This is a genomic window from Serratia nevei, assembly GCF_024160145.1.
GTDB lineage: Bacteria > Pseudomonadota > Gammaproteobacteria > Enterobacterales > Enterobacteriaceae > Serratia > Serratia nevei_A.
This window is the reverse complement of record NZ_JAMYWQ010000040.1, coordinates 1-44,560: the sequence shown is the minus strand read 5'-3', so window position 1 is coordinate 44,560 and position 44,560 is coordinate 1. Positions and strand designations below refer to the sequence as shown.

The window sequence follows — 44,560 nt, the reverse complement described above, 5'->3', positions numbered from 1 at the left end:
GCTGGAAGGGATGAACAATAAGATAAAGGTGATGAAGCGGATGGCTTATGGATACCGGGATAACGCTTACTTCTTCCTGAAAATCAAAGCAGCGTTCCCCGGTAAAACGCGATGAACCAAAAAAAAGGCCGGGCTAACCCGACCTTGTTTGACCGCTCGACGCGCTTAGACCAGCTCGATCACATCGAAGTTGGCTTCGCCGCTCAGATCGGCGTCGTAGTCAACGCCTTGCAGACCAAAGCCGAACAGGCGCAGGAATTCCGCCTTGTAGCCCTGGTAATCGGTCAGTTCGTTGATGTTGTTGTCGTTCAGCTGCTGCCAGATTTCACGGCAGGTTTCCTGCACGGCGTCGCGCAATTCCCAGTCATCCAGACGCAGACGGTGTTTCTCGTCGGTGTCCGGCGCCGCGCCGCTGTACAGCTTGGTGGCAAACAGACGCTGGATCTGCTCGATGCAGCCTTCGTGAATGCCCTGCTCCTTCATAATTTTGAACACGATGGAGATATACAGCGGCATTACCGGAATGGCGGAGGAAGCCTGAGTCACCACCGACTTGAGCACCGCAACGTAAGCCGCGCCGCCTTTGGCTTGCAGTTTCTGGTTGATGGCGTGCGCCGCGCGATCCAGATCTTCTTTCGCCTTGCCCAGCGTACCGTGCCAGTAGATTGGCCAGGTCAGATCGGTACCGATGTAGGAGTAAGCGACAGACTGCGCGTTATCCGCCAGCACGCCCGCTTCGTCCAGCGCGTCCATCCACAGCTGCCAGTCCTGGCCGCCCATCACCTTCACGGTGTCGGCGATTTCTTGCTCGTTGGCCGGCTCGACCACGGCTTCAACCAGCACGTCTTTGTTGGTATCCAGCGCGACGGATTTGTACGGCTCGCCGATCGGCTTCAGGGCGGAACGCACCACTTCGCCGGTTTCCGGCATTTTACGCACCGGCGAAGCCAGCGAGTAAACCACCAGGTCAATCTGGCCCAGGTCTTTTTTGATCAGATCGATCACGGTCTGACGGCACTCGTTGGAGAATGCGTCACCGTTGATGCTTTTCGCGTACAGGCCTTCTTCTTTAGCTGCCTTGTCGAAGCCGGCGGCGTTGTACCAACCGGCGGAACCGGTTTTGCCTTCGCTGCCAGGCTTCTCGAAAAATACGCCGATGGTGGCCGCACCGCTGCCGAAAGCGGCATTGATGCGCGAGGCCAGACCGTAACCGGTGGATGCACCAATGACCAGCACCTTTTTAGGCCCGTTTTTCAGTTCGCCGCGCGACTTAACGTAGGCGATTTGCTCACGGACGTTGGCTTCACAGCCTGCCGGGTGAGCGGTGGTGCAGATAAAACCACGAATTTTAGGTTTGATAATCATAGTAATTTTTTCTTGGTAGCTAAAAACCGAAGGACAATATACCTGATTTTCTCAATATACTTAAGAAAGTGCGAAAACAAGCGCAGTGAACAGACCAGTCGGCAAGCCCACCGCCGAGGCATGTCATGATGGTAAAGGGATAATCATAGCAGGCCGGGTTGCTATTACCCGGCCTGTCGAGGGTCACGCCTTGTTCTTTTCCAACTGCTCAATCAGCGTGTAACGCAGCGATGAGGCATCGGCCGGTACGTTCTCCACCGGAGTGACGCGCACTTTCAACCGATACTGATAGCCCGGTTCGAAGGTGAAGCCCTCGATGCCGGTATAGAACAACTCCCACGGCTGCTGCGCGGAGCGGCGCACTTGCATGCATTTCATCGGGCCGACGCCCACGCAGTCCACCAGCGCGCTGTTCACCAGCAACACTTCCGTTTGGCCGCCTTTCTCGTTTGCGGGCTGATTCATCGAGGTTCCCTCCTGGCTGCAGCCGGCCAGCGCGGCCAACGCAACAAATAACAACGCTTTAATTTTCAATGTACTGCACCAATAGTCATGTAGGTCAGGCGATCCTAACAAATTGACCGGATGAATTGAACCTTGCTTCGTATTACAGAGGGAACATTATTCGTTCGCGCTTAGGGTCTGGTAGCTCGAAAAGAAGACCGAGGATTGTTGGAGATGATTTAGGGGAAATTCTCTTATAAATCAATCACACAAAAAAAGACCGAATACGATTCCTTTAATCGAACACAAATAAATAAAACCAATATTTTCAGATAGATAGCCAACATATCGATTACAAATCCATCAAAAACACTTTCGTTAACCGTCTTTTACATTCAAATAGTTATCAAAACTCTCGGGTCAGTTCGGAAAAATTTCGGCCGTTCTTGCTGCTTACTTGAATGATGACTGGTCATCAAATAACCGGCAGATCATCCCACTCGCACGACCGCATATCATTCACGCAGTACATCACCACGCCAAACACCTCGATCCCTTCTTCGCAATCTTCGTTAGCGAGTTCAGTTTCCCGGCCTGAGCCGTCCAAAAACTCGAGCGCTCGATACGGATAAAGGCGAAGCCGGCGCAGCACATGCGCTCCCTCCTCGGCGGCTACGATAATGCTGCCGTGCACCGGCGTCGCCGACGAATCGACAACAAGCAGCGCGTCAGCGTGGATACCGACCGCCATCGCCTGGCCGGCGGCGCGGAGCAGATAAGTAGCGCTCGGCTTTGAAATGCAGATCTCGTCAAGGCTTAAGCGGCGCTCAACGTAGTCTGCTGCCGGGCTGGCAAATTTTGGCATCATTCCCATGGTGTTTTACCTCACAACAAATACTGTATGCATACACAGCGTAAGCGTAGGAAAAAACCGATGTGAAGATAGATTCACTGCCGAAATGGTAGATTGCTGATCGATGAAGGAAGAAAGTAAATGCCGGGTTGTTTTCGTCGCTGCTGGATAAATAACCCTGATAACTCCAAAATACTTGACGACCTCAAAATAAGGGGTTATTATAACCCCAACAAAACAGCAGAGAGATCGGAGGATGGATAGCAGGAATGCAATAGCAATGATAGAAGCCGAAGGGTGGTATCTGGTGAGAGTAAAAGGCAGTCATCACCAGTTCAAACACCCAACGAAAAAAGGGCTGGTAACGGTAAAACACCCACAAAAGGATATACCGCTACCAACACTGAAAAGCATTAAAAAACAGGCGGGGCTTTAAACCCCACCCACTGGAGGTTTAAATGTTATACCCTGTTGCTATTGATAAAGGCGATTCATCCTTCGGCGTTCGCGTTCCTGATATTCCAGGTTGCTTCTCCGGAGGTGAAAACTATCAGGATGCGATCGAGAGTGCGCGCGAAGCCATCGAGGCACATATTGAATTATTGGTTGAAGATGGCGAAGCAGTGCCGGAAGGAACCAACGTTGAAAACTGGCTATCTGATCCAGATTTCGCCGGCGTCGTCTGGGCGCTCGTCGATGTGGATATCACGCGGCTTATGGGCAAGGCGGAGAAAATTAACGTGACACTCCCCTCATTGCTGATCCGCCGTATCGATCAGTTTGTCGCCGCGCATCCTGAGTACGGTAGCCGTTCTGCCTTCCTCTCGCGGGTTGCAGCTGATAAAGTCCTTGGCTTAGAGAAAAAATAATTTAGGTGATTAAATTGAATTCTGTTACAAGACTTGACGCATTAACAGCATTACGTTTTTTTGCGGCGGCAATGATCGTGATCGGGCATGGTCACGCTTTATTTGGCTCACTTGGTATAGCCACAAATTTTTCACTTTCTCAGGGTGTTTCTTTCTTCTTTACGCTTTCAGGATTCATTCTTGCATACAATTACAGATCTCTTCCAGATATGAAATCAGTAAAGAGGTTCATTGTCGCGCGATTCGCCAGAATATGGCCATTGCACATTGCAACGTTGATCATCTGGTTAGCACTCATCACCCCAAACATTACTCATGATTTGAATCCTTCCATTGACACAATTGCCAAACTAATCATAAACACCACATTACTTCAATCATGGTCGTTTACAGCCCCTTGGATTCTTTCTTTTAATGGAGTTGCTTGGAGCATCTCGACAGAAGCATTTTTCTATATAGTGTTTGCTTTTATTTCAATAAATTATAAAAAAGCATTCCCGATAGCAATAATGTTATCTTTAATTTCACTTGCAACCTTCATATTCATAGCAACAAAATTAGACCTATCCCAAGCTGACGGAACGCCGGGGTTTACTATGTTTAGCGTATTATATACTAACCCAGTAGTTAGAATATTTGAGTTTTTATTCGGAGTTTTTTGTGCAAAATTATTTTTCAAATCAAAAGACCTAACAATAAAAATCAGTTGTGCCAAATGGCTTTTTCTTGAATTATTATCCATAGCAATGTCTATCTATGCAGTTTACATTGCCGCACGGCCATCGCTGATTTATGATTCACTTGGTTCCGGAGCTTCTTACTATTTCTACAAGTCGGGTATATGGCTCGCTTGGGGTTTTTTAATACTAACATTCGCACTTAGTAGTGGTCCTATATCTAAAATGTTATCAATAAAACCAATGATTTTCCTTGGCGAGATAAGTTTTGCACTTTATCTTGTTCACATGATAATTTTTAACATTTTTTATTATAACTACGAACGAGTGGAAGCATTAGGGATTGCAGGAGTGTTTATTTTCTGGTTTGTATGCATAGCATCATCATCCATACTGCACATCCTAATTGAGAAACCATGTAGAAAATTCATCATGAAATATTGGGATGGGAGGAATGGTAATTGATAGTCATTAAATCATTAGTACGCCTTGCTGCTGCCATTAGCGTTGTTTATGCAATAAAGATGATTCTTTCAGGGCTGTTAAACCATCGCTTTTAATAATTGAAATAGTTATGCTCGTAATATGGGTGACATCAGAGTTGAATTGAAAAAAAAGAGACTAAGCCACCTATCACCCTAGCCTCCAACACATATGATCATTGGGGATTAATACTCTCCAATGATCATAAATCAGCAGACATCAGTGCATCTGTAAGCATCCCGACTTTAGTTCCATGAACTTTTTGAGATATCCGTTGTTTCAGCCATCAGCCGGTACTCTTCCGGCGTCAGGTTGTTCAGGGATTCATGAGGCCGCTCGTTGTTATATTCCTTCAGCCAGCGCTCTGTAATTTCCCGCGCTTCATTCAGTGTTCTGAACAGATAAAAATCCAGAATTTCTGTCCGGTATGTTCGGTTGAACCGTTCGATAAAAGCATTTTGTGTAGGCTTACCCGGCTTGATAAATTCGAGCTGCACACCATGTTCTTCGGCCCATTGGGCCAGCGCCAGTGAGACCAGTTCGGGCCCGTTGTCCATCCGCATCTTCAGCGGGTAACCACGGTTTGCCACGATCCTGTCCAGCACCCGGACGACTCGCTGAGCAGGGATATTCAGGTCGATTTCTATCGCCAGTGCTTCACGGTTAAAATCATCTACCACGTTGAAGGTCCGGAAGCGCCTGCCGCAGACCAGCGCATCGTGCATAAAATCAATGGACCAGCTCTGGTTCAGCGATCCCGGTGTGGTCAGCGAGGCCGGATTACGCACTGGCAGACGTTGCTTTCCTTTGCGACGAAAATTCAGTTTCAGCAGGCAATAAATCCGGTGAACACGTTTATGATTCCAGGTGTTGCCCTGTCTGCGCAGTAGTTGGAACAGCTTCTTAAAACCGTATCGTGGATAACGTTCTGCCAGTTCAGTCAAAGCCAGGATCACCGGTTCATCATGCCGGGTATCGGGCTGATAAAAATAGACCGTCCTGCTCAGCGATAATGTCCTGCATGCCTGGCGGATACTCATGGCAAATTGTGCCGCCAGATAACTGACGAGCTCCCGCTTTATCGCTGGCTTTAAAGCTTTTTTTCGATAACGTCTTTCAGGGCCCGACATTCAAGGCTGAGATCAGCAAACATCTGTTTTAGCCGCCGGTTTTCGTCCTCCAGATCCTTCATCTTTTTGATATCAGAAGCTTCCATCCCGCCATACTTTGCTTTCCAGTTGTAATAGGAAGCTTCGGATATTCCCGCTTCGCGGCAAACATCCTTAACGGTACATCCAGCTTCGACAGACTTCAGAACGGTAATGATCTGGTGCTCGGTGAATCGGGCTTTACGCATGACGATCTCCTCAGGGGACATAATCAGTATGTCGGAAGATCTCTAAAAGTGAATGGTCCGTTTTACCGGGATGCTTACAACTACATCCTGATGGACTAACGAAAAAATTTGTTGCGGCGCGGAAGGCTTCAGGTTTGCCGTTCGAGGAAAGTCCGCCGACCTTTCACGAGATCCGCAGTTTGGCTGGCCGGCTGTATGAGAAGGAAAGAGGGAAAGATTTTGCGCAAAAACTGCTGGGGCATTCATCAGAAACGATGACATTGAAATATCTCAACACGAGGGGAAGGAGTACGTAATGCTGTAAAAGACCGAATATCAAAATTCGAGTAAATTTCGAGTAATTTCGATCTTTCAGAAAAAAATACTTATAAATCAATCACACAAAAAAAGACCGAATACGATTCCTATATTCGGTCTAGGGAAATGGCTCTTGGGAGAGAGCCGTGCGCTAAAAGTTGGCATTTAATGCAGGGCTTGTTCAGCCATGCACTTTAAGAGTAGCCTACCGCGCCAGTTTTGCCAGCCGCCCGGCGGCCGCGTGATAGTTGCGTGACGAAATAACTATGCGGCAAAGGCGCATCAATCCGCGCGCACTGTACAAGGCGTTGGCAAACAAGCGGTTAGTCAGCGCACAGCTTCTCGGCGCGTTCGATAAACGGCGCCAGGCTCATTTTTTTCCCCGGTTCGGCAGGGTCGTCCAGCAGGAGCACCTCCAGCGGCTGCGCACGCTGATGGCCCTTCTTCACCTGCTGCTCCGCTGCGTCGTTGAGCGGGTATTGCATCAGCGTGCTGTTGTTGAGCACGAACAGCGCGCCGCCGCTGCGGCACTGCAGCGTCACTTCTTCCTTGGTGAACGCCCACTGTTTGCCGTATTCCAGTTTGGTGATGTTCACCAGTTTATCTGCCGCCAGCGCGCCGGTCGCGGTTGCCAGCAGCGTAATGCCGAGTAATACCGATTTCATGTGTTGGCCTTAAGGTTGCTATTCGCGTCGATTTTCCCGCAGCTTGCCCGGTTGCGGCAAGCCGAAATGTCAAACCGGCGCATAGGTTGCAAATAAACTGACCAGCAGCAGCACCGCCATCCCCAACCCGACTTCGAGCCAGCAGGCCAGCACCACGCCGCGCTGCGCCAGCGCCGGTACGCGGCTCATTGCCGGCACGATGGCGTAGCGATTGGCCAGCGCCACCATCACCATCAGCGCTACCAGCGCGGTTTTAATCAGCAGCAGGCGCTGATAAGGCGAGCCGAGGTTGAGCGGCCAAGCGCCGAGAATGATCAGGCTGTTGACGATGCCGGTGACGATCACCGCCGCCACCGCCAGGTGCCCCCAGCGCGAGAAACGGATCAGCGTGATGATAGCGTCGCTGCGCCACTGCGGCGGCGGCAGGTAGCGCAGGCAAACCAGCAGCGGCGCCAGGCTGCCGAACCAGTAGCCGGCGGCCAGCAGGTGCACCGCATGGTTGGCGCGGTGCAGCGCGCCCAGCGTGCCTTCGTGCATCGCCGCGTGGCCGATGAACGCCAGGCTGACCAGCAGCAGCGTCGAACACAGCGCCAACGCCTGTGCGCGCGGCCGTTCCGGCAGCAGCAGGCTCAGGATCGCCAGCAGCGACAGGCCCAGATGCCAGCGCCACACTTCGCCGAAGGTGGTGCCGAGCACCGCCCACCAGACCTCCAGCCGCCAGGCGTCTTCCCAACCGTCGCCCATTTGCCCGGCCTGAATGGCCAGCAGCGCCACGGCGGAAAGCCCAGCGGCCCAGGTGCCGGCAAGCAGCAGCGGACGCACATCGCGGGAGAGGATCGGGGAGAGGCGCTGCGGTGACAGTAAGGCGGTGAACAGACTGATGCCGAACATCAGCATCACCGCCGCAAAGTGCACCAAGCGACACAGAACGAACAGGGTCGCCAGACTCACGATCAGTTTACGGTGAAGCTGTACTGGCCTTTGGTTTTATGCCCGTCGACCGAAACCACATGCCAGCTGACGTTGTATTTGCCCGCGCTCAGCTCGCCTTCGATCGGCACATTGACCTGGGTGTTGTTGTTTGGATCGAGCTGCAGCTTGCCGGTTTTCACCACGCCGTTGTTCGGGCCGGTGATTTTCACGCCGCTGAAGTTCGGCTCGATGCCTTCGGAGAAGCTGAGGGTCAGCGCCTTCGGTGCCGGGCTGACGCTGGCGTCGGCCTTCGGCGTTTCCACTTTCAGGTGGGCGTGCGCCAGCGCTTGCTGAGAGGACAGGCCAACAAACAGGACAAAAACGGTGGAAAGCAGGCGACAAGAGGAACGAATTTTACCGATCACAGTGGTATCCCTTAACAGTAGATAACGAGAGCATAAGGGTTAAGGCCACTGCCAAGGCGATGTCTCGGCGGCCTCAACCCACCGCTAATGATTGCGCCACGGGTGAACAGAAAAACGAGTTATATCGGCTAACCCGCTGTTTTGACTCTACCATCCCTGTAGCGAATCGCGATAAATCATAACGACCGCGCCGCGGCAAGTCGAGCGCATCACTGGCATTTTGCGATCCGGCAGCACGTATCGCCGCATAACCGCGATAAACGCAGGGTAAAAAAAACCGCGCGTCAGGCTCGCCCGCGCGCGGTTTGCAAAGGATCCTTCAGGGATCAGGCCTGGCCGTTGCCACCCTGGCCCAGCGCGCCCATCTTCTTCAGATCTTTGTCGATGAAGAACAGGCCCTTGCCGCTGGTGCCCACCAGCGCCAGTTTATCCAGCACGGATTTGAACAGTTTCTCTTCTTCGTGCTGCTCAGCCACATACCACTGCAGGAAGTTGAAGGTGGAGTAATCGTGCGCGGTCATCGCGGCGTGCGCCAGTTCGTTGATCTGACGGGTGATCAGCTGCTCGTGTTCGTAGGTCTGCTGGAACACGTCCGCCAGCGATTCGAACGACACCGGCGGCGCGGCGATGGTGCCCAACAGCGGCAGAGAGCCGGTATCGCTCAGGTAGTCGAACAAACGTTGCATATGCTGCATCTCTTCCTGAGAGTGCTCTTTAAGAAATGCGGCGGCGCCTTCAAAGCCTTTATCGCTGCACCATGCGCTCATCTGCAGGTACAGGTTGGCGGAGTAGAACTCCAGATTCAGTTGCTCATTCAGCTTTTGAGTCATTTCTTGCGTCAGCATAATGATTCCTTTTATTTTGCAGGTCATGAATTTAATTTCCGCGCATTATGCCTTGCCGCCGATAAAATAAAAACACCTTATTCACACTTAACTCACATCAATTATAAATACAATAAAAATCAAATGGATATAAATAAATAAAAATTCGAGATAATCATTATGAGAATTATTTACATCTTTTATTTCAATCAAAAAGCGAATCATTCTTATTTAATAAAATAAATAGATTGCATTAACCTTGGGTAAATATCGCCTGCGGCGGCGGCGCAACGGGCTTGCCAAGCGCTGCCGGGTGGATTACCTTCTGCGCAGATTCAATGCGGCAAAGCAAGTAAGGAGCATAGCGTGGGTTACAATCTGGCCGAGTTGTCCAAAGAAGAGATGGACAGAGTGAATGTAGATCTCGCCGCCTCAGGCGTGGCGTACAAAGAGCGCTACAACATGCCGGTGATCCCGGAAGTGGTAGAGCGCGAGCAGCCGGAGCCGCTGCGCGACTATTTTCGCGAGCGCGTGGCGCACTACCGTGCGGAATCCCACAAATTCTCGCGCCTGCCGTACGAGCCGAAGGTCAAATAACAAAACCCGCCGTGAAGGCGGGTTTTCATGTCACTTGCCGGCGAACCGGTCGGTGGCGATCATCAGCCGGTGCAAAATGCCCGGTTCATCGAACGAATGCCCCGCCCCTTCCACGATATGCAGCTCCGCTTCCGGCCAGGCCTTTGCCAGATCCCAGGCGTTCTGCACCTGGCAGGCCATGTCATAGCGGCCGTGGACGATCACCGCCGGAATATGGCGGATCAGCGGCACGTTACGCAGCAACTGGTCATCGCTCTCCAGGAAGCCCAAATGGGTGAAATAGTGGTTTTCAATGCGGGCGAATGCCAGGGCGAAATCATCCTCGCCGAACGAAGCGGATTCGCGGCTCGGCAACAGCGTGACCGTTTCCCCTTCCCACACGCTCCACAGCTTGGCCGCTTCGAGCTGTACCTGTGGATCGGCTGAGGTCAGCCGCTGCCGGTAGGCGGCGATCACGTCTTTACGCTCTTCATCCGACAGAATGGACAGCACGCGCGCCCATTTGTCCGGGAAGAAGCGTGAAGCGCCGTCCTGGTAATACCAATGCAGTTCCTGTTTGCGCAGGGTGAAGATGCCGCGCAGCACCATTTCACTGACGCGTTCCGGGTGAGTCTGCGCATAGGCGAGCGCCAGCGTTGACCCCCAGGAGCCGCCGAACACCAGCCACTGGTCGACGCCGGCCATGTCGCGCAGCCGCTCGATATCGGCCACCAAGTGCCAGGTGGTGTTGCTGTCCAGGCTGGCGTGCGGACGGGAGCGGCCACAGCCGCGTTGATCGAACAGCAGCACCTTGTAGCGTTCCGGATCGAACAGCTGGCGATGATGCGGGGAGATGCCGCCGCCCGGCCCGCCGTGAATGAAGACCGCCGGTTTACCGTTCGGGTTGCCGCTCAGCTCCCAGTAGATCCGGTGGCCATCCCCTGTGTCCAGCCAACCGCTGTCGTATGCTGCTAACGGCGGGTATAAACCTCGTAATTGTTCCATGGCGTTTTCCGTCTCTCTGTGAGTCATGCTTTCATCAAAGCGGAAGCCGCCCGGCAGGTCAACGGTAAAACCTGAAAACTCGAGCGCGCGCCGAGAACTCGACGCGCGTTTGCTCAAAATCACAACGGCCTGCCGGTAAAATGCCCACAGGCCCGATCGGTTAGCGCCTTGTGATGCCTACCCGCTTTTACGCATATGCGGCTCGCGCATCTCCTGTGCGGTTTTCGCCTCGATGCTCAGCTCCGCCGTCGGGCGCAGCAGCAGGCGCGCCAGCCCGATAGGTTCGCCGGTTTCCCGGCAGTAGCCGTACTCGCCGTTTTGCAAGCGCGCCAACGCCGCGTCGATTTTCGGCAGCAGGCGGCTTTCGCGATCCAACTGGCGGAACAGCAGGCGCAGATCCTCTTCGCGCGCCGCCTTGTCGGCCTCGTCGCCCGTCGCTTCGCCGCCGTCGATCTCTTTTTTCAGCTCATCGATGTGCAGCAGCAGCTTTTGCCGCTCGTCCTGCAACCGTTGGCGGAAAAACGCCCGTTGAACCGAGTTCATATAATCAGAATCCGGCATGGCCAGCAGTTGCTGCGCATCCGGTAACGTCATGACTGTCATTGCGCTCTCCCAACACCAAAAGTGTAATATTATAACATAATATTTATTTTTAACACCCGGTCATCCAAAAACAAAATTGCATGCATAAACAGCCGGTTAACCTAAACCTGCACTTTGCCGCTTGCATCCTCTTGGCTTTAGGCGGTTAATGGCTAAGCAAGCCACCCAATCATAGGTAACGAGAGGCCATCATGAGTAAGGGAATGGATAGCAAAAAAAATGCGAAGAAGAAGCCGTTGAAAACCCCAGCTGAGAAACGTGCGGAGAAACGTGCCAAAAAAGCGCATCCGTCTGGTGAGTAAACGTCCTTCGATCCGTCATTAAACCCGCCAAGGCGGGTTTTTTATTGCCTGTAGTGAGGGTGCGGTTGGCACGGCCGCCTGTGCCGGTTAAGCTGAAGCCTGACGGCAACGCGGAGGAAAGCATGACGTTACGCGTAATAGATACCGAGACCTGCGGGCTGGACGGCGGCGTGGTGGAAGTGGCCTCCCTCGATCTGCTCGACGGCCAGTTAACCAACCCGATGAGCGATCTGGTCAGCCCGGATCGCCCCATCAGCCTCGACGCGATGGCGATTCATCACATCACCGAACAAATGGTGGAAGGCAAACCGCGCATCGCGGTGGCGATCGGCCGCTATCAGGGCAGCCCTTACTACGTGGCGCACAACGCCGCCTTCGATCGCGGCGTGCTGCCGGAGATGAACGGCGCCTGGATCTGCACCCTCAAGCTGGCGCGCACGCTGTATCCGGACATCAAGTACGGCAACCAGTATCTGCGCTATGCGCTGAACCTGGACGTGCAGCTACCGGCGGACGCCACGCTGTACCCGCACCGCGCACTGTATGACTGCTACGTCACCGCCGCGCTGCTGCAACGCATCATCAAGGATTCGGGCTGGACGCCGGAGCAAATGGTGCAGGTCACCGAACAACCGGTGCTGCTGAAGAAGTTCAAATTCGGCAAGTATCGCGGGCAGGAGATCGATCGCATCGCCCAGGAAGATCCCGGCTATCTGCGCTGGATGCTGAAATCCATCGACGACCTGAGCCCGGACATGAAGCACACGCTGAAATACTATCTGATTGGCTAACACGGCGGGCGGCACAGAGGCCGCCCGCCGAATACCGTTATTCCGCCAGCGCCAGAATGAAGGCATACTCCAGCGCAATATCCTCATAGGCCTTGAAGCGCCCGGACTTGCCGCCGTGGCCGGCATCCATGTCGGTATACAGCAGCAGCTGCCGATCGTCGGTTTTCAGCTCGCGTAGCTTGGCTACCCACTTGGCCGGCTCCCAATACTGCACCTGCGAATCGTGCAGGCCGGTGGTCACCAGCAGATGCGGGTATGCCTGCGCCTTCACCTGATCGTACGGGCTGTACTGTTTGATGTAATCGTAATAGGCCTGCTCGTTCGGGTTGCCCCACTCGTCGTATTCGCCGGTGGTCAGCGGAATGGACTCGTCCAGCATGGTGGTCACCACGTCGACGAACGGCACCTGCGCCACCACGCCGTGGAACAGCTGCGGCGCCTGGTTGATCACCGCCCCCATCAGCAGGCCGCCGGCGCTGCCGCCCATGGCGAACACCCGCTTGCCGTCGCCGTACCCCTGGGCGACCAGCGTTTCGGTCACGTCGATAAAATCGTTGAAGGTGTTCTGCTTGTTGAACAGCTTGCCGTCTTCATACCACAGCTGCCCCAGTTCGCCGCCGCCGCGAATGTGCGCCAGCACGAACACGAAACCGCGATCGAGCAGGCTCAGGCGGCTGGCGCTGAACGCCGGATCCATGCTGCTGCCGTAGGAGCCGTAGCCGTACACCATCAGCGGGTTGGCGCCGCGCTGGAAGCTGTCCTGGCGATACACCAGCGAGACCGGCACCTCGACACCGTCGCGCGCCTTCACCCACACTCGCTCGCTGCGGTAGTTTTCCGGCGTGAAGTTCTTCACTTCCTGCTGTTTGAGCATCGTCCGCTCACCGCTGTCCATGTTCAGCTCGTACAGCGTGGTCGGGGTGGTCATCGACGAATAGCCGTAGCGCAGCAGCGCGGTCTCCGGATCCGGGTTATACGCCAGCCAGGTGGTGTAAGTCGGATCGTCGAAGGCGATGCGCTTCTCTTCACCAGTCTGCCAGTGGATCTGGCGCAGCAGCGTCAGGCCGGCGCTGCGCTCCTCCACCACCAGCCAGTCGCGAAACAGGCTGAAGCCCTCCAGCATCACGTCGGCGCGCGGGGCGATCAGCGTCTGCCACTGCGCTTCATCCGCCTGTTCGCTTTGGTACAGGCCGAAGTTCTTGCCGTCCTTGTTAGAGCGGATGTAGAAATGCTGGTGATAGTGATCGATGGCGTACTCATGATCCTTACGGCGCGGCACGAACAGCTGCGGCTTGGCGTCCGCACGATCGGCGTCCAGCAGCAGGATCTCCGAGGTGGTGGTGCTGCTCAGGTGGATCAGGATAAAGCGCTCGGAGGTGGTCTTCTCCAGCCCGACGTAGAAAGTATCGTCCCGCTCTTCGTAAATCAGCTCGTCCTGCTGCGGATCGCGGCCCACCACGTGACGATAAACCTGATACGGCAACAGCGTCTTGGCGTGCTTGCGCACGTAGTAGACCGTCGAGGAGTCGTTGGCCCACTCGAAGCTGCCGGAGGTGTTCTCCAGCACTTCGTCCGCCCAGCTGCCATCGGCCAGGTTCTTGAAGCGAATGTCATACTGGCGGCGCGACAGGAAATCCTCCGCCCCCCCCAGCCGCCGGTTGTCGGGGCTGACGTCCAGCCCGCCCAGGGTGTAAAACTCGTGGTTCTCGGCGCGCTGGTTGCCGTCGATAAGCACTTCCCAGTGCTCACTCTCGGCCTGTGGCTGGCGCACGGAAATCGCGTATTCATTGCCCGGCTCATAGCGCGTCTGATAGCGATAGCCGTGGCGCACGTACGGCACCGAATGTTCCTGCTGCGGAATGCGCGCCACCATCTCTTCGTACAGGGTTTCGCGCAGCGCCTGCTGCGGTTTCAGCATCGCATCGGTGTAGGCGTTCTCCGCCTGCAGGTAGTCCAGCACCTGGCGGTCTGCGCGCTCGTCGTCGCGCAGCCAGTAATAGTCATCCACGCGCGTGTCGCCGTGGATGGTGATGGGATAAGGGCGTTTTTCCGCTTTCGGTGGGGTCATCATTGCTAAATCATCCGCTTACATAGATTGCGGCAAGAGTGACACGATTCCCCCCGGCTTGCCAAGCGGCGCTACACCAGCTCGCGCTTTTTCTCGTTGACGTCGCTCTCGATGCCCTGCTTGACGTCCGCCGGGATCTTCAGCGCCTGCGCCAGCGCATCGAGGTAGCCGCGCTCCATAAAGTGATCGACGTCGATCACCAGACAGCTCAGATAGTAGACCTCCAGCGCCTCGTCTTCGTTTTGCACGCTGCGGGCGATCAATTCCGGATTGAGCGGCTGATCGAGCGCTTCCTGCACCCAGCCCTGCGCTTCCTCCCCCACCTGCAGCTGCGCCAGGCTGTGGTCGATGGCACGCTGCTCGTCGGCATCGATATGGCCGTCGCTCTTGGCGGCGAACACCAGCGCCTGCACCAGGCGTTTGGCGCGCAGATCCACCGGCGTGGTTTGCAAACCAAACTGCGGTTCGCCCTGATGGGTCTCTTTCACCCGCTGCTTGTACTTGTTCCACAGCACCGCGCCCACCGCCGCGCTGCCGCCGACGATCAGCGCGTTCTTGCCGAACTTGCCCACCAGCTTGCGCGAGGATTTATTGGCCAACAGCACGCCGACCAGGCCGCCCAGCGCCGTGGGCGCCAGCAGCTTGCCGATGCCTTCCGCCCCGCCCATCGCGCCGGCCTTCTGCCCGATCAACGTTTGAATCTGCTGCATCCAGTTACTTTTCATCATCTACCCCTTGCGTGAAAAAGCGCGGCGCGCAGGCGCGGCCGAACCGACGGTAAACCGCCAGATTAGGGGATCTTTTGTCAATTTACGTCTGGGGGATGCAAACCTGTGTTTAGCGGATCGGCGGGCCGGGCGGCCCGCCGGGATAAGCGGCGGCGTTACGCTTCTTCGTCGCCCGCTTCGTCGTCCTGCTCGTACTCCGCCAGCTCGTCGCGCATCGCCTGGATGGCGTCGCGGGTCATCAGCGCCAGCGTGCGGTAGAAAGCGGTGGTAGCGTGCGCTTCCACTTTGCCGAGGAAGCGGCCGCACCACGGCAGCAGGAACTCGTCGAACAGGGCGATCTGCGCCTGCGCTTCATCTTCCTGCGACTGATCTTCCAGCCAGGACGCCGCCAACAGCAGCTGGCCGAAATGGTCGGCCGGCGCCTCCGCCAGCGGCATGCCGCGCTGCTGCAGGAAGGTGCGCACTTCCGCTTCGCTGGCGCCTTCGACGTAGTCGGAGCGGAACGGCGACACGCTGCATTCGCTGCCGACGAACATCGCGTTGAAGTCGGTCGCCAGTTGGTTGACGTCGCAGCCCTGCTGCAGGCGTTTCAACAGGTCATCCTGCTCCAGCGGCCAATGTTGCTGCAGCTTGCCCTCTTTGATCAGCGCGAACAGCGGCACCAGCAGCGGATCCTGCGGCTGGCGGTAGAACAGCGTACCCAGCACGCGGCAGACAATGGAAAACTCATTCATGATAATGCCTTATACAATACGGAAAATTTTGCCGGGACGATGTCACAAATCGGCCAATTCCGCAATCGCCGGCTTGCCGCGCCGTTCGAGAAAGTCCAGCAACCGGCGCGGGCTAACGTTGAGAATGCGCTCCTGCGGGAAGCCCACCTCTGCGATAATGCGCTCGCAGTGCTCAAAGTTACCCAGCGAAAAGGCGACGTGCGAATCCGAGCCCAGCGCCAGCCAGCCGCCGGCATCGCGCACCGCGGCGGCGATCGCCCGGCAGTTGGCCTCGCTGCCCTTGCGGGAATGGGTGAACGACGAGTTATTCAGCTCCAGCGCCACCTCGTATTTGGCCGCCGCCGCCGCGACGGCGGGAATGTCGATCGGGTAGCGCGGGTTGCCGGGGTGGCTGATGATATGCACGTCCCCCTGCGCCATTGCGGCGATCATCGCTTCAGTATTGGACGCTTTATCCTGCGGCGCAAACACCGGCTCATGGAAACCGGCGATGATTACGTCGGTGGCGGTCAACATCGGGCCGGTGCAGTCGATGTCGCCCTGCAGGTTTTTGATGTTGGCTTCGATGCCGCGCAAAATGCCCACGCCGTTCACCCGGCGCGGCCACACGTGCATGTTCATAAAGTGCCAGTAGTGCGGCGCATCGGCCATGTCCGGACCATGATCGGTGATGGCGAACAGCTTGATACCCTTCTGCTGGGCTTCGGCGATGTAATCGTGCAGCGTGCTGTAGGCGTGGGTGCTGGCGACGGTGTGCATATGCAAATCAACGGGGTACATTGTTTCTCCTTCCAGAGGGCCTGCCCGCAAAGGTACGGACAGGCGCGATGACAATAACAGCTTATCAGCTACCGAACGGCGGCTGAAGGATCAGTACCCCCGTTGCCTGTCAACCACGCCGGCCGGGGCATGCCCCGCCTCCAGCGCGCGAATGTTGGCGGCGATCTGATCCATCGCCTGCTGCGGCAACGTGATGGCAGCAATATGCGGGGTAATGGTGACACGCGGATGACGCCAGAACGGGTGATCCTGCGGCAGCGGCTCGCGGGCGAACACGTCCAGCGTGGCGGCGGCCAGCTGCCCCTGCTCCAGCGCTGCCAGCAGATCGGTCTCCACCAGATGCGCGCCGCGCGCGATGTTGATGAGATAGGCACCCGTGCTCAACTGCGCGAACAGCTCGCGGTTGAGGATGCCGACGGTCTCCGGCGTATTGGGCAGCAGGTTGATCAGCAATTTGACGCCGTCGAGGAAGGCCGCGCGCTGCGCCTCCCCGGCGAAGCTTTGTACGCCGTCAATCTGTTTGGCGCTGCGGCTCCAGCAGCGCACGCTAAAGCCAAACTCGGTCAGCTTGCGCGCCACGCTCTGCCCCAGCACGCCGGCGCCGAGGATGCCGATGGTGAAATCATCCAGCGAATGCGGATCGAGCGGCTGCCACGCCTGCCGCTGCTGCAGCGCCTGATACTCGTCGAAACGGCGGAAATAGCGCAGCACATAGCTCAGCGCGTATTCCTGCATCTGCTGCGCCATGCCGGTATCCTCCAGCCGCAGTAGCGGCACGCCGGCGGGCAGCGTGCCGGGGTGCTTGCGCTCCTGATCGAGGATCGCGTCGACGCCGGCGCCGAGGGCGAACACCGCTTTCAGATCGCGGCGGTTGGCCAGCATTTCGTGCGGCGGGCGCCACACCAGCGCGTAATCCGCCGGCCGCTCGTCGCCGCGCTGCCACTCGCGGATCTCGGCCTGCGGCAGGCGTTGCTTGATGCCGGCCAGCCATTCCTGGGCGTTAAACAAGGGGTGGTAATAAATGATGTTCATACTGCGGGCTCCCGTTTGTTTTTATTGGTTTTCCTCCAGCCTTCCGCGATTCGCCGCCGGATGCAAGCGTTAAAGCCCAAAATAAAAACAGCCCCGACCAGTGGGGCTGTTGTGCATGTTAGCCAATCAGGCGGCAGACGGGCCGTCGCGCCGGATAAGGCGCCGCAGCAGCGGAATTAAAATCAGCATCGCCACGCCGACGCCCGTCGCCCCCCAGCCCAGCGCGCTGAAGATTTCGCTGTAGCCGGGGTTGGTTTGCAGCGGCGTGCTGCCGCTGTTTTCCGGCATCAGGCCGGAGACGTAGCCCGCCAGCACCGAGGCGACGCCGGTCACCATCATCCAGCAGCCCATCATCACGCCCTGATAGCGCGGCGGCGCCAGCTTGCCGATCATGGCGTAGCCGATCGGCGAGATCATCAATTCACCGATGCTTTGCAGCACATAGCTAATAACGATCCATTTGAATGCCACCAGCCCGTCGCCGCCCGCCATACTGATACCCAGCGGCAGCACCAGCATGCCCAAGCCGATGCAGAACAGCGATCCGGAGAACTGCAGCGGAATGTCGATGTTGCAACCGCGAGCGCGCAGGCGGTTGAACCACCAGGCCAGCAGCGGGCCGCCCACCACGATCACCAGCGTGTTGATGTTCTGGATCCACTGCGGTGCCACCTGAATGCCGTAAACGTTCAGGTTGATGTTGTGCTCGGAGAACAGCATCAGCCCCATCGGCGCCAGCTGGTACAGCGCCCAGAACACCAGCGAGCCCAGCGCCAGGATCAGATAGGCCGCCATCCTGCGGCGCTCATCGCGCGGGTGGTGGCGCAGCGTCACCACGCACAGCATCAGGAAGATCAGCGCGCCGAGCACGATCACGAAGTGGCCGCTGAACTCGGCGTGGGTCAGCATCACGCGGATGATCGGCACCAGCGCCACCAGCACCGCCAGCCCGACCAGCATGCGCCAACGGTATTGGCTGCGGCTGGCGTCGTGCAGCGGGGTATTGAGATCCGCCAGAATGCGCCAGCGGCAGACGGCGACGATGATCGCCGCCGCGTTGCCCAGCGTGGCGAACAGGAACAGCGCGCGGTAGTTTTCCGTCAGTTGGAAATACCCGGCGACGGTAAAGCCGACGAAGAACCCGAGGTTCATACCGGCGTAGTTCCACAGGAACGCCGATTCGCGCCGATCATCGTCCGGCTTGAAACGCTGGGTGAGCATCATATTGATGCAGGTGACGTTGAGGCCGCTGCCGGTCAGGAACATCGCCAGCCCCCAGTACAGCCCCCACACGCCCGCGACGGCAATCAGCGCGCAGCCGATCACCTGCAGCACCATGCCGAGCACGAACAGGTTGCGGTTGCTGAGGAATCGGCCGCCGAGGTAGCCGCCGAACATGTGCAGGCCATAGTTGAAGGCGCCGAATACGCCCATCATGGCGTTGGCGTTGCTTTCGTTGAAGCCCAGCCGCTTGGTGGCGTACAGCACCAGCGTAGAGTAAAGCACGGCGAAGCCCAGCGTGGCGAAGATCTGGATGAAGAATAGCGCCCCCGCACCGGGGGGAATGGCATGGCGCGCTTGCGGCGCCGGCATGGCATCTGAAGGAGTCAAAACGAACCTCTACTGCATTATTATGTAATGAGTCTGTCCCTGTCTGCGATATCGCCGGCCTGTCACCCGGCAATCTGCGCGGCGCCGTGATGTTCCTTGCCAAAAACGCCGCACCAGCATGATTCCATTTAGCGACACATCTGACTAATAATCCAGTATTAATGCATATAACAGCAAACAACCCAATCTCATTGGCGATATATTGAGCTATCTGTGCAGAAAAAAGTCAAACAATCGTCTTTCATGGATTCCAACCGCTGCCTGCCCCGCCCGCCGGCGACCGCGAGTGGGAATATCGTTCGGTAAATCAGCAAATTGCTGCAAGTTTGGCTAAACGGTCATGAGAATGAAATAAGAGGGTTGACGCTGGGATCAGATTCTCCTACATTAGCGCCCGTCGACAGCGCAAAGCGTTTTCGACAACAAAACGGTGAGGTGTCTGAGTGGCTGAAGGAGCACGCCTGGAAAGTGTGTATACGCGAAAGTGTATCGAGGGTTCGAATCCCTCTCTCACCGCCAAATTCAAAGAGAAAGCTTGGATTCGCGTCCAGGCTTTTTTTTTGCATGGTGCACCGCCGAGAGGGGCGAGAAGCCTCGACAGGGTTCGACAAAACGCCTGCGTTTTGGACCGCCAACGGCGGCCCGCAGGGTGCACCGTCGAGAGGGGTGTGCTCAGCGCATCTCCCCCCTCTGCGACCGCGATTCTCATTTCCGCCTGTTATCCCCGAACCTTACCGCTGATTTTCTCGCCCATTCATGACATCTGCCCTGCCGTTCGCCGCAGTTTTCAGCAAAGTGCGCACGGCTTGAGCGGACAAACAAAAACACAGAAATTATTCTTGACCGGATCGGCCCCACTCCCTATAGTAGCGCCCCGTTGCAGCGATGATTTCGCAACAAAAAAATATGGTGAGGTGTCCGAGTGGCTGAAGGAGCACGCCTGGAAAGTGTGTATACGCGAAAGTGTATCGAGGGTTCGAATCCCTCCCTCACCGCCATATTCTAACGAGAAAGCCTGAGCGAAAGTTCAGGCTTTTTTGTATGCATAGCGCACTGGCCGCGAGGGTGAGAGCCCTCGACAGGGTTCGACAAAACGCCTGCGTTTTGGACCGCCAACGGCGGCCCGCAGGGTGAGCGCAGCGAATCAATCCCTCCCTCACCGCCACACAAAAAAGCCCGAACGCAAATTCAGGCTTTTTTATCCCCACGGCCCAACCGCTCAGTGGTGCGTGCGCCCCATAGACGCCGGCTGCGCCAACGCGCGGCGCCAGTCGCCCGGCGTTTGGCCAAACTGGCGTTTGAAGCTGCGGTTGAACGACTGCTGCGAATCGAAGCCGAGCGAAATCGCCACGCTGACGATAGGCTCGCCGCTGTTGGCCAGGCGCTCCGCCGACACTTTCAGTTTTTGCATGCGGATATACTCCCCCAGCGCGTAGCCGGTCTGGCGTTTGAACATGCGCTGCAGGTGCCATTTGGAATAGCCCGCGCGGTCCGCCACAGTGTTGATATCCAGTTTCTCTTCCAGATTGTTGTCGATCCACGCCTTCAAATCGGTAATAAAGCCCGTAGTGTTCATGCTGATGCTCCCATCATTCGGCAGGGTCACCCTCTGCCCGATGCACATACGTTGCAACAGTTTCGCTTTAAATGCAATTTTTATTATTGCATTTACCAGAAAGCCGCCACTATACTCCACCCAATTAATGTAACCGATATTGATACATTAATGTGACACCAATGTGTTTCAAAACCTAACGCTGCGCCGCTGCTGGGCGCAGCCGCCCCCTCACCGCACGCCGGCGCAGGGGCGAATCCCGGAGAACAGGGCCGGGTATGGGGCCTGACCGCGCTTACTTATCGGAATAAAAATAATGGCAAATCAACCAAACTCATCGTTCAACGCCGGCGGCCGCACGCGCGCCGTCGCTCTGGGCCAGCGGCTCTCCGGGGTGGCGCTGCTGGCCACTCTGCTCGCCGGGTGCGACAACAGCGTCGCGCACAACGCCCCGCCACCGCCGCCGGTGGTCAGCGCCGCCAGCGTGGTGGTCAAGCCGATCAGCCAATGGGATGCCTTCAACGGCCGGGTCGAAGCGGTGCAAAGCGTGCAACTGCGCCCACGGGTCTCCGGCTACATCGAACGGGTCAACTACACCGAAGGCGATGAGGTGAAGAAAGGTCAGGTGCTGTTCACCATCGACGATCGTACCTACCGCGCCGCGCGCGAACAGGCGCAGGCCGAGCTGGTGCGGGCACGCAACCAGGCCGCCCTGGCGCGCAGCGAATCCTCGCGCACCGAGAAACTGATCGGCACTCAGGCCATCTCTCAGGAAGTCTGGGAGCAGCGCCGGTCGTCCGCCGCGCAGGCGCAAAGCAACGTGCTGGCGGCGCAGGCCCAGCTCGACATGGCGCAGCTGAATCTCGACTTTACCCGCGTTACCGCGCCGATTGACGGGCGCGCCAGCCGCGCAATGATCACCGCCGGCAACCTGGTCACCGCCGGCGACAGCGCCAGCGTGCTGACGACGCTGGTGTCGCTCGACAAGGTCTACGTCTATTTCGACGTGGATGAAGCCACCTTCCTGCGCTATCAGCAGCAGGGCCGGCACGACGCGCGCCTGCCGGTGAAGGTCGGCCTGGTGGGCGAAGACGGCACCCCGCATCAGGGTCTGGTGGATTTCACCGATAACCAGCTGAACGCCGGGACCGGCACCATCCGCATGCGCGCCCTGCTCGACAACCGCGAGCGCCGCTTCACGCCGGGGCTGTTCGCCCGCGTGCAGATGCCCGGCAGCGCCGAGTTCAACGCCATGCTGATCGACGATAAAGCGGTGATGACCGACCAAAACCGCAAGTTCGTTTACATCGTCGATAAAGACGGCAAGGCGCAGCGCCGCGACATCGACGTGGGCCGCATGGCCGAAGGATTGCGCATCGTGCAGCAAGGGTTGGCAAACGGCGATCGGGTGATCGTCGACGGCATGCAGAAAGTGTTTATGCCGGGCATGCCGGTCGACGCGAAAGCCGTCGCCATGAACCCTATCGCTTCCGCACTCAATTAAGCTCCCAGCAGAGACTTCTGACCCATGGACTTTTCCCGTTTTTTCATCGACCGGCCGATCTTTGCCGCGGTGCTGTCGATCCTGATTTTTGTCGCCGGAGCGATCGCCATCCCGCTGCTGCCGATCAGCGAGTACCCGGACGTGGTGCCGCCCAGCGTGCAGGTGCGCGCCGAATACCCGGGCGCCAACCCGAAAGAGATCGCTGAAACGGTGGCCACGCCGCTGGAGGAAGCGATCAACGGCGTCGAAAACATGATGTACATGAAATCGGTCGCCGGTTCCGACGGCGTACTGGTGACCACCGTCACCTTCCGCCCCGGTACCGATCCCGATCAGGCGCAGGTGCAGGTGCAAAACCGCGTGGCGCAGGCCGAAGCGCGCCTGCCGGAAGACGTGCGCCGCCAGGGCATCACCACACAGAAGCAGTCCCCGGCGCTGACGCTGGTGGTGCATCTGGTCTCGCCTTCCGGCAAGTACGATTCGCTGTACCTGCGCAACTACGCCACCCTGAAGGTCAAGGATGAGCTGGCCCGCCTGCCGGGCGTCGGCCAGGTGCAGATCTTCGGCGCCGGTGAGTATGCGATGCGCATCTGGCTCGATCCGAACAAGGTCGCCGCGCGTGGCCTGACCGCCTCCGACGTGGTGAGCGCCATGCAGGAACAGAACGTGCAGGTCTCCGCCGGCCAGCTCGGCGCGGAGCCGATGCCGACGCGCAGCGACTATCTGCTGTCGATCAACGCCCAGGGTCGTCTGCAAACCGAAGAAGAGTTCGGCAACATTATCCTCAAGAGCGGCGACAACGGCGAGATCGTGCGGCTGCGCGACGTGGCGCGCATCGAAATGGGCTCCGGCAGCTACGCGCTGCGCGCCCAGCTCAATAACAAGGATGCGGTCGGTATCGGTATCTTCCAGTCGCCGGGCGCCAACGCCATCGAACTGTCGGACGCGGTGCGCGGCAAGATGGCCGAGCTGGCGACCCGCTTCCCGGACGGCATGAGCTGGAAATCACCTTACGATCCGACGGTGTTCGTGCGCGATTCGATCCGCGCGGTGGTGGATACCCTGCTGGAAGCGGTGATCCTGGTGGTGCTGGTGGTCATTCTGTTCCTGCAGACCTGGCGCGCCTCGATCATACCGCTGCTGGCGGTCCCGATCTCCGTGGTCGGCACCTTTGCCGCGCTGTATATGCTGGGCTTCTCGCTCAATACCCTCAGCCTGTTCGGGCTGGTGCTGGCAATCGGCATCGTGGTGGATGACGCCATCGTGGTGGTGGAAAACGTCGAGCGTAATATCGAAGAAGGGCTGTCGCCGCTGGCGGCGGCGCACCAGGCGATGCGCGAGGTCTCCGGCCCGATCATCGCCATCGCCGTGGTGCTGTGTGCGGTGTTCGTGCCGATGGCGTTCCTCTCCGGCGTTACCGGCCAGTTCTACAAGCAGTTCGCCGTCACCATCGCCATCTCGACGGTGATCTCCGCCATCAACTCGCTGACCCTGTCGCCGGCGCTGGCGGCGCGCTTGCTTAAACCGCACGGCGCGCCGAAAGATCTGCCGTCACGCCTTATAGACCGGCTGTTCGGCTGGCTGTTCCGGCCGTTCAACCGCTTCTTCGCCAGCGGCTCGCAACGCTATCAGCGCGGCGTCTCCCGCGTACTGGGCCGGCGCGGCGCGGTGTTCGTCGTCTACCTGCTGCTGCTGGCCGCCGCCGGCGTGATGTTCAAGACCGTGCCCGGCGGCTTTATCCCGACGCAGGACAAGCTGTACCTGATCGGCGGCGTGAAAATGCCGGAAGGCGCCTCGCTGGAACGCACCGATGCGGTGATCCGCAAGATGAGCGCCATCGGCCTGAGCGTAGACGGCGTCACCGATGCGGTGGCCTTCCCCGGCCTGAATGCGCTGCAGTTCACCAACACGCCGAATACCGGCACGGTGTTCTTCGCGCTGGAGTCGTTGAGTACCCGTACCCGCACCGCGGCGCAGATCAACGCCGAGATCAACGCGCGCATTTCACAGATTCAGGAAGGCTTCGCCTTCTCAATCATGCCGCCGCCGATCCTCGGCATCGGCCAGGGCTCCGGCTATTCGCTGTATGTGCAGGATCGCGCCGGGCTGGGCTACGGCGCGTTGCAAACGGCGATCAACACCCTGTCCGGCGCCATTATGCAAACGCCGGGCATGGGGTTCCCGATCTCCTCGTATCAGGCCAACGTGCCGCAGCTGGACGCCAAAATCGATCGCGACAAGGCCAAGGCGCAAGGAGTGCCGCTCAATGCGCTGTTCAGCACGCTGCAGACCTACCTCGGTTCGTCTTACATCAACGACTTCAACCGCTACGGCCGCACCTGGAAGGTGATGGCGCAGGCCGACGGCCAGTTCCGCGACAGCGTGGAGGACATCGCCAACCTGCGCACCCGCAACGACAAGGGCGAAATGGTGCCGATCGGCAGCATGGTCAGCATCGGCACCACCTACGGCCCGGATCCGGTGATCCGCTATAACGGCTTCCCGGCGGCGGACCTGATCGGCGACGCCGATCCGCGCGTGCTCTCCTCTACCCAGGCGATGGGCGCGCTGACGCAGATGGCCGGCAAGCTGCTGCCGAACGGCATGAACATCCAGTGGACCGATCTGAGCTACCAACAATCGACCCAGGGCAACGCCGCGCTGGTGGTGTTCCCGGTGGCGGTGCTGCTGGCGTTCCTCGCGCTGGCGGCGCTGTATGAGAGCTGGACGCTGCCGCTGGCGGTGATCCTGATCGTACCGATGACCATGCTGTCGGCGCTGTTCGGCGTGTGGCTGACCGGCGGCAACAACAACGTGTTCGTGCAGGTCGGGCTGGTCGTTCTGATGGGGCTGGCCTGCAAGAACGCCATTCTGATCGTCGAGTTCGCCCGCGAGCTGGAAATGCAGGGCAAAGGCATCGTCGAGGCGGCGCTGGAGGCCTGTCGCCTGCGGTTGCGGCCGATCGTGATGACCTCCATCGCCTTCATCGCCGGCACCATCCCACTGATCCTCGGCCACGGGGCCGGCGCCGAGGTGCGTGGCGTCACCGGCATCACGGTGTTCTCCGGCATGTTGGGGGTCACCCTGTTCGGGCTGTTCCTGACGCCGGTGTTCTACGTCACCCTGCGGCGCCTGGTGGCGCGTAAAGCGCAGCCGCAGACGGCGTAATCATCGTCTTAACATGCAAAAGGTCGGGCAATGCCCGACCTTTTTTAATGCATGCGAATCGCGATTATTTACCGGCGGCTTCGGCCTCTTGCTCGGCGGCGTATTCCGCGCAGGCGCGCTTGTCGCCCCGCTCCAGTTCGGCCAGCGAATCGGCCACGGTGTGGCGCGCCAGCACCGCAAGCGAGGCCTGCTCGGCCTCGTTCACCACCGATTTGAAATACCAGCAGGCGTTGGCGCTTACCAGGCAGCGGGCCGGCACTTCAGGGCGCGAAGCCCAGATGCGCTTGTCGTCGATCACCGCCAGATAGATATCCCGCAGGGTGATCTCTTCCGCCGGGCGGCCGAGGTGGATAGAGCCGTTTCGGCCGAGGGTGGAAACGATGATGCCGTCTTTGGTCAGCGGGACCATCAGTTTGCGGATAAAGCTGGGGTTGGCTTCCAGAGTGGCGGCGAGCGTGGCGCTCGTCGAACGCATGCCCTGCTTCTCAGCTACGGCGACGCTAAGGACCATTTGCAACGCTGTCGGAAAGCGAAAATCTAACATGTCGTTATCTCTGCGAGACGAAATACTCGGGTTTGACCGGTGTGGCGATTGGCGCCGATAACACCGCTTTATCGCACAATAATATAACAAACGCGGGGGCTTTTTTGAAGGTTTGCCCGGTGATATCGCACGCAGACATTAGAACGATCGCAAATTTTTGGGCAGGCAGAAAACAGAAACCCGCGTCAATGTTAACGCCGCTCGCTTAACCGGGTTAAACGATCAGAACTAACACTGCCCGCGGGCTTAATTCGAATGTGGCGATCAGGCTCTGTTCAGCACCAGCTGGCCGTTTTTATCCAACGGGATTTGCGTGCCCGGATCGTGATCCATGCGGATCTTGCCCTGCTGATTGCCGATCTTGTAGGTCACGTCATAACCCAGCATTTTCTGAGACTTGTCGTAGACCGTTTTGCAACGCTGCTGAACGCTGGTGCTGACGTCGTTGTTTTGCATCGCCCCTTGCACCTGGTTGCCGGCATAGCCGCCGCCCAGCGCGCCGACCACGGTCGCCACGTCGCGCCCGCGACCGCCGCCGAACTGGTGGCCGATCACGCCGCCCGCCACTGCGCCCAGCACAGACCCGGCGATGCGGTTTTCATCCTGCACCGGCGCACGGTGCGTAACGGTGACGTTGCGGCATTCCTGACGCGGCGTTTTGATGGTTTCTTTAATCGGCGTTGCGGCGAGCACCTGCGCGTACTGCGGACCGGCAGAAAAGACGTCCAGGCTGGCTACCGCGGCAATCCCCAGAGCGGCAGCGATACCAATCCCAACACCGGCTAACATTGACTTGTTCACAGGAAACCTCCTGAAAGTGTTACCACGCATTTTGTCCGGGGTCTGTGACCGGCTGCACCGCGCTTATTATTTTGCGCATGGGCGGCTTGCGGTATCCCGGTTTACGGCGTGCGCGACGCGCCGTCTGTAAACGAGGTAAAGTCTGCACAATGATCTGAGGAGCCGCAATAAGACAAGGGGACCAAAAATGCGGGAAAACGGCCATTTCACCGCTGTTTAGGAGGAATCTTAAGATTTTTACCCATACCGACGACAGCTTATGCTGAAGAATCAAGCAACCTCCGCCGATCGCCTCGCGCCGCCATAAAAAAACCCGCGCGGGCGAACCGGCGCGGGTTGGTCGACAAAGGCAGGATCAGTGCATCTTCAGACGCGGGCGGATCACCCGGTTGATGCCGCCTACCAGCATCATCAGGCCGGTTTTGATGTAGCCGTGCAGCGCCACCTGGTGCATGCGATACAGCGAGATGTAAACGAAGCGCGCGATGCGCCCTTCCACCATCATCGAGCCGCGCATCAGGTTGCCCATCAGGCTGCCGACGGTGCTGAAGCGCGACAGCGAGACCAGCGAACCGTGGTCTTTATACACGTATGGCTTCAGCGTCTGGCCGTTCATCAGCGCCAGGATATTGGTGGCGCAGCGCGAGGCCATCTGGTGTGCCGACTGGGCGCGCGGCGGCACGAAACCGCCGCCCTCTTTCGGGCAGGAGGCGCAGTCGCCGATGGCGAAGATGTTCGGATCGCGCGTGGTCTGCAGCGTCGGCTCCACCACCAGCTGGTTGATGCGGTTGGTTTCCAGGCCGCCGATGTCCTTCATGAAGTCCGGCGCCTTGATGCCGGCCGCCCACACCATCAGATCGGCGTCGATGAACTCGCCGCCCTTGGTGTTCAGGCCTTTGGCATCGGCGCTGGTCACCATGGTGTTGGTCAGCACGCGCACGCCCAGTTTGATCAGCTCCTGGTGCGCCGCAGCGGAAATACGCGGCGGCAGCGCCGGCAGAATGCGCTCGCCGGCTTCCACCAGCGTCACGTTCAATGCGCTGTTGTCCAGGCCTTCGAAACCGTAGCTGTGCAGCTGCTTCACCGCGTTGTGCAGTTCGGCGGACAGCTCAACGCCGGTGGCGCCGCCGCCGACGATGGCGATGTTGACCCGCTCTTTTTGCCCCGGCTGCGCCGAGAACTTCAGGAACAGGTTGAGCATTTCGTTGTGGAAGCGACGCGCCTGATGCGGGTTATCCAGGAAGATGCAGTGCTCTTTCACGCCCGGCGTACCGAAATCGTTTGAGGTGCTGCCCAGCGCCATCACCAGGATGTCGTACGGCAATTCGCGCGCCGGCACCAGCTCGCCGCCCTGCTCGTCGCAGATCTGCGCCAGCTGCAGCGTTTGCGTCTCGCGGTTGATGTTGGTCAACGACCCCAGCTGGAAGCTGAAATGGTGATTGCGCGCGTGCGCCAGGTAGCTGAGCGCGTCCACGCCGTCATCGAGGGAACCGGTCGCCACTTCGTGCAACAGCGGTTTCCACAAATGGCTGTGGTTGCGATCCACCAGCGTGATCTCCGCTTTGTTCTTGCGGCCAAGTTTATGGCCCAGGCTGGTCGCCAGCTCCAAGCCACCGGCGCCGCCGCCAACAATAACGATTTTCTTCTTTGGCGTTGTCAAAATAACCCCCTAAATGTGAACCATTTGTTATTCCAGGGTAAATAAATAATATCCTTAGAATACATAGGGTTCGCTTAAAATAAATCGGCTCTCTAAGGCCAGAATAACATGCGAGGTTATTTGGTCATACCAAAATTGACGTACATCAAATTTTTTTGGTTAAAGGCTGGACGCGGGGATTTTTTGGGGATTGTGATTCAAATAGTTAGCGCTGAGTCACAGTTTTAAATTTTGCCGATTGCCACCAAAAACTTTACCTTGGCGTACAAAAAAGCCGCACTTTCCGTCGATGCAAAACGGTGGGCGCGGCTCGCGGCAGCGTTATGAAACTGTTAACCCAGCGCCTTGAACGCCTTGATCCGCTGCAGGTGGGGTGAGATGTTTTTGAACTTGTGCGTCTGCTGTTCATCCCAGACGATTTCGTAGTAGTGATGCAGCAATTCGGCGCTGCGCCGGTTATCCAGCACCTCGTCGTGCCGCGACAGCACCACCAGACAGCGGTCGCGGTTCTTCTCGCGGAAATCCTCCACGCACTTGGTGGCGATATCGCGATACTCTTCCGGCCGGTCTATCTTGCCGTGCATGTGCTCTTCCGGGTACAGATTGGGGTTGAACATCGCCTGGCGAATGCCGCACAGGAAACCGATGCGCTCCGCCCAGAAGCCGCCGAGGCCGACCCCGCAGATCAACGGGTACGCGTCGCCGCCCTGCTGCACCGCCTTGTCCACCTCTTTCAACAGATGCTGCATGTCGTGACGCGGATGCAGCGTGCTGTAGCTGATGAAGCGCACGTCCGGATCGATAAACTGCAGCTGTAACACCTTTTCATGATTGCCGGGACTGGTGGAATCGAAGCCGTGCAAATAGATAATCATGTGGATCCTCGCAACAAGCCAAGGGCCGCGGGCGCGGCCCTCATCATTTCCGCTCTGCGCCGCGATGCGGCGCCTGGACTCACCCTTGCGAACGCTGCTTGTGCTCCTCCCAGCGTTCGCTCAGCGCGCTGAGCGCCTTGTGCGCCTGCTGCCAGCGCTCGGAGGCGCGCAGTTCCTGACGGGTGAACTGACCGCGATGATATAACCGCTTCACCTTCTCTGCTTTGACCGGGGACAGGTTATCCAGCACGCTGACCGCACCTTCGCGGTGGTTGCACACCAGGATCATGTCGCAACCGGCATCGAGCGCCGCCTGGCCGCGCTCGGCGTAGCTGCCCATGATGGCGGCGCCTTCCATCGACAGATCGTCGGAGAAAATCACGCCGTCGAAGCCCAGTTCCTGCCGCAGGATCTGCTGCAGCCAGTAAGGCGAGCCGCTGGCCGGACGCGGGTCCGCTTCAGTATAGATGACGTGGGCCGGCATGACGGCGTCCAACAGTCGGCGGTTGATCAGCTCGCGGAAGATCGCCATGTCGTGCTCGCGGATCTGCGCCAGCGGCCGCGGATCGCGCGGGGTTTCCTTGTGCGAATCGGCGCTGACGGCGCCGTGCCCCGGGAAGTGTTTACCGGTGGTTTTCATGCCGGCGCTGTGCATGCCGAGGATAAAGCGTTCCGCCATCGCCAGTGCCTGCTGCGGATCGCTGTGGAACGAACGCTCGCCGATCGCCGCGCTGCCGTGGCCAATGTCCAGCACCGGCGCGAAGCTGATGTCGATATCCTGCGCGATCATCTCCGCCGCCATCAGCCAGCCGGCCTCCTGCGCCAGCCGGCCGCCTTCCTGCGCATCGTGCAGCGCGGCGAACGACTGCGCCGCCGGCAGGCGGGTGAAGCCCTCGCGGAAGCGCTGTACGCGCCCGCCCTCCTGATCCACCGCCACCACCAGCCGATCGTGCGAGGCGGCGCGGATCTGGCGCACCAGCTCACGCAGCTGCTCCGCATCGTGGAAGTTGCGGGTAAACAGGATCAATCCGCCAACCAGCGGGTGTTTCAAAATTTCGCGTTCTTCTGCATCCAGCTCGTAGCCGGCGACATCTAGCATTACTGGGCCCACGGGCACCTCACTTCATGATTGTTCGTTCAGAATTCGGATGATGATAAACAAAGTCGCCGGCGCACCGCCGCGCCCCAGCGCAAAAATTCGGCATCGCCGCTCTGCTGCCAGCGAACTTCGAACCACAGCAGCATCAGATAATCCACCCACAGCAGCCAGCGGCGCACCTGCGCCTGCAGCCGGGCGACGTCGTGATAGCCCTGGCGCGCGTAGTGCTGCAAAAAGCGCTGCTGCTGCTCGGCCGGCCAACCGTTGCCGCGAAACAGCGCGGCGATATCCAGCGCCACGTCGCCGTCGGCGGCATATTCCCAGTCGATCAGCCGCAGCCCTTCGCCGGTGGCGAGCAGATTGCCTGGGTGGATGTCCATGTGCAGCGGCGCCAGGCGCAGCGGCCGTGGTAAGGCGCTGCGTAAAAAATGGCGCTGCAGGCGCAGCCAGGCAGGAGTTAAACGCCGCCTATCCAGCTGCGGCCAGTAGCGGAGGAACTGCCGCCGCAGATCCAGCCGATAACCGCTGAGCGGCCGCCGATGCAGTTCCGCCGCCATCGCCGCCAGTTCGCCGCGCTGATTCAGCGCCGCAAACCCGGCATCTGTGATAACGTCACCTTCGAGCCATTCAAGGATAAGCCACTGATTATTTTGTGCGAAAACCCGTGGCCCCAGCCCCGATGCGCAGCGGCGCAAGACCTGCGCCTCCCGCCGCCGGCTCACGCCCAACGCGCGTTTTTCCGCACTCTGCTGCCGCGCCAACAGCGTGATGCCCGAGCCGTCGATGCGCCAGCTCTCGCCTGTCAGCCCCTGCACCGGGCTGAAATGACAACCGGCGGTATTCACCGCCGGCAGTCTGGTTTCTATCCATCGTCGCAGCGCGGCCTCAGCGTTTAACGTCGCCATTGCCCGACCAGACGATCTCGCCGGTTTGCACCAGCATCAGCTGCATGTCCAGCGCCGGCGACTTCACGTCACCGCTGACGTCGCTGTACAGCACGTACTGCGCGCCAACGATGCGCGCCAGGCCAATCGCCTTGCTGCGCGAACCGAAGCTGTCATCCGCCGACAGGCCCAGCGTTTGTCGGGCGCTGGTCAGCTTCGCTTCCGGCACCACGCTGAAGGTGGAGTTCGACGCCAGCGCCTTGTACAGCGCCGCGGTGGCTTTGCCCATCTGCAACGAACCGTTGGTGTTGTTTTTGACGCTGTCTAGCAGCAGCACGCTGCCGGCCGTAACGCCATCGGCCTTCAGCATCTGATTAACCAGCGGCTGAACGCTGCCCAGCCAATCGAGCTGCTGGATTTTCGGCGGCTGCGGCACCGGCTCGGTGGTTGGCGGCTGTGGCTGCTCTACCGGCGGTGTTGGCTGTTCCGGCTCGACGGTCACCGGCGGCAGCGGCCGATCCGGCTCAGGCGGGCGCGACAGGCAACCGCTCAGGGTCAATGCGGCCAGCGCCACTAACACGTACTTTTTCATGCTTTTTCTCCAAACCTGGCAAGCGCTTACAGGTACAGATACAGACGCGCGCTTTTAGCGTCCAGATTGCCGTTAATCGAGTAGATTTTGGCGTCCGAGTCGGGCGCCACGACGATCTCGCGCGGTTTCTCGAAGGGGCGAATATCCAGCCCCTGCGCGTCGTACCAATAGAAACGGTAATGCACGGTGACCGGCGTCGATTGGCTGTTGTTGAGCACCGAGGCCGCCATCACCCGCCCGGAGGCACTTGAAATCGAGGGCGTATCGGCCAAAATGCCGGCGGTCAGCACCGAAGGATCCATCACCACCGTTTGGCCCTGGTTGACCGCGATGCCGGCCGGCGAACTGCACCCCATCAGCAACGCAACGGGCAGCGCCAACGCCATCAGACCACGCAGAGTTTTTTTACCGCGCATGATTTCCTCGCTTAGCGTGACAACAGTGGCCCCAGCGAGCGGCCACCGACCAGGTGCATATGAATATGATAGACCTCCTGACCGGCGTGGCGGTTGCAGTTGACGATCAGGCGGTAGCCATCCTCGGCGATGCCTTCCTGTTCGGCGATCTTCGCCGCGGCGGTGATCATGCGGCCCAGCGCGGCTTCATGCTCAACGGTCACGTCGTTGACGGTTGGGATCAGCACGTTGGGAACGATCAGCACGTGGGTGGGTGCCTGGGGGGAGATGTCACGGAAAGCGGTGACCAGTTCATCCTGGTAAACCACATCAGCAGGGATTTCGCGGCGGATAATTTTACTGAAAATCGTTTCTTCGGCCATCTGGCGTTCCTTGTTTTACACAATTAGCTGTACGCAGTATGAGTGACAAATTCTACTGCTTTCAACCTGATTGCGCACTTTCCGCGTCGAGTGATGCAGATTCGCGCAGGCCGCCGCCCCGCTTGTGCATCTTTTCACTTTGGTTATTCACTATTGTTGCTTTACTTGCCTCGCGCAGCCGCCAATAGTAACTCCATGATTAACAAAGGATAGAGGGTGCTATGCCACTGAGAACTTCAGCGCTGTGCGCGCTGTTGCTGAGCGCTGCCGTTCAGGCCGCCCCGGCAGGCGGTATCGATCTGCAGGCTAACCGACAACCGATACGCGCACAGCAGAATCCCGCTGCTATCGCACTGATTCCGGCGGACTTTCACTTCGCGGTGCCCGGCAAGCTGACGGTGGCGGTGGCGTTCGAGAACTCCCCGCCGCTGGCGCTATTCGCCGAGGACAATAAAACGCTGATCGGCAGCGATCCCGACATCGCCCGCCTGGTGGCCGACAGCCTCGGGCTGGAACTAAACCTGGTGCCCACCTCCTGGGAGGATTGGCCATTGGGCATCAGCGCCGGCAAATACGATGCGGCGATCTTCAACATCGCCGTCACCAAACAGCGCAAGACCAAATTCGACTTCGCGACCTATCGGGTGGACACGCTGGGCTTTTACGTCAAATCCACCAGCAACATCACCTCGATCAACCGGCCGCAGGACGTCGCCGGGCTACGGATCATCGTCGGATCCGGCACCAATCAGGAAAACATACTGCTGGGATGGGATAAGCAAAACCGCGCCGCCGGGTTAGCGCCGGTGCAGCCGATCTACGTGACCGACGACGCCACCACCAACCTGAGCATTCAGTCCGGGCGCGCTGACGCGTTCTTCGGCCCCCACTCCGCCGGCGCCTACAAGGCGGCGCTGACCGGCAAGACCAAAATGGTCGGCATCGGCCCCAGCGTGGCCTACGTGGCGGTTACCAGCAAGAAAGGCAATGGGCTGGTGAACGCCATCAACGCCGCCATCAATGGCGCGATCGTCAGCGGCGAATACGCGCAGGTGCTGGAGCGCTGGGGCGAAGGCGACGAAAAGGTCGAACGCTCCACCATCAACCCCCCGGGCATCGGCGACTAGCCGCCGATCAGCTGCGGCGCATGCCGGCGCATCCACTCGGCCAGCGAGTCGAGCGTCGGCCGCAGCAACTTGCCCAGCGCGGTGACCTGATACTCCACCCGCGGCGGCACTTCGGGAAACACCCGCCGCGTCACCAGGCCACGCTGCTCGAACAGCCGCAGCTGGCGCGTCAGCTCTTTCTGCGCAATGGGCGCCACCGCCCGCTGCAGCTCGCTGAATCGCACCGGGCCGTCGATCACGATCAGCCGGTACAGGATCGGTATCGCCCACTTGCCCGACACCAGATTGACGAAGTCCACCATCGGGCAGGGTTCGCCCGGCGTCGGCAACGCCGCCAAATTATTTTCCGCCGCTGATGGCGCTTGCGCCGTCATTTCATCCCACCTCGCCCTTTAGTATCCAAAAGGTGCCTACTATGCAAAAGGAACCATAGCGCAAATAATGCCGCAACTGACGCGAAAGAGGAATCGGTTATGTCACGACTGCAAGGCAAATACGCATTGATTACCGGCGGCACCAGCGGCATCGGGCTGGAAACCGCCCGCCAGTTCATCGCCGAGGGCGCGACGGTGGCGATCACCGGGCGCAGCCAAAGCGCCCTGGACGCGGCGGGCCAGGCATTGGCGGGCAAGGCGCTGTTGCTGCTGAGCGACGCCGGCGATATCCCGCAGCAGCGCGAACTGGCGCAGCGGCTGGGGCAACGGTGGCCGCGGCTGGACGTGCTGTACATCAACGCCGGCGACGTTACGCATCGCCCGCTGCAGGAGTGGGATGAGCAGAGCTATCAGCGGCTGATGGACATCAACCTGAAAGGGCCGTTCTTCCTGATCCAGGCGCTGTTGCCACTGCTGGCCAACCCTTCTTCGGTGATCCTGTGCGGTTCGGTCAGCGCCCATATCGGCCTGCCGCAGAGCAGTGCCTACGCCGCCAGCAAAGCCGGCTTGCTGTCGCTGGCCAGAACGCTGTCCGGTGAGCTGCACGCGCGCGGCATTCGCCTTAACGGCCTCAGCCCCGGCCCGACCGAAACCCCGGCGTTGGGTAAACTGGGGTTGGCAGAAGCGGATGAGCAGGCATTGCGCGACGATATCCGCGCGCTGGTGCCGATCGGCCGCATGGGCAGCGCGCTGGAGCTGGCCAAAGCGGCGGTGTTCCTGGCAGCGGACGAGTCGGCGTTTATGGTCGGCGCCGAGCTGCAGATGGACGGCGGCGTGGGGAATTTATAATTTAGCGAATCGGCCGCGCATTGCGCGGCCCATAAGATCACCCCAGCCCTGGGATCTCGACGCCGAAGGTCTGCAACAGCAGCACCATGTTGAGCAGCACGATCACCACCGTGCCGACCACCGCCGCCAGGCTGGTCCAGCGGCCATTGGCGAACTCGCCCATGATGTCGCGGCGGCGGGTGAACATCACCAGCGCAATCATCGGCGCCGGCAGCGCCAGGCTCAACACCACCTGGCTGTAGACCAGCGCGTCGGTGGCGTTGACGCCCATGGCCACCACGATAAACGCCGGCACCATGGTGACCAGGCGGCGCACCCACACCGGGATGCGGAAACCGACAAAGCCCTGCATGATCATTTGCCCGGCCATGGTGCCCACCACCGAGCTGGAAATGCCGGAGGCGATCAGCGAAGCGAGGAAGATGCCGGCAGCAGCGGCGCCGAACAGCGGCGTCAGCGTATGGTAGGCGGTGCCGATCTCGGCCACGTCGCTGTTACCGGCGTGGAAGGCACTCGAGGCCATGATCACCATCGCGATATTCACCAGCCCGGCGAGCGCCAACGCGATCGCCACTTCGATATTGGAAAAACGCAGCAGCTTGCGCCGCTCGCCGTTGTCGCTGGCCGGGCTGCGGTGTTGGGTCAGCCCCGAGTGCAGGAAAATGGCGTGCGGCATCACAGTGGCGCCAATAATGCCGACGGCGATGGTCAGCGCCTGCGCGTCCGGCAACTGCGGCGTCACCATGCCGATACCGGCCGCCTGCCAGTCCACCGGCACGATGAACATCTCCGCCAGGTAGCACAGCGCAATAATGCCCACCAGGGCGCCGATCATCAGCTCAACCGGGCGGAAGCCCTTCTTTTCCACCATCAACAGCGCATAGGTGATCACCGCCGTCACGCCCATCCCCGCCAACAGCGGCATATGGAACAGCAACGCCAGCGCGATCGCCCCGCCGAGAAACTCCGCCAGATCGGTGGCCATCGCCGCCACTTCGCTGAGCAGCCACATGCCGATCACTACCGGCCGTGAAAACTGATCGCGGCACATCTCCGCCAGATTGCGGTTGGTGACGATGCCGAGCTTGGCCGACAGCGCCTGAAACAGCATGGCGATCAGGTTGGCCATCACCACCACCCACAGCAAGCTGTAGCCGTATTTCGCCCCGGCCTGGATGTTGGTGGCGAAGTTACCGGGATCCATATAGGCGATAGAGGCAATCACCGCCGGGCCGGCGAACAGCAGCGGCGTAAAGCCGCCGCGCTTGCGCCCGGCAAGGGCGGCACCAATCGCGATATTGGTCCGTTCGGTTAACGATGGGGTGGTTGCCGCGTCACGCATGGATTACCCTCAATTTTTTACTGGTTATTTTTCCACCTGTCATGCTGACAATGTAGCATCGGCTACACTTTATGCAACAGGCGAAAAACACTGGCTTTGTGTAAAGATATTTCTAACTACCACAATGCGTGGCATCGAATTGATAATGTGTGCTATTTGGACTAACTTAGGGCAACCCTCCCCGCATTGCCGGGAGATGCCATTCTTATGCTTACAGGACGCCCCACGCTATGGTTACCCGCGCGCCAGATAACGCCGACCGCCACGCCCAGACCGACATGCCGGACGAGGCCGAGCACGCCCTGCGTTTTAGCCGCGCCCGCGAAGCGCAGTCCAATGCGCTGATCGAAGATTACGTTGAGCTGATCGCCGATTTGCTGCAAAGCACCCGCGAAGCCAGAACCACCGACATTGCGCGCCGCTTCGGCGTATCTCACCCGACGGCGATCAAAAATATCGCGCGGCTGAAAAGCGCCGGGCTGGTGGAATCGCGCCCCTATCGCGGAGTGTTTTTAACCGAGGAAGGCGAGCAGCTGGCGCAGAAGGTGCGCCGCCGTCACCGCATCGTGGTCGATCTGCTGATGTGCCTCGGGGTGCCGAGCGAAACCGCCGAGCTGGACAGCGAAGGGATTGAACACCATATCTCGGACGAAACGCTGGCGGTATTCGAGCATTACCTGCAGAAGCACGCCAAACCCTGACTCCCGGGCCGCTGTTAAAAGACGAAAACGACGTCAGCCTGTTTATCGCGCCCGCTTTTAAACACGATGCCAGGATGTTGGCTATCCCCGTCAACCGCCTCGGCGTGGCCGGCGCCATATTGCAGAAATTCATCAGCTACCACCTGCGCGTTGCACTGCTGGGCGATATCACTCCCTGGCTGGCGCAAAGTAACGCGCTGCAAGACTTGGTGCGTGAAGCCAATCGCGGCGAACAGGTCTGGCTCCTCCCTTCTCTCGCTGAACTTAATCAGCACCTTAGTGCCTGACGGCAGGCAACAAAAAAGGGAGGCTTTCGCCTCCCTTGGTAACTCCCCTGCCTGAATCAGTGATTACGGATGTATTCGTCCATATCGGTTTTCAGGTTGTCGGACTTGGTGCCGAAGATGGCCTGCACGCCGGAGCCCGCGACGACTACGCCGGCTGCGCCCAGTTTCTTCAGGCCCGCCTGGTCAACTTTGGACACGTCGGCCACGCTAACGCGCAGACGGGTGATGCAAGCATCCAGGTTAGTGATGTTTTCTTTACCGCCGAAGGCCTGAACCAGCGCTGCGGACATTTCGGAACCGCCCTGCGCAGTCTGCTCGGCAGCGGTGTCTTCACGGCCCGGGGTTTTCAGATCCAACTTGGCGATCAGCACGCGGAAGATGGTGTAGTACACCAGACCGTAGACGATGCCGACGATTGGGAACAGCCAGATCTTGCTGCTGTTGCCGCTCAGTACGATAAAGTCGATCAGGCCGTGCGAGAAGCTGGTGCCGTCACGCATGCCCAACAGGATGCAGATTGGGAACGCCAGACCGGCCAGGATAGCGTGGATCACGTACAGGATCGGCGCGACGAACATGAAGGAGAACTCGATCGGCTCGGTGATACCGGTCAGGAACGAGGTCAACGCGGCAGAGATCATGATGCCGCCGACTTTCGCGCGGTTTTCCGGTTTGGCCGAGTGCCAGATGGCGATGGCCGCAGCAGGCAGACCGTACATTTTGAACAGGAAGCCGCCGGACAGTTTGCCCGCGGTTGGGTCACCCGCCATGTAGCGAGGGATGTCGCCGTGGAATACCTGGCCCGCCGCGTTGGTGAATTCACCGATTTGCATTTGGAACGGTACGTTCCAGATGTGGTGCAGACCGAACGGCACCAGAGCACGCTCAACCACGCCGTAGATACCGAAGGCCACGACCGGGTTCTGATAAGCCGCCCACTGCGAGAAGGTCTGGATAGCGGTACCGATCGGCGGCCAGATGAAGGACAGCACTACGCCCAGAACGATCGCCGCCAGACCGGAAATGATCGGCACGAAACGCTTACCGGCAAAGAAGCCCAGGTATTCCGGCAGTTGAATGCGGAAGAAGCGGTTGAACATATAGGCCGCGATGGCGCCGGAGATAATCCCCCCGAGCACACCGGTATCCGCCAGGTGTTTGGCCGCAATCTCTTCAGCCGGCAAGTGCAGCACCAGCGGCGCAACCACCGCCATGGTTTTCACCATGATGCCGTAGGCCACCACCGCCGCCAGCGCGGAAACGCCGTCGTTGTTGGTGAAGCCCAAGGCGACGCCGATGGCGAAAATCAGCGGCATGTTGGCGAAGACCGAACCACCCGCTTCCGCCATCACATGGGAGACTACCGCAGGTAGCCAGCTAAAGTTGGCGGAGCCGACGCCCAGCAGGATACCTGCGATAGGCAACACGGACACCGGCAGCATGAGCGATTTACCTACTTTTTGCAGGTTTGCAAATGCGTTCTTGAACATAGTTGAGTGTGCTCCTGAGTAATAATGCTTTGCTACTTCTTGTCGCGATAATTCGCGCTGCAGAGGGGGGAGAAAAACCCCTGCAATTCAGGGTGTCTGAGCACCCCTTGAATTTATTACGCAGAGTAAAATAAATAGCCTGCGCAATGTTTGATGACAATCACGTTTCGATGATCGAGCCGCGCCGACTTTGCATAAATCGGCCATTCCCGGGCAAAACAGGCCAAAAAACAGGCATCAACCACTCTGAAACGGGAGGGAACCTTACCCGTTTCAAGGATTAATTACGAGCTTAAAAAAAATTACGCAGACAATGACCTACAGCTATAGCCTAGGTCAAAGATCACAGTTCGAGGTGAAATAAGCGTGAAAAGTTGGCGGTGGTGGCTTCGGCCAGTTGCTCCAGGCTGACGCCCTTCAATACCGCCATGTATTCAGCCACATCGCGCACATAGGCGGGTTGGTTTTCTTTGCCGCGATGCGGCACCGGCGCCAGATAAGGCGAATCGGTCTCCACCAGAATGCGATCCAGCGGCACATAGCGCGCCACCTCACGCAGCTGTTCGGCGTTGCGGAAGGTCACGATGCCTGAGAAGGAGATGTAGAAGCCCAGATCCAGCAAGGCTTCGGCCGTAGCCACGTCTTCGGTGAAGCAGTGCAGCACGCCGCCGCAGTCCTGTGCGTTCTCTTCACGCAGGATCGCCAGCGTGTCCGCGCGCGCATCGCGGGTATGGACGATAACCGGCTTGTTCAGATCCCGGCCGATGCGGATATGCTCGCGGAAAGAGTCCTGCTGCAGCTCAAGGTTGTCTTTCTGGTAGAAGTAATCGAGCCCGGTCTCCCCCAGCGCCACCACCTGCTCCGCCGCCGCCAGGCGGCGCAGTTCAGCGTAATCATAGCCCTCTTCCAGATTGAGCGGATGCACCCCGCAGGAGAAGGCCACGTCGTCGCGTTTGCCGATCAGCTCGGTCATGGATCGGTAGCCCGGCAGCGTGGTGGCGACCGCCAGCACATAACCGACGTCGCGCGCTTTGGCCTTGGCCAGCGCATCGTCCACATTCTGGTGCAGCGTTTGATAATCCAGGCCGTCAAGGTGGCAATGAGAATCGACTAACAACATAATTTTTAACTCTTTTACTTTACAGCGAATGAGGGTGGGAATAGCCGGCGGCGCCGAGCATCTGTTCCCAGCGAAGTAACTGTTCGGTCAGCAGCAGCTCGCGATTGACGCCCACCACGCTGAGCAGCTGATGGCGGCAGTTCAGCCACTGCTGCACGCTCTGCTGCAGCGAGGCGCTGCTCAACAGGCTGGCCAGCTGATGCACCAGCGGCTGCTGATCCTGATTCAATACATAGTGATGCGCACCCTGCTGCCACTTCATCGCGTCCACCAGCAGCGCGCACAGCCAGTGCAGGCGCTCGGCGACGTCTTCATGGTTCAACACCGGCAGCAGCGACAGCATATCGCGCTGCGGCAGCGCGGCGCTTAACGCGGCGCACAGGGCGCTGCGCTGTTGCCACTGCTGCGGCTGCAGCAGCTGTTCGGCGGCCAGCGGCGCACCGTCGTGCAGGCGCAGCGCCGTGAGGCGGTCCGTCTGAGAGCCGGCTGCCTGCCTGCCCAACCACTGCAGGCTGAGCTGCTCATCCGGGCTCGCCAAATGCCAGTATAGGCAGCGGCTGCGCAGCGTCGCCATCAGCCGTGACGGCTCACGGCAGCCCAGCAGAAAATAGGTTTTCTCCGGCGGCTCTTCCAGCGTTTTCAGCAGCGCATTGGCCGCCGCCTCGGTCAGCTGTTCCGCCTGCGGCAGCCAAATCACTTTGGCGCCGCCCTGCTGCGCGTGGGCGTACAGCGTTTCAATCACCTGGCGGATCGGCTCGATCCCCAGGCTGCTCTTGCCCTTTTCCGGCGCCAGCACGTGATAATCCGGGTGATTGCCCGCCAGCATCAGCCGGCAGCTGTGGCACTCTCCACAGCTTTTTTCACCGTTGCGCTGCTGGCAGATCAACCAGCGGCTCAGGCCGTAGGCCAGCGCGTCGTCACCATTGCCCGCCGCCGCGTGCAGCAGCAGCGCATGATGGCCACGGCCGTCGGCGTACTGCCCAATCAGCTGGCGATAAGGGCCGTTCAGCCACGGGTACCAGTTCATTATGCGCCTTCCTGCTGCCGCAGCCAGTGGCCGACGCAGTCGCGGATCGCCGCGGTCACCTGCTCCAGCGGCTGGGCGGCGTCGACGGTGACGATGGTTTCATCCTGCGCCGCCAGCTCGAGATAGCGCGCTCGGGTGCGTTCAAAGAACGGCAGCGCCTCCTGTTCGATGCGATCCAGCTGGCCGCGCGCCTGTGCGCGCTGCAGGCCGACCAGCGGCGGCAGATCGAGATACACCGTCAAATCCGGGCGAAAATCCCCCAGCACGGTGTCGCGCAGCGAGCTCATCAGCTGCGGGTCTATGCCGCGGCCGCCGCCCTGGTAAGCCTGTGAAGAGAGGTCGTGACGGTCGCCCACCACCCAGGCGCCGCGCGCCAGAGCCGGTTTGATCACGGTTTCCACCAGCTGCACGCGCGCGGCGTACAGCATCAACACTTCGGCCTTGATGGTTGGCAATTCGCCGTCGATGCCGCGTTTGAACAGATCGCGCAGTTTCTCCGCCAGCGGCGTACCGCCGGGTTCGCGGGTGAAGACGATGTCGCTGATGCCGTGTTCGCGCAGCACATTGACCACCGTATCGCGCGCGGTGGTTTTACCCGCGCCTTCCAGCCCTTCGATAACAACGAATTTACTTTTCATTCTTTTCCTTTAACGCCTGACGGTACACGCGCACCGCCTGGTTATGGCTCGCCAGATTGGTGGTGAAGGTATGCCCCCCCTTGCCGTCGGCGACAAAATAGAGATAAGGCGTTTTGGCCGGATTGGCGGCCGCCTGCAACGAGGCCTCACCCGGCATGGCGATCGGCGTTGGCGGCAGGCCGGCGATCACATAGGTGTTGTACGGCGTCGGCGTTTCCAGATCCTTGCGCGTGATGTTGCCATTATAGCTTTCGCCCATGCCGTAGATCACCGTCGGATCGGTCTGCAGGCGCATGCCGATGCGCAAGCGGTTGACGAACACTGACGCTACCTTGCTGCGCTCTTCCGGCACCGCGGTCTCTTTCTCGACGATCGAGGCCATGGTCAGCAGATCTTCCGGCGTTTTGTACGGCAGGCTGGTGTCGCGGCCGGCCCAGGCGGCCTGCAGCGCTTTGTTCATGCGCACGTGTGCGCGTTTGAGCAGCGCGATGTCGCTCATGCCGGCGGTATACTGATAGGTATCCGGGTAAAGCAGCCCTTCAGGGGTTTCTCCCGCAGGAAGGCCGAGCGCTGCGGCAATCTCCGCTTCGCTCTTGCCCGCCAGGGTGTGCTTCAGGTATTTGGACTGCTGCAGCACTTGCTGCCAGTCACGCAGGCGTGAGCCTTCAATAAAGCGTGCGGTGAACTGCGCCTCTTTGCCGCTGGCCAACAGTTTCAGCATCTGGCGCACCGTCATGCCCGGCGTAAACCGGTAGGTACCGGCTTTAAACTCCGCCAGCTCCGGCTCCAGCTTCAGCAGCCACTGGAACCAGCGCCCGTTGCGCACCAGTTTATCGCGCACCAGTAGCCCTTCCAACGCTACCCGGCCGGTGCCGGCCGGCAGTTTGAAGATGGTTTCTTGCTGGATAGCCAGCGGCGTATTGGCGAAGCGTTCGATCTTCTGGTAGCCCCAAAACAGCAGCGCCAATACCAGAACAACAATAACAGACAGGACCTTCAGCTTTCTTTTCTTCATCAATCAGCCATGGTTAACAGTGTGGACGCAAAAAATCATACAGCTGGCGTGAAGCATAACGCCATGATTGCGCAGCGTTTACCGGCAGCAGCGGCATCAGCGCATTGCTCACCAGCACTTCGTCGGCATCGGCCAACGCCGCCAGCGGTTCACTGACGCAGTGCAGACGGTATTCCGACCCCGCCAGCAGCGCGATCACCCGCCGCCGCATCAGGCCCGCGACGCCGGCCTGGCTCAGATCCGGGGTAAACACCGCTTTTCCCTTACGCCAGAACAAATTAGCCGCACAGCATTCCACCAGCATACCGGCAGTGTCAAGCACCAGCGCCTCGTTGGCGGCCGTCTGGTCAAGATGCGCGCGGATCAGCACCTGCTCCAGGCGGTTCAAATGCTTCACCCCCGCCAGCAATGGATTGCGCGCCAGCGCCACCGGGCTGAGCGCAAGCGTGATGCCCTGCTCGCGCCACTGCAAATAGTGCGCAGGGTAGCCGCTGCGGGCGACGATACGCGTCGGGTTTTCGCACCCCGTCGGGCTGTAGCCCCGCCCGCCGCTGCCGCGTGTCAGTATCGCTTTGACCACGCCGAGCGGAATTGATTCGGCCGCCAGCGCCATCTCCCGTTCGAAAGCAACCCAATCGGTGGCGGGCAGCATCAGCCGCTGCGCCGCTTGCTGCAGCCGCTCCAGATGCCAGGGCAGCAGCTCGATTTTGCCGTCGATAACCCGGGCGGTAGTAAAGCAGCCATCGCCGAACTGCAAGCCACGATCGCTCGGCGCCAGCGCATCGTGGCGTTGTCCGTTAATCCAATACATGCTTCCTCCTGTAGCCGGGTTAGTCATTACGCACGCAGAATAGCAGGCGCTGACATCCTTAACCTTAACAGCCGCCCATGCAGAAACGCTCAATGTGTTCGCTTCTCATCCAGTCCGGCAAACGCTATAGTAATTCATCAGGAGAACCCGGCCACCCACATGAAATATAAAAAGATATCATCACTATTAATCGCTTTATTCGTCATCCTGATGACTGTCGGCCTGCTCACAATAAAGCAGCTCCGCGTTGCCTTCCCCACCTTGCTTCCGGGAATAACATGCCAGACAACAACACTCTGCACGGATGATGTCGCAAAATTAGAAGATGCTCAAAAGCTTTATCGAACCGGCTATGAACACGCCACTACTGCCGTCGGGCCATTTATCGGCAGCCCGAAAGTGGTATTCTGCAGCACTGAACGCTGTGCAGAAATGTTCGGTATGGAGAAACGCGCCGCCGCCGCGATCGGCGATCTCGGTCTGATTATCGCACCTCGCGGTTGGACGCCGTTCTATTTAACCCATGAAATGATCCACTATCGTCAGGCCGAATCCTTCGGCAACCTCGCGATGTTGACCAAACCTTCATGGCTAATTGAGGGAATGGCCTATTCCATGAGCGGCGATCCACGCCGGCTAGGCGCTCCCTTCGATGAATGGCGCACCCAATTCGACATGTGGCATGCCACACTTGGCACACAGCCTGTATTGCAGGCGGCGAAAGTTATAAAGTAGCGCCACTCCCGATGCATCTTTCATCAGCTTGCGGGCATAAAAAAGCCCGGTTAAAAAACCTAATGCCGTTCACTTAAGCCTCACGTGACTTATAGCTGAATGGATATTTAGGCGGAACATAAAGCACCGAACGATCATATCTTCGGTGCTTTCTTTTTTCCGGCAGAATGAAGGCCTTTACGT

48 protein-coding genes, 2 tRNA genes and 1 other RNA gene are annotated in these 44,560 nt (G+C 59.1%); 17 read left to right on the top strand and 34 right to left on the bottom strand.

Going from position 1 to position 44,560, the window contains the following annotated elements; translation table 11 throughout:
* On the top strand, positions 1 to 115 hold a 115-nt coding region (locus M6G53_RS21255), incomplete at its 5' end, for a transposase (protein ID WP_253334315.1).
* 50 nt (positions 116 to 165) lie between these two features.
* On the opposite strand, the gene fabV is transcribed toward M6G53_RS21255, so the two are convergent.
* The 3 genes from fabV to M6G53_RS21240 form a co-directional block, all read right to left on the bottom strand.
* Positions 166 to 1,365 carry an enoyl-ACP reductase FabV gene (gene fabV / locus M6G53_RS21250; RefSeq protein ID WP_253334309.1) on the bottom strand — a complete coding sequence of 400 codons (1,200 nt, stop codon included), beginning with the start codon at positions 1,363 to 1,365 and terminating at the stop codon, positions 166 to 168.
* A 183-nt stretch (positions 1,366 to 1,548) separates the two neighbouring features.
* Complete coding sequence (locus M6G53_RS21245; protein ID WP_004940949.1) at positions 1,549 to 1,899, bottom strand: DUF4377 domain-containing protein; 351 nt, start codon at positions 1,897 to 1,899, stop codon at positions 1,549 to 1,551.
* 385 nt (positions 1,900 to 2,284) lie between these two features.
* Positions 2,285 to 2,683, bottom strand: a complete 399-nt coding sequence (locus tag M6G53_RS21240) for a HumD family translesion DNA polymerase (RefSeq protein ID WP_253334307.1) — start codon at positions 2,681 to 2,683, stop codon at positions 2,285 to 2,287.
* A gap of 235 nt (positions 2,684 to 2,918) precedes the next feature.
* On the opposite strand from M6G53_RS21240, the gene M6G53_RS21235 reads away from it, so the two are divergent.
* Genes M6G53_RS21235 through M6G53_RS21225 form a run of 3 tightly spaced genes read left to right on the top strand, consistent with a single transcriptional unit; the run spans position 2,919 to position 4,673 of the window.
* Positions 2,919 to 3,098, top strand: a complete 180-nt coding sequence (locus tag M6G53_RS21235; RefSeq protein ID WP_253334305.1) for a type II toxin-antitoxin system HicA family toxin — start codon at positions 2,919 to 2,921, stop codon at positions 3,096 to 3,098.
* A 22-nt stretch (positions 3,099 to 3,120) separates the two neighbouring features.
* The gene (locus M6G53_RS21230; protein WP_253334303.1) at positions 3,121 to 3,531 is read left to right on the top strand and encodes a type II toxin-antitoxin system HicB family antitoxin; all 411 of its coding nucleotides are present in this window, start codon (positions 3,121 to 3,123) and stop codon (positions 3,529 to 3,531) included.
* 5 nt (positions 3,532 to 3,536) lie between these two features.
* Complete coding sequence (locus M6G53_RS21225; RefSeq protein ID WP_253334301.1) at positions 3,537 to 4,673, top strand: acyltransferase family protein; 1,137 nt, start codon at positions 3,537 to 3,539, stop codon at positions 4,671 to 4,673.
* A 263-nt stretch (positions 4,674 to 4,936) separates the two neighbouring features.
* Here M6G53_RS21225 and M6G53_RS21220 read toward each other — a convergent pair.
* A protein-coding gene (locus tag M6G53_RS21220) for an IS3 family transposase (RefSeq protein WP_253334299.1) occupies positions 4,937 to 6,048 on the bottom strand; the annotation gives its coding sequence in 2 pieces (ribosomal slippage) (positions 4,937 to 5,787 and positions 5,787 to 6,048; 1,113 coding nt in all).
* A 134-nt stretch (positions 6,049 to 6,182) separates the two neighbouring features.
* On the opposite strand from M6G53_RS21220, the gene M6G53_RS21215 reads away from it, so the two are divergent.
* Positions 6,183 to 6,344: a tyrosine-type recombinase/integrase gene (locus M6G53_RS21215; RefSeq protein WP_436286545.1), complete on the top strand. Its 162-nt coding sequence runs from the start codon at positions 6,183 to 6,185 to the stop codon at positions 6,342 to 6,344.
* A 324-nt stretch (positions 6,345 to 6,668) separates the two neighbouring features.
* Here the strand turns inward: M6G53_RS21215 and M6G53_RS21210 are convergent, their stop codons facing one another.
* The 4 genes from M6G53_RS21210 to ftnA form a co-directional block, all read right to left on the bottom strand.
* On the bottom strand, positions 6,669 to 7,010 hold the full coding sequence (locus M6G53_RS21210; RefSeq protein WP_025302452.1) for a YebY family protein: 342 nt from the start codon (positions 7,008 to 7,010) through the stop codon (positions 6,669 to 6,671).
* Positions 7,011 to 7,079: 69 nt separating this feature from the next.
* Positions 7,080 to 7,961 carry a copper homeostasis membrane protein CopD gene (copD, locus tag M6G53_RS21205; protein WP_253334297.1) on the bottom strand — a complete coding sequence of 294 codons (882 nt, stop codon included), beginning with the start codon at positions 7,959 to 7,961 and terminating at the stop codon, positions 7,080 to 7,082.
* Positions 7,962 to 7,963: 2 nt separating this feature from the next.
* Positions 7,964 to 8,347: a CopC domain-containing protein YobA gene (gene yobA / locus M6G53_RS21200; protein ID WP_253334295.1), complete on the bottom strand. Its 384-nt coding sequence runs from the start codon at positions 8,345 to 8,347 to the stop codon at positions 7,964 to 7,966.
* A 326-nt stretch (positions 8,348 to 8,673) separates the two neighbouring features.
* Positions 8,674 to 9,192: a non-heme ferritin gene (gene ftnA, locus M6G53_RS21195; RefSeq protein WP_253334293.1), complete on the bottom strand. Its 519-nt coding sequence runs from the start codon at positions 9,190 to 9,192 to the stop codon at positions 8,674 to 8,676.
* A 345-nt stretch (positions 9,193 to 9,537) separates the two neighbouring features.
* Here ftnA and M6G53_RS21190 point away from each other — a divergent pair, with 345 nt between their 5' ends.
* A complete protein-coding gene (locus tag M6G53_RS21190) occupies positions 9,538 to 9,768 on the top strand; it encodes a DNA polymerase III subunit theta (RefSeq protein WP_253334291.1) in 231 nt (76 codons plus the stop codon).
* Between the two features lie 30 nt (positions 9,769 to 9,798).
* Here M6G53_RS21190 and pip read toward each other — a convergent pair whose 3' ends face one another.
* Both pip and dksA read right to left on the bottom strand, forming a co-directional pair.
* Complete coding sequence (gene pip / locus M6G53_RS21185; protein WP_253334289.1) at positions 9,799 to 10,752, bottom strand: prolyl aminopeptidase; 954 nt, start codon at positions 10,750 to 10,752, stop codon at positions 9,799 to 9,801.
* Between the two features lie 177 nt (positions 10,753 to 10,929).
* Entirely contained in the window at positions 10,930 to 11,355 is a 426-nt protein-coding gene (gene dksA / locus M6G53_RS21180; RefSeq protein WP_253334287.1) for an RNA polymerase-binding protein DksA, read from the bottom strand.
* A gap of 424 nt (positions 11,356 to 11,779) precedes the next feature.
* Between dksA and exoX the strand changes: the two genes are divergently transcribed.
* The gene (gene exoX, locus M6G53_RS21175; protein WP_253334285.1) at positions 11,780 to 12,448 is read left to right on the top strand and encodes an exodeoxyribonuclease X; all 669 of its coding nucleotides are present in this window, start codon (positions 11,780 to 11,782) and stop codon (positions 12,446 to 12,448) included.
* Positions 12,449 to 12,485: 37 nt separating this feature from the next.
* Here exoX and M6G53_RS21170 read toward each other — a convergent pair whose 3' ends face one another.
* From M6G53_RS21170 to M6G53_RS21145, 6 genes are all read right to left on the bottom strand, one after another.
* A complete protein-coding gene (locus M6G53_RS21170; RefSeq protein WP_253334282.1) occupies positions 12,486 to 14,519 on the bottom strand; it encodes a S9 family peptidase in 2,034 nt (677 codons plus the stop codon).
* 68 nt (positions 14,520 to 14,587) lie between these two features.
* On the bottom strand, positions 14,588 to 15,241 hold the full coding sequence (locus M6G53_RS21165) for a tellurite resistance TerB family protein (RefSeq protein ID WP_253334280.1): 654 nt from the start codon (positions 15,239 to 15,241) through the stop codon (positions 14,588 to 14,590).
* Positions 15,242 to 15,399: 158 nt separating this feature from the next.
* The gene (locus tag M6G53_RS21160) at positions 15,400 to 15,978 is read right to left on the bottom strand and encodes a TorD/DmsD family molecular chaperone (protein ID WP_038875853.1); all 579 of its coding nucleotides are present in this window, start codon (positions 15,976 to 15,978) and stop codon (positions 15,400 to 15,402) included.
* Positions 15,979 to 16,020: 42 nt separating this feature from the next.
* Positions 16,021 to 16,758, bottom strand: coding sequence for a phosphatase (locus M6G53_RS21155; RefSeq protein WP_253334279.1), 738 nt, complete (start codon positions 16,756 to 16,758; stop codon positions 16,021 to 16,023).
* A gap of 90 nt (positions 16,759 to 16,848) precedes the next feature.
* Positions 16,849 to 17,790 (bottom strand): glyoxylate/hydroxypyruvate reductase GhrA, encoded by a 942-nt coding sequence (gene ghrA, locus M6G53_RS21150; protein ID WP_253334278.1) that lies wholly within the window; start codon positions 17,788 to 17,790, stop codon positions 16,849 to 16,851.
* Between the two features lie 126 nt (positions 17,791 to 17,916).
* Positions 17,917 to 19,383 (bottom strand): peptide MFS transporter, encoded by a 1,467-nt coding sequence (locus M6G53_RS21145; RefSeq protein WP_253334313.1) that lies wholly within the window; start codon positions 19,381 to 19,383, stop codon positions 17,917 to 17,919.
* Positions 19,384 to 19,830: 447 nt separating this feature from the next.
* Between M6G53_RS21145 and M6G53_RS21140 the strand changes: the two genes are divergently transcribed.
* The 3 genes from M6G53_RS21140 to M6G53_RS21130 all read left to right on the top strand — a co-directional run bounded on the left by M6G53_RS21140 (position 19,831) and on the right by M6G53_RS21130 (position 20,566).
* Positions 19,831 to 19,920, top strand: a tRNA-Ser gene (locus M6G53_RS21140).
* A gap of 389 nt (positions 19,921 to 20,309) precedes the next feature.
* Positions 20,310 to 20,399 (top strand) — tRNA-Ser (locus tag M6G53_RS21135).
* 47 nt (positions 20,400 to 20,446) lie between these two features.
* Positions 20,447 to 20,566: non-coding RNA, RtT sRNA (locus M6G53_RS21130), on the top strand.
* Positions 20,567 to 20,620: 54 nt separating this feature from the next.
* Here the strand turns inward: M6G53_RS21130 and M6G53_RS21125 are convergent.
* Entirely contained in the window at positions 20,621 to 20,977 is a 357-nt protein-coding gene (locus M6G53_RS21125) for a helix-turn-helix domain-containing protein (protein WP_004928813.1), read from the bottom strand.
* 295 nt (positions 20,978 to 21,272) lie between these two features.
* Between M6G53_RS21125 and sdeA the strand changes: the two genes are divergently transcribed.
* Both sdeA and sdeB read left to right on the top strand, forming a co-directional pair.
* Positions 21,273 to 22,460: a multidrug efflux RND transporter periplasmic adaptor subunit SdeA gene (sdeA, locus tag M6G53_RS21120; RefSeq protein WP_253334277.1), complete on the top strand. Its 1,188-nt coding sequence runs from the start codon at positions 21,273 to 21,275 to the stop codon at positions 22,458 to 22,460.
* Positions 22,461 to 22,484: 24 nt separating this feature from the next.
* Positions 22,485 to 25,628 carry a multidrug efflux RND transporter permease subunit SdeB gene (gene sdeB, locus M6G53_RS21115; protein WP_253334276.1) on the top strand — a complete coding sequence of 1,048 codons (3,144 nt, stop codon included), beginning with the start codon at positions 22,485 to 22,487 and terminating at the stop codon, positions 25,626 to 25,628.
* Positions 25,629 to 25,692: 64 nt separating this feature from the next.
* On the opposite strand, the gene M6G53_RS21110 is transcribed toward sdeB, so the two are convergent.
* From M6G53_RS21110 to hinT, 9 genes are all read right to left on the bottom strand, one after another.
* Entirely contained in the window at positions 25,693 to 26,172 is a 480-nt protein-coding gene (locus tag M6G53_RS21110) for an RrF2 family transcriptional regulator (protein WP_084826397.1), read from the bottom strand.
* Positions 26,173 to 26,436: 264 nt separating this feature from the next.
* Positions 26,437 to 26,973 (bottom strand): glycine zipper 2TM domain-containing protein, encoded by a 537-nt coding sequence (locus tag M6G53_RS21105; RefSeq protein ID WP_168166356.1) that lies wholly within the window; start codon positions 26,971 to 26,973, stop codon positions 26,437 to 26,439.
* Positions 26,974 to 27,328: 355 nt separating this feature from the next.
* Positions 27,329 to 28,633 carry an NAD(P)/FAD-dependent oxidoreductase gene (locus M6G53_RS21100; protein WP_004928794.1) on the bottom strand — a complete coding sequence of 435 codons (1,305 nt, stop codon included), beginning with the start codon at positions 28,631 to 28,633 and terminating at the stop codon, positions 27,329 to 27,331.
* Between the two features lie 332 nt (positions 28,634 to 28,965).
* Positions 28,966 to 29,508 carry an alpha/beta hydrolase YcfP gene (ycfP, locus tag M6G53_RS21095; RefSeq protein ID WP_194572894.1) on the bottom strand — a complete coding sequence of 181 codons (543 nt, stop codon included), beginning with the start codon at positions 29,506 to 29,508 and terminating at the stop codon, positions 28,966 to 28,968.
* Between the two features lie 79 nt (positions 29,509 to 29,587).
* A complete protein-coding gene (gene nagZ / locus M6G53_RS21090) occupies positions 29,588 to 30,607 on the bottom strand; it encodes a beta-N-acetylhexosaminidase (RefSeq protein WP_253334275.1) in 1,020 nt (339 codons plus the stop codon).
* 38 nt (positions 30,608 to 30,645) lie between these two features.
* Complete coding sequence (gene thiK, locus M6G53_RS21085) at positions 30,646 to 31,512, bottom strand: thiamine kinase (protein ID WP_253334273.1); 867 nt, start codon at positions 31,510 to 31,512, stop codon at positions 30,646 to 30,648.
* Positions 31,493 to 32,083: a penicillin-binding protein activator LpoB gene (gene lpoB, locus M6G53_RS21080; RefSeq protein WP_253334271.1), complete on the bottom strand. Its 591-nt coding sequence runs from the start codon at positions 32,081 to 32,083 to the stop codon at positions 31,493 to 31,495. Before lpoB ends, thiK begins: the two co-directional genes overlap by 20 nt.
* 26 nt (positions 32,084 to 32,109) lie before the next feature.
* On the bottom strand, positions 32,110 to 32,499 hold the full coding sequence (locus tag M6G53_RS21075; protein WP_253334269.1) for a YcfL family putative periplasmic lipoprotein: 390 nt from the start codon (positions 32,497 to 32,499) through the stop codon (positions 32,110 to 32,112).
* A gap of 11 nt (positions 32,500 to 32,510) precedes the next feature.
* Positions 32,511 to 32,861, bottom strand: a complete 351-nt coding sequence (gene hinT, locus M6G53_RS21070; RefSeq protein ID WP_004928776.1) for a purine nucleoside phosphoramidase — start codon at positions 32,859 to 32,861, stop codon at positions 32,511 to 32,513.
* Between the two features lie 221 nt (positions 32,862 to 33,082).
* Between hinT and M6G53_RS21065 the strand changes: the two genes are divergently transcribed.
* Complete coding sequence (locus tag M6G53_RS21065; protein WP_253334267.1) at positions 33,083 to 33,988, top strand: transporter substrate-binding domain-containing protein; 906 nt, start codon at positions 33,083 to 33,085, stop codon at positions 33,986 to 33,988.
* On the opposite strand, the gene M6G53_RS21060 is transcribed toward M6G53_RS21065, so the two are convergent.
* Positions 33,985 to 34,362, bottom strand: coding sequence for a winged helix-turn-helix transcriptional regulator (locus M6G53_RS21060; protein ID WP_253334266.1), 378 nt, complete (start codon positions 34,360 to 34,362; stop codon positions 33,985 to 33,987). The two genes, M6G53_RS21065 and M6G53_RS21060, sit on opposite strands and share 4 nt — an antisense overlap.
* 99 nt (positions 34,363 to 34,461) lie before the next feature.
* On the opposite strand from M6G53_RS21060, the gene M6G53_RS21055 reads away from it, so the two are divergent.
* The gene (locus tag M6G53_RS21055) at positions 34,462 to 35,211 is read left to right on the top strand and encodes an SDR family oxidoreductase (protein ID WP_197658845.1); all 750 of its coding nucleotides are present in this window, start codon (positions 34,462 to 34,464) and stop codon (positions 35,209 to 35,211) included.
* 37 nt (positions 35,212 to 35,248) lie between these two features.
* Here M6G53_RS21055 and M6G53_RS21050 read toward each other — a convergent pair whose 3' ends face one another.
* Positions 35,249 to 36,553: an Nramp family divalent metal transporter gene (locus M6G53_RS21050; protein ID WP_253334264.1), complete on the bottom strand. Its 1,305-nt coding sequence runs from the start codon at positions 36,551 to 36,553 to the stop codon at positions 35,249 to 35,251.
* A 230-nt stretch (positions 36,554 to 36,783) separates the two neighbouring features.
* Between M6G53_RS21050 and mntR the strand changes: the two genes are divergently transcribed.
* Positions 36,784 to 37,254, top strand: coding sequence for a manganese-binding transcriptional regulator MntR (gene mntR, locus M6G53_RS21045; protein ID WP_016928182.1), 471 nt, complete (start codon positions 36,784 to 36,786; stop codon positions 37,252 to 37,254).
* Positions 37,218 to 37,541: a DUF4180 domain-containing protein gene (locus M6G53_RS21040; RefSeq protein ID WP_366519515.1), complete on the top strand. Its 324-nt coding sequence runs from the start codon at positions 37,218 to 37,220 to the stop codon at positions 37,539 to 37,541. Before mntR ends, M6G53_RS21040 begins: the two co-directional genes overlap by 37 nt.
* Positions 37,542 to 37,597: 56 nt before the next feature.
* Here the strand turns inward: M6G53_RS21040 and ptsG are convergent, their stop codons facing one another.
* From ptsG to pabC, 6 genes are all read right to left on the bottom strand, one after another.
* Positions 37,598 to 39,031 carry a PTS glucose transporter subunit IIBC gene (gene ptsG / locus M6G53_RS21035; protein ID WP_016928184.1) on the bottom strand — a complete coding sequence of 478 codons (1,434 nt, stop codon included), beginning with the start codon at positions 39,029 to 39,031 and terminating at the stop codon, positions 37,598 to 37,600.
* 343 nt (positions 39,032 to 39,374) lie between these two features.
* On the bottom strand, positions 39,375 to 40,151 hold the full coding sequence (locus M6G53_RS21030) for a metal-dependent hydrolase (RefSeq protein WP_253334263.1): 777 nt from the start codon (positions 40,149 to 40,151) through the stop codon (positions 39,375 to 39,377).
* A gap of 19 nt (positions 40,152 to 40,170) precedes the next feature.
* Entirely contained in the window at positions 40,171 to 41,178 is a 1,008-nt protein-coding gene (holB, locus tag M6G53_RS21025) for a DNA polymerase III subunit delta' (RefSeq protein ID WP_253334262.1), read from the bottom strand.
* Positions 41,178 to 41,816 carry a dTMP kinase gene (gene tmk / locus M6G53_RS21020; RefSeq protein ID WP_253334261.1) on the bottom strand — a complete coding sequence of 213 codons (639 nt, stop codon included), beginning with the start codon at positions 41,814 to 41,816 and terminating at the stop codon, positions 41,178 to 41,180. The genes holB and tmk overlap by 1 nt, the downstream gene beginning before the upstream one ends.
* Positions 41,806 to 42,831, bottom strand: coding sequence for an endolytic transglycosylase MltG (mltG, locus tag M6G53_RS21015; protein WP_253334260.1), 1,026 nt, complete (start codon positions 42,829 to 42,831; stop codon positions 41,806 to 41,808). Before mltG ends, tmk begins: the two co-directional genes overlap by 11 nt.
* Positions 42,832 to 42,844: 13 nt before the next feature.
* Positions 42,845 to 43,642 carry an aminodeoxychorismate lyase gene (gene pabC / locus M6G53_RS21010; protein ID WP_253334259.1) on the bottom strand — a complete coding sequence of 266 codons (798 nt, stop codon included), beginning with the start codon at positions 43,640 to 43,642 and terminating at the stop codon, positions 42,845 to 42,847.
* A gap of 159 nt (positions 43,643 to 43,801) precedes the next feature.
* On the opposite strand from pabC, the gene M6G53_RS21005 reads away from it, so the two are divergent.
* Complete coding sequence (locus M6G53_RS21005; RefSeq protein ID WP_253334257.1) at positions 43,802 to 44,377, top strand: hypothetical protein; 576 nt, start codon at positions 43,802 to 43,804, stop codon at positions 44,375 to 44,377.
* The last annotated feature ends 183 nt before the right edge of the window (positions 44,378 to 44,560 follow it).

Bases quoted from the DNA above. Each gene is read 5' to 3' on its own strand.
- fabV (WP_253334309.1), bottom strand. From the start codon at position 1,365: ATGATTATCAAACCTAAAATTCGTGGTTTTATCTGCACCACCGCTCAC.
- M6G53_RS21240 (WP_253334307.1), bottom strand. From the start codon at position 2,683: ATGGGAATGATGCCAAAATTTGCCAGCCCGGCAGCAGACTACGTTGAG.
- M6G53_RS21235 (WP_253334305.1), top strand. From the start codon at position 2,919: ATGGATAGCAGGAATGCAATAGCAATGATAGAAGCCGAAGGGTGGTAT.
- M6G53_RS21230 (WP_253334303.1), top strand. From the start codon at position 3,121: ATGTTATACCCTGTTGCTATTGATAAAGGCGATTCATCCTTCGGCGTT.
- M6G53_RS21210 (WP_025302452.1), bottom strand. From the start codon at position 7,010: ATGAAATCGGTATTACTCGGCATTACGCTGCTGGCAACCGCGACCGGC.
- ftnA (WP_253334293.1), bottom strand. From the start codon at position 9,192: ATGCTGACGCAAGAAATGACTCAAAAGCTGAATGAGCAACTGAATCTG.
- pip (WP_253334289.1), bottom strand. From the start codon at position 10,752: ATGGAACAATTACGAGGTTTATACCCGCCGTTAGCAGCATACGACAGC.
- dksA (WP_253334287.1), bottom strand. From the start codon at position 11,355: ATGACAGTCATGACGTTACCGGATGCGCAGCAACTGCTGGCCATGCCG.
- exoX (WP_253334285.1), top strand. From the start codon at position 11,780: ATGACGTTACGCGTAATAGATACCGAGACCTGCGGGCTGGACGGCGGC.
- M6G53_RS21170 (WP_253334282.1), bottom strand. From the start codon at position 14,519: ATGATGACCCCACCGAAAGCGGAAAAACGCCCTTATCCCATCACCATC.
- M6G53_RS21165 (WP_253334280.1), bottom strand. From the start codon at position 15,241: ATGAAAAGTAACTGGATGCAGCAGATTCAAACGTTGATCGGGCAGAAG.
- M6G53_RS21160 (WP_038875853.1), bottom strand. From the start codon at position 15,978: ATGAATGAGTTTTCCATTGTCTGCCGCGTGCTGGGTACGCTGTTCTAC.
- M6G53_RS21155 (WP_253334279.1), bottom strand. From the start codon at position 16,758: ATGTACCCCGTTGATTTGCATATGCACACCGTCGCCAGCACCCACGCC.
- ghrA (WP_253334278.1), bottom strand. From the start codon at position 17,790: ATGAACATCATTTATTACCACCCCTTGTTTAACGCCCAGGAATGGCTG.
- M6G53_RS21145 (WP_253334313.1), bottom strand. From the start codon at position 19,383: ATGCCGGCGCCGCAAGCGCGCCATGCCATTCCCCCCGGTGCGGGGGCG.
- M6G53_RS21125 (WP_004928813.1), bottom strand. From the start codon at position 20,977: ATGAACACTACGGGCTTTATTACCGATTTGAAGGCGTGGATCGACAAC.
- sdeA (WP_253334277.1), top strand. From the start codon at position 21,273: ATGGCAAATCAACCAAACTCATCGTTCAACGCCGGCGGCCGCACGCGC.
- sdeB (WP_253334276.1), top strand. From the start codon at position 22,485: ATGGACTTTTCCCGTTTTTTCATCGACCGGCCGATCTTTGCCGCGGTG.
- M6G53_RS21110 (WP_084826397.1), bottom strand. From the start codon at position 26,172: ATGTTAGATTTTCGCTTTCCGACAGCGTTGCAAATGGTCCTTAGCGTC.
- ycfP (WP_194572894.1), bottom strand. From the start codon at position 29,508: ATGATTATCTATTTGCACGGCTTCGATTCCACCAGTCCCGGCAATCAT.
- nagZ (WP_253334275.1), bottom strand. From the start codon at position 30,607: ATGCTAGATGTCGCCGGCTACGAGCTGGATGCAGAAGAACGCGAAATT.
- thiK (WP_253334273.1), bottom strand. From the start codon at position 31,512: ATGGCGACGTTAAACGCTGAGGCCGCGCTGCGACGATGGATAGAAACC.
- lpoB (WP_253334271.1), bottom strand. From the start codon at position 32,083: ATGAAAAAGTACGTGTTAGTGGCGCTGGCCGCATTGACCCTGAGCGGT.
- M6G53_RS21075 (WP_253334269.1), bottom strand. From the start codon at position 32,499: ATGCGCGGTAAAAAAACTCTGCGTGGTCTGATGGCGTTGGCGCTGCCC.
- hinT (WP_004928776.1), bottom strand. From the start codon at position 32,861: ATGGCCGAAGAAACGATTTTCAGTAAAATTATCCGCCGCGAAATCCCT.
- M6G53_RS21065 (WP_253334267.1), top strand. From the start codon at position 33,083: ATGCCACTGAGAACTTCAGCGCTGTGCGCGCTGTTGCTGAGCGCTGCC.
- M6G53_RS21060 (WP_253334266.1), bottom strand. From the start codon at position 34,362: ATGACGGCGCAAGCGCCATCAGCGGCGGAAAATAATTTGGCGGCGTTG.
- M6G53_RS21055 (WP_197658845.1), top strand. From the start codon at position 34,462: ATGTCACGACTGCAAGGCAAATACGCATTGATTACCGGCGGCACCAGC.
- M6G53_RS21050 (WP_253334264.1), bottom strand. From the start codon at position 36,553: ATGCGTGACGCGGCAACCACCCCATCGTTAACCGAACGGACCAATATC.
- mntR (WP_016928182.1), top strand. From the start codon at position 36,784: ATGGTTACCCGCGCGCCAGATAACGCCGACCGCCACGCCCAGACCGAC.
- ptsG (WP_016928184.1), bottom strand. From the start codon at position 39,031: ATGTTCAAGAACGCATTTGCAAACCTGCAAAAAGTAGGTAAATCGCTC.
- M6G53_RS21030 (WP_253334263.1), bottom strand. From the start codon at position 40,151: ATGTTGTTAGTCGATTCTCATTGCCACCTTGACGGCCTGGATTATCAA.
- holB (WP_253334262.1), bottom strand. From the start codon at position 41,178: ATGAACTGGTACCCGTGGCTGAACGGCCCTTATCGCCAGCTGATTGGG.
- tmk (WP_253334261.1), bottom strand. From the start codon at position 41,816: ATGAAAAGTAAATTCGTTGTTATCGAAGGGCTGGAAGGCGCGGGTAAA.
- mltG (WP_253334260.1), bottom strand. From the start codon at position 42,831: ATGAAGAAAAGAAAGCTGAAGGTCCTGTCTGTTATTGTTGTTCTGGTA.
- pabC (WP_253334259.1), bottom strand. From the start codon at position 43,642: ATGTATTGGATTAACGGACAACGCCACGATGCGCTGGCGCCGAGCGAT.
- M6G53_RS21005 (WP_253334257.1), top strand. From the start codon at position 43,802: ATGAAATATAAAAAGATATCATCACTATTAATCGCTTTATTCGTCATC.